Source organism: Exiguobacterium sp. GL_137 (assembly GCF_057834585.1).
The window spans coordinates 1,862,209-1,919,879 of the sequence record NZ_CM174406.1 but is presented as its reverse complement, the minus strand read 5'-3'; the positions used below and the strand labels follow the sequence as shown (position 1 = coordinate 1,919,879).

Annotated in this window: 62 protein-coding genes and 1 riboswitch (2 of these 63 only partly in view); of the genes, 59 read left to right on the top strand and 3 right to left on the bottom strand. The window is 47.4% G+C overall.

The window, feature by feature from the left end:
• The 10 genes from coaBC to AC3IRK_RS10145 all read left to right on the top strand — a co-directional run.
• Positions 1-356, top strand: the final stretch of a protein-coding gene (gene coaBC / locus AC3IRK_RS10190; protein ID WP_489169928.1) for a bifunctional phosphopantothenoylcysteine decarboxylase/phosphopantothenate--cysteine ligase CoaBC. It extends 835 nt beyond the left edge of the window; only the last 356 of its 1,191 coding nucleotides appear in the window; its start codon lies beyond the left edge, outside the window; its stop codon occupies positions 354-356.
• Positions 353-2,677, top strand: a complete 2,325-nt coding sequence (priA, locus tag AC3IRK_RS10185; protein WP_214852710.1) for a primosomal protein N' — start codon at positions 353-355, stop codon at positions 2,675-2,677. Before coaBC ends, priA begins: the two co-directional genes overlap by 4 nt.
• Positions 2,678-2,688: 11 nt before the next feature.
• A complete protein-coding gene (gene fmt / locus AC3IRK_RS10180; RefSeq protein ID WP_489169927.1) occupies positions 2,689-4,074 on the top strand; it encodes a methionyl-tRNA formyltransferase in 1,386 nt (461 codons plus the stop codon).
• Entirely contained in the window at positions 4,071-5,411 is a 1,341-nt protein-coding gene (rsmB, locus tag AC3IRK_RS10175; protein WP_489169926.1) for a 16S rRNA (cytosine(967)-C(5))-methyltransferase RsmB, read from the top strand. Before fmt ends, rsmB begins: the two co-directional genes overlap by 4 nt.
• 24 nt (positions 5,412-5,435) lie before the next feature.
• Positions 5,436-6,170 (top strand): Stp1/IreP family PP2C-type Ser/Thr phosphatase, encoded by a 735-nt coding sequence (locus tag AC3IRK_RS10170; RefSeq protein ID WP_131502614.1) that lies wholly within the window; start codon positions 5,436-5,438, stop codon positions 6,168-6,170.
• A 2-nt stretch (positions 6,171-6,172) separates the two neighbouring features.
• Positions 6,173-8,098, top strand: coding sequence for a Stk1 family PASTA domain-containing Ser/Thr kinase (gene pknB / locus AC3IRK_RS10165; RefSeq protein ID WP_131502613.1), 1,926 nt, complete (start codon positions 6,173-6,175; stop codon positions 8,096-8,098).
• 37 nt (positions 8,099-8,135) lie between these two features.
• Positions 8,136-9,041 (top strand): ribosome small subunit-dependent GTPase A, encoded by a 906-nt coding sequence (gene rsgA / locus AC3IRK_RS10160; protein WP_131972499.1) that lies wholly within the window; start codon positions 8,136-8,138, stop codon positions 9,039-9,041.
• A 1-nt stretch (position 9,042) separates the two neighbouring features.
• Entirely contained in the window at positions 9,043-9,699 is a 657-nt protein-coding gene (gene rpe / locus AC3IRK_RS10155) for a ribulose-phosphate 3-epimerase (RefSeq protein ID WP_131502611.1), read from the top strand.
• Between the two features lie 23 nt (positions 9,700-9,722).
• Positions 9,723-9,829: riboswitch (TPP riboswitch) on the top strand.
• Positions 9,830-9,893: 64 nt separating this feature from the next.
• Positions 9,894-10,454: an energy-coupled thiamine transporter ThiT gene (gene thiT, locus AC3IRK_RS10150; RefSeq protein WP_131502610.1), complete on the top strand. Its 561-nt coding sequence runs from the start codon at positions 9,894-9,896 to the stop codon at positions 10,452-10,454.
• Positions 10,454-11,062 (top strand): thiamine diphosphokinase, encoded by a 609-nt coding sequence (locus AC3IRK_RS10145; protein ID WP_489169925.1) that lies wholly within the window; start codon positions 10,454-10,456, stop codon positions 11,060-11,062. Before thiT ends, AC3IRK_RS10145 begins: the two co-directional genes overlap by 1 nt.
• Positions 11,063-11,117: 55 nt before the next feature.
• Here AC3IRK_RS10145 and AC3IRK_RS10140 read toward each other — a convergent pair whose 3' ends face one another.
• Together AC3IRK_RS10140 and rpmB are read right to left on the bottom strand one after the other, a co-directional pair.
• Entirely contained in the window at positions 11,118-12,521 is a 1,404-nt protein-coding gene (locus AC3IRK_RS10140; protein WP_131502608.1) for an amino acid permease, read from the bottom strand.
• 140 nt (positions 12,522-12,661) lie between these two features.
• Positions 12,662-12,850, bottom strand: coding sequence for a 50S ribosomal protein L28 (gene rpmB, locus AC3IRK_RS10135; protein WP_012370787.1), 189 nt, complete (start codon positions 12,848-12,850; stop codon positions 12,662-12,664).
• Between the two features lie 283 nt (positions 12,851-13,133).
• On the opposite strand from rpmB, the gene AC3IRK_RS10130 reads away from it, so the two are divergent.
• The 11 genes from AC3IRK_RS10130 (at position 13,134) to rnc (ending at position 23,312) form a co-directional block, all read left to right on the top strand.
• Positions 13,134-13,496 carry an Asp23/Gls24 family envelope stress response protein gene (locus tag AC3IRK_RS10130; protein WP_026827974.1) on the top strand — a complete coding sequence of 121 codons (363 nt, stop codon included), beginning with the start codon at positions 13,134-13,136 and terminating at the stop codon, positions 13,494-13,496.
• 25 nt (positions 13,497-13,521) lie between these two features.
• The gene (locus tag AC3IRK_RS10125) at positions 13,522-15,195 is read left to right on the top strand and encodes a DAK2 domain-containing protein (RefSeq protein WP_370528937.1); all 1,674 of its coding nucleotides are present in this window, start codon (positions 13,522-13,524) and stop codon (positions 15,193-15,195) included.
• Between the two features lie 92 nt (positions 15,196-15,287).
• Positions 15,288-15,950, top strand: a complete 663-nt coding sequence (sdaAB, locus tag AC3IRK_RS10120; RefSeq protein WP_131972502.1) for an L-serine ammonia-lyase, iron-sulfur-dependent subunit beta — start codon at positions 15,288-15,290, stop codon at positions 15,948-15,950.
• Between the two features lie 4 nt (positions 15,951-15,954).
• Complete coding sequence (sdaAA, locus tag AC3IRK_RS10115) at positions 15,955-16,851, top strand: L-serine ammonia-lyase, iron-sulfur-dependent, subunit alpha (protein ID WP_026827977.1); 897 nt, start codon at positions 15,955-15,957, stop codon at positions 16,849-16,851.
• Positions 16,835-18,865, top strand: a complete 2,031-nt coding sequence (gene recG, locus AC3IRK_RS10110; RefSeq protein WP_131502605.1) for an ATP-dependent DNA helicase RecG — start codon at positions 16,835-16,837, stop codon at positions 18,863-18,865. The genes sdaAA and recG overlap by 17 nt, the downstream gene beginning before the upstream one ends.
• An 85-nt stretch (positions 18,866-18,950) precedes the next feature.
• Positions 18,951-19,520 carry a transcription factor FapR gene (gene fapR / locus AC3IRK_RS10105; protein ID WP_114595475.1) on the top strand — a complete coding sequence of 190 codons (570 nt, stop codon included), beginning with the start codon at positions 18,951-18,953 and terminating at the stop codon, positions 19,518-19,520.
• Positions 19,517-20,512, top strand: a complete 996-nt coding sequence (gene plsX / locus AC3IRK_RS10100) for a phosphate acyltransferase PlsX (protein WP_131502604.1) — start codon at positions 19,517-19,519, stop codon at positions 20,510-20,512. The genes fapR and plsX overlap by 4 nt, the downstream gene beginning before the upstream one ends.
• Before the next feature lie 13 nt (positions 20,513-20,525).
• On the top strand, positions 20,526-21,446 hold the full coding sequence (gene fabD, locus AC3IRK_RS10095) for an ACP S-malonyltransferase (protein WP_131502603.1): 921 nt from the start codon (positions 20,526-20,528) through the stop codon (positions 21,444-21,446).
• Positions 21,443-22,174 (top strand): 3-oxoacyl-[acyl-carrier-protein] reductase, encoded by a 732-nt coding sequence (gene fabG, locus AC3IRK_RS10090; protein ID WP_131502602.1) that lies wholly within the window; start codon positions 21,443-21,445, stop codon positions 22,172-22,174. The genes fabD and fabG overlap by 4 nt, the downstream gene beginning before the upstream one ends.
• Positions 22,175-22,243: 69 nt before the next feature.
• On the top strand, positions 22,244-22,483 hold the full coding sequence (acpP, locus tag AC3IRK_RS10085) for an acyl carrier protein (RefSeq protein WP_012370777.1): 240 nt from the start codon (positions 22,244-22,246) through the stop codon (positions 22,481-22,483).
• 58 nt (positions 22,484-22,541) lie between these two features.
• The gene (gene rnc, locus AC3IRK_RS10080; protein WP_034769816.1) at positions 22,542-23,312 is read left to right on the top strand and encodes a ribonuclease III; all 771 of its coding nucleotides are present in this window, start codon (positions 22,542-22,544) and stop codon (positions 23,310-23,312) included.
• 49 nt (positions 23,313-23,361) lie between these two features.
• Here rnc and AC3IRK_RS10075 read toward each other — a convergent pair whose 3' ends face one another.
• Positions 23,362-23,562 (bottom strand): DUF1128 family protein, encoded by a 201-nt coding sequence (locus AC3IRK_RS10075; RefSeq protein WP_026827983.1) that lies wholly within the window; start codon positions 23,560-23,562, stop codon positions 23,362-23,364.
• Between the two features lie 126 nt (positions 23,563-23,688).
• Between AC3IRK_RS10075 and smc the strand changes: the two genes are divergently transcribed.
• From smc to fliY, 38 genes are all read left to right on the top strand, one after another.
• The gene (smc, locus tag AC3IRK_RS10070) at positions 23,689-27,258 is read left to right on the top strand and encodes a chromosome segregation protein SMC (RefSeq protein WP_489169924.1); all 3,570 of its coding nucleotides are present in this window, start codon (positions 23,689-23,691) and stop codon (positions 27,256-27,258) included.
• The gene (ftsY, locus tag AC3IRK_RS10065; RefSeq protein ID WP_489169923.1) at positions 27,255-28,259 is read left to right on the top strand and encodes a signal recognition particle-docking protein FtsY; all 1,005 of its coding nucleotides are present in this window, start codon (positions 27,255-27,257) and stop codon (positions 28,257-28,259) included. The genes smc and ftsY overlap by 4 nt, the downstream gene beginning before the upstream one ends.
• Positions 28,260-28,360: 101 nt before the next feature.
• On the top strand, positions 28,361-28,681 hold the full coding sequence (locus AC3IRK_RS10060) for a putative DNA-binding protein (protein WP_489169922.1): 321 nt from the start codon (positions 28,361-28,363) through the stop codon (positions 28,679-28,681).
• An 11-nt stretch (positions 28,682-28,692) separates the two neighbouring features.
• Positions 28,693-30,045 carry a signal recognition particle protein gene (ffh, locus tag AC3IRK_RS10055; protein ID WP_026827987.1) on the top strand — a complete coding sequence of 451 codons (1,353 nt, stop codon included), beginning with the start codon at positions 28,693-28,695 and terminating at the stop codon, positions 30,043-30,045.
• 93 nt (positions 30,046-30,138) lie between these two features.
• Complete coding sequence (gene rpsP, locus AC3IRK_RS10050) at positions 30,139-30,414, top strand: 30S ribosomal protein S16 (protein ID WP_012370770.1); 276 nt, start codon at positions 30,139-30,141, stop codon at positions 30,412-30,414.
• 89 nt (positions 30,415-30,503) lie between these two features.
• Complete coding sequence (gene rimM / locus AC3IRK_RS10045; RefSeq protein ID WP_489169921.1) at positions 30,504-31,013, top strand: ribosome maturation factor RimM; 510 nt, start codon at positions 30,504-30,506, stop codon at positions 31,011-31,013.
• Positions 31,010-31,738, top strand: a complete 729-nt coding sequence (gene trmD, locus AC3IRK_RS10040; protein ID WP_131972507.1) for a tRNA (guanosine(37)-N1)-methyltransferase TrmD — start codon at positions 31,010-31,012, stop codon at positions 31,736-31,738. The genes rimM and trmD overlap by 4 nt, the downstream gene beginning before the upstream one ends.
• A 112-nt stretch (positions 31,739-31,850) precedes the next feature.
• Complete coding sequence (gene rplS / locus AC3IRK_RS10035; RefSeq protein WP_012370767.1) at positions 31,851-32,204, top strand: 50S ribosomal protein L19; 354 nt, start codon at positions 31,851-31,853, stop codon at positions 32,202-32,204.
• Positions 32,205-32,304: 100 nt separating this feature from the next.
• Positions 32,305-32,844 carry a signal peptidase I gene (gene lepB / locus AC3IRK_RS10030; RefSeq protein ID WP_131502599.1) on the top strand — a complete coding sequence of 180 codons (540 nt, stop codon included), beginning with the start codon at positions 32,305-32,307 and terminating at the stop codon, positions 32,842-32,844.
• Between the two features lie 214 nt (positions 32,845-33,058).
• A complete protein-coding gene (gene ylqF, locus AC3IRK_RS10025; RefSeq protein ID WP_114595485.1) occupies positions 33,059-33,925 on the top strand; it encodes a ribosome biogenesis GTPase YlqF in 867 nt (288 codons plus the stop codon).
• Positions 33,926-33,984: 59 nt separating this feature from the next.
• Positions 33,985-34,737: a ribonuclease HII gene (gene rnhB, locus AC3IRK_RS10020; protein ID WP_489169920.1), complete on the top strand. Its 753-nt coding sequence runs from the start codon at positions 33,985-33,987 to the stop codon at positions 34,735-34,737.
• A gap of 13 nt (positions 34,738-34,750) precedes the next feature.
• Positions 34,751-35,629: a hypothetical protein gene (locus AC3IRK_RS10015; RefSeq protein WP_131502597.1), complete on the top strand. Its 879-nt coding sequence runs from the start codon at positions 34,751-34,753 to the stop codon at positions 35,627-35,629.
• A complete protein-coding gene (locus tag AC3IRK_RS10010) occupies positions 35,626-35,886 on the top strand; it encodes an EscU/YscU/HrcU family type III secretion system export apparatus switch protein (protein WP_026827994.1) in 261 nt (86 codons plus the stop codon). The genes AC3IRK_RS10015 and AC3IRK_RS10010 overlap by 4 nt, the downstream gene beginning before the upstream one ends.
• An 88-nt stretch (positions 35,887-35,974) precedes the next feature.
• Positions 35,975-37,135 carry an ADP-forming succinate--CoA ligase subunit beta gene (gene sucC, locus AC3IRK_RS10005; RefSeq protein WP_026827995.1) on the top strand — a complete coding sequence of 387 codons (1,161 nt, stop codon included), beginning with the start codon at positions 35,975-35,977 and terminating at the stop codon, positions 37,133-37,135.
• Between the two features lie 13 nt (positions 37,136-37,148).
• Entirely contained in the window at positions 37,149-38,063 is a 915-nt protein-coding gene (gene sucD / locus AC3IRK_RS10000) for a succinate--CoA ligase subunit alpha (protein ID WP_114595489.1), read from the top strand.
• A gap of 64 nt (positions 38,064-38,127) precedes the next feature.
• Complete coding sequence (dprA, locus tag AC3IRK_RS09995; RefSeq protein WP_131502596.1) at positions 38,128-38,937, top strand: DNA-processing protein DprA; 810 nt, start codon at positions 38,128-38,130, stop codon at positions 38,935-38,937.
• A 65-nt stretch (positions 38,938-39,002) separates the two neighbouring features.
• Entirely contained in the window at positions 39,003-41,099 is a 2,097-nt protein-coding gene (gene topA / locus AC3IRK_RS09990) for a type I DNA topoisomerase (protein WP_131502595.1), read from the top strand.
• A gap of 3 nt (positions 41,100-41,102) precedes the next feature.
• Entirely contained in the window at positions 41,103-42,407 is a 1,305-nt protein-coding gene (gene trmFO / locus AC3IRK_RS09985; RefSeq protein ID WP_131972510.1) for an FADH(2)-oxidizing methylenetetrahydrofolate--tRNA-(uracil(54)-C(5))-methyltransferase TrmFO, read from the top strand.
• A gap of 171 nt (positions 42,408-42,578) precedes the next feature.
• The gene (locus AC3IRK_RS09980; protein ID WP_131502593.1) at positions 42,579-43,457 is read left to right on the top strand and encodes a tyrosine-type recombinase/integrase; all 879 of its coding nucleotides are present in this window, start codon (positions 42,579-42,581) and stop codon (positions 43,455-43,457) included.
• Positions 43,426-44,022: an ATP-dependent protease subunit HslV gene (gene hslV, locus AC3IRK_RS09975; protein ID WP_369835017.1), complete on the top strand. Its 597-nt coding sequence runs from the start codon at positions 43,426-43,428 to the stop codon at positions 44,020-44,022. Before AC3IRK_RS09980 ends, hslV begins: the two co-directional genes overlap by 32 nt.
• Positions 44,015-45,385, top strand: a complete 1,371-nt coding sequence (gene hslU, locus AC3IRK_RS09970) for an ATP-dependent protease ATPase subunit HslU (protein ID WP_131502592.1) — start codon at positions 44,015-44,017, stop codon at positions 45,383-45,385. Before hslV ends, hslU begins: the two co-directional genes overlap by 8 nt.
• 16 nt (positions 45,386-45,401) lie before the next feature.
• Positions 45,402-46,181 (top strand): GTP-sensing pleiotropic transcriptional regulator CodY, encoded by a 780-nt coding sequence (gene codY / locus AC3IRK_RS09965; protein WP_012370753.1) that lies wholly within the window; start codon positions 45,402-45,404, stop codon positions 46,179-46,181.
• A gap of 246 nt (positions 46,182-46,427) precedes the next feature.
• Positions 46,428-46,793, top strand: a complete 366-nt coding sequence (gene flgB / locus AC3IRK_RS09960; RefSeq protein WP_251138585.1) for a flagellar basal body rod protein FlgB — start codon at positions 46,428-46,430, stop codon at positions 46,791-46,793.
• 3 nt (positions 46,794-46,796) lie between these two features.
• The gene (flgC, locus tag AC3IRK_RS09955) at positions 46,797-47,195 is read left to right on the top strand and encodes a flagellar basal body rod protein FlgC (protein ID WP_131502590.1); all 399 of its coding nucleotides are present in this window, start codon (positions 46,797-46,799) and stop codon (positions 47,193-47,195) included.
• Positions 47,196-47,210: 15 nt separating this feature from the next.
• Complete coding sequence (gene fliE, locus AC3IRK_RS09950; protein ID WP_131502589.1) at positions 47,211-47,498, top strand: flagellar hook-basal body complex protein FliE; 288 nt, start codon at positions 47,211-47,213, stop codon at positions 47,496-47,498.
• A gap of 28 nt (positions 47,499-47,526) precedes the next feature.
• The gene (fliF, locus tag AC3IRK_RS09945; protein WP_489169918.1) at positions 47,527-49,092 is read left to right on the top strand and encodes a flagellar basal-body MS-ring/collar protein FliF; all 1,566 of its coding nucleotides are present in this window, start codon (positions 47,527-47,529) and stop codon (positions 49,090-49,092) included.
• Between the two features lie 4 nt (positions 49,093-49,096).
• Positions 49,097-50,104, top strand: a complete 1,008-nt coding sequence (gene fliG, locus AC3IRK_RS09940; RefSeq protein WP_131972512.1) for a flagellar motor switch protein FliG — start codon at positions 49,097-49,099, stop codon at positions 50,102-50,104.
• Positions 50,088-50,813, top strand: coding sequence for a FliH/SctL family protein (locus AC3IRK_RS09935; RefSeq protein WP_131972513.1), 726 nt, complete (start codon positions 50,088-50,090; stop codon positions 50,811-50,813). The genes fliG and AC3IRK_RS09935 overlap by 17 nt, the downstream gene beginning before the upstream one ends.
• Entirely contained in the window at positions 50,806-52,119 is a 1,314-nt protein-coding gene (gene fliI, locus AC3IRK_RS09930) for a flagellar protein export ATPase FliI (protein WP_131972514.1), read from the top strand. Before AC3IRK_RS09935 ends, fliI begins: the two co-directional genes overlap by 8 nt.
• 12 nt (positions 52,120-52,131) lie before the next feature.
• On the top strand, positions 52,132-52,566 hold the full coding sequence (locus AC3IRK_RS09925) for a flagellar export protein FliJ (protein ID WP_026828010.1): 435 nt from the start codon (positions 52,132-52,134) through the stop codon (positions 52,564-52,566).
• Positions 52,563-53,117 (top strand): MotE family protein, encoded by a 555-nt coding sequence (locus tag AC3IRK_RS09920; protein ID WP_131972515.1) that lies wholly within the window; start codon positions 52,563-52,565, stop codon positions 53,115-53,117. The genes AC3IRK_RS09925 and AC3IRK_RS09920 overlap by 4 nt, the downstream gene beginning before the upstream one ends.
• Before the next feature lie 16 nt (positions 53,118-53,133).
• Positions 53,134-54,306 carry a flagellar hook-length control protein FliK gene (locus AC3IRK_RS09915; RefSeq protein ID WP_489169917.1) on the top strand — a complete coding sequence of 391 codons (1,173 nt, stop codon included), beginning with the start codon at positions 53,134-53,136 and terminating at the stop codon, positions 54,304-54,306.
• Positions 54,299-54,769, top strand: a complete 471-nt coding sequence (locus tag AC3IRK_RS09910; protein ID WP_131502582.1) for a flagellar hook capping FlgD N-terminal domain-containing protein — start codon at positions 54,299-54,301, stop codon at positions 54,767-54,769. Before AC3IRK_RS09915 ends, AC3IRK_RS09910 begins: the two co-directional genes overlap by 8 nt.
• On the top strand, positions 54,769-55,665 hold the full coding sequence (gene flgG / locus AC3IRK_RS09905; RefSeq protein ID WP_014970679.1) for a flagellar basal body rod protein FlgG: 897 nt from the start codon (positions 54,769-54,771) through the stop codon (positions 55,663-55,665). The genes AC3IRK_RS09910 and flgG overlap by 1 nt, the downstream gene beginning before the upstream one ends.
• Positions 55,662-55,898, top strand: a complete 237-nt coding sequence (locus tag AC3IRK_RS09900; protein ID WP_026828015.1) for a flagellar FlbD family protein — start codon at positions 55,662-55,664, stop codon at positions 55,896-55,898. The genes flgG and AC3IRK_RS09900 overlap by 4 nt, the downstream gene beginning before the upstream one ends.
• The gene (locus AC3IRK_RS09895) at positions 55,873-56,322 is read left to right on the top strand and encodes a flagellar basal body-associated FliL family protein (protein ID WP_026828016.1); all 450 of its coding nucleotides are present in this window, start codon (positions 55,873-55,875) and stop codon (positions 56,320-56,322) included. The genes AC3IRK_RS09900 and AC3IRK_RS09895 overlap by 26 nt, the downstream gene beginning before the upstream one ends.
• A 9-nt stretch (positions 56,323-56,331) precedes the next feature.
• Positions 56,332-57,315 (top strand): flagellar motor switch protein FliM, encoded by a 984-nt coding sequence (fliM, locus tag AC3IRK_RS09890; RefSeq protein WP_012370738.1) that lies wholly within the window; start codon positions 56,332-56,334, stop codon positions 57,313-57,315.
• 1 nt (position 57,316) lies between these two features.
• A protein-coding gene (gene fliY / locus AC3IRK_RS09885; protein ID WP_131502580.1) for a flagellar motor switch phosphatase FliY crosses the window boundary here: on the top strand, positions 57,317-57,671 show its beginning. The gene runs 776 nt beyond the window's last position; only the first 355 of its 1,131 coding nucleotides appear in the window; it begins with the start codon at positions 57,317-57,319; its stop codon lies beyond the right edge, outside the window.

Here is a 57,671-nt window from a genome sequence, read left to right as displayed (position 1 = left end):
GCCCGACTGTCCAGTATGATCGCAAACAAAAGAAAATCGACGGACCATTACGGATTGAACTGGAAGAGACGACTGATATCTTACGAACACTTGGTGAGCGGAAGACCAAACAGATTTTAGTTGGTTTTGCAGCAGAGACGGAAAACCTGGAAACACATGCGAAACAAAAATTAATTCGAAAACAGGCGGATTTCATCGTGGCGAATGATGTCTCACGTTCGGATATCGGTTTTTCAAGTGATGAAAATCAAGTCACGGTCTACGGTAAAAGTAATGGAGCCGTCCATTACGATCAACAATCGAAGACCCGATTAGCAACCGCATTAATCGAACAGTTCGCGGAGGCCTTACGATGATTGCTGAAGTCATCGTCGATGTCGCCGCTGCGACGGTCGATCGGCCATTTGACTATGAAGTACCGGATTTATGGCGTGATCTCGTCGTTCCCGGTATGCGTGTCGAAGTTCCGTTTGGTCCGCGCTCCTTACTCGGAATCGTCGTAGCCGTGAAGGATGAGACCGATCTCGCACGAATCAAACCGATCGTACGTGTTCTCGATGAGACCCCGACGTATACGGAAGAATTACTTCGACTGTCGGGTTATTTATCAGAGACGACACTTTGCTATCAGGCGACAGCGCTCCTCGCGATGTTACCTGCTGCTTTGAAAGTCAGTTATGATAAACTGATTTTGGCGGAAGACCCGCGACTGGTTCACTGGAATCAGAAGAAAATCAGCCAGTTTCCGAGTGAGGTCCAGCAACAGATTTTAGTAGCTGCTCAAAAGGGAGAGGTGCACCTCCAACCGGTTGTCAAAGAAAAGAAAACCTCTAAAACGGACAAACGGATCCGCCTGCTTGATGAGACGATTGAATTATCAAAACAAGCTACCAAGCAGATCCTGTTTCGTGATTATCTGATGGAACGTCCGGAGGTGTTGTGGAGTGAAGTGATGCACGAACTCGATTTGACCGTCAGCATTCTCAATAGTCTGGAGAAAAAAGGCGTCATTACGGTTGAGACGATTGATGTGAACCGGAATCCGTATGAACATCTTGTCCAGGATATCTTTGTTCCTTCTACGTTGACGACGCACCAGCAGGATGCCGTCGATGCGATTACGGCACCGGATGAAACGAATACGTTTTTACTCCATGGGGTGACCGGGAGCGGGAAAACGGAAGTGTATCTCGAATCGATTCATACCATGCTTGAACGGGGACGCCAAGCCATTCTGCTCGTACCGGAAATCAGTTTGACACCGATGATGGTCAAACGTTTTAAACGACGGTTCGGTGACCGTGTCGCCGTGCTTCACAGCGGGTTGTCGTTAGGTGAAAAATACGATGAATGGCGCAAGATTTCGCATGGAGAAGTGGACGTCGTCGTCGGAGCACGATCTGCGATTTTTGCACCGTTAACGAACATCGGTGTGATCATTTTAGACGAAGAACATGAAACGACCTATAAACAAGAAGAAAATCCGCGGTATCATACCCGGGACGTGGCAACATGGCGAGCGGCATACCATAAATGTCCCGTCGTCCTTGGAAGTGCGACGCCGATTCTAGAGACGTATGCACGCTCTCAGAAAGGGGTCTATCGTTACCTCCCTCTGACAGAACGATTCGGAGGCGAACTTCCACCGGTCGAGATCATCGATATGCGAAAAGAACTAGAACGCGGCAATCGAACGCCGTTCAGCCTCGCGCTTGTCGAAGGAATCAAACAGCGCATCGAGCGGGGCGAACAGACGGTCTTGCTCCTCAATCGACGGGGATACACGACATTCGTGCTGTGCCGGGATTGTGGAGAAACGCTTCAATGTCCTCATTGCGCTGTCAATCTGACTTATCATCAACACCAAGATTGTCTGAAGTGTCATTATTGTGGATTTGAAGCAGCGATGCCGAAAACGTGTCCGTCGTGTGAATCGAAAAAAATTCGGCAGTTCGGTACCGGAACGCAAAAAATCGAAGAAGAACTGGCACATTTAATTCCGGAAGCCAAAATCATTCGGATGGATCAAGACACGACGTCACGTAAAGGGGCGCATGAAAAATTACTAAATGCGTTTGAGCGCGGCGAAGGAAATATTTTGCTCGGGACACAAATGATTGCAAAAGGACTTGATTTTCCGAATGTGACACTGGTCGGTGTCATTGCTGCGGATGCCACACTCGGAATTCCCGATTTTCGGGCGAGTGAACGAACGTTTCAGTTGATCACACAGGTTTCAGGGCGGGCCGGTCGGGGAGCACTTGCCGGGCAATCGATCATCCAGACGTATAACCCGGATCATTACGTCATCCAGACGGCAAAACGGCATGACTATGAAGCGTTTTATAAGCGGGAAATGCAGTTGCGCAAGTTAGGGGGGCACCCGCCCTTCTGGTTTTTAGGATTGATCACGATTTCAGCGGCCCATCCGCTTGAAGCCCAAGCGGAAGCAGAAGCGATTGCCGGACAACTTCGGCATTTGGAATCAGACGATTTAATTGTCAACGGTCCGCTCGAAGCCCCGCTCGCACGGTTGAAAAACATGTATCGCCAACAGGTGATTTTAAAACATAAAGGTCAAGAAGAAGTACGGGAGGCACTCCGTGCGATGCTTGCATTACGCATCAAACAAAAAGTCCAAGTAACAGTGGATTTAAATCCATTTGTATTCATGTGAGGTGGCAAACTATGTATAAAGTTGTAGAAGTACCAAATGAAGTATTGCGTCAAAAATGCCAACGAGTAACGAAGTTTGATAAGAAATTAGGGAAAATGATTGATCGTATGTTCGATACGATGTACGAATATGACGGCGTCGGACTCGCTGCGCCGCAAATCAATCAGCCGATTCGTGTCGCCATCGTCCATACGGATGATGAAACGGGACCAATCGAGCTGATTAACCCGGAAATTATCGAAGCATCCGGTTCAGAAATCGATGACGAAGGATGTTTGAGCATGCCGGGAATTTTCGGACCGGTCGAACGGTTTGAGCAAATCGTTGTCAAATCACAAGACCGTCTAGGACGGAGTGTCAAAATTAAGGCGAATGGTTTTTTTGCACGGGCGATTCAGCACGAAATGGATCATCTGGACGGTGTATTGTTTACGGATAAATTAGTCGAAACAGAAGCATCCCCTCGCGTCGTCTTCATGGGGACGCCGGACTTTGCCGCAAATACGCTCCGTGAAGTGATTGATGCCGGTTATGATGTCGTCGGTGTCGTCTCTCAGCCGGATAAACCCGTTGGACGCAAACGTGAAATCAAACCAACACCGGTGAAGGAAGTTGCGCTGGCTCACGACATTCCTGTCTTACAACCCGTTAAAATCCGGGAAGATTATCAAGACTTGCTCGATTTGAAACCGGACTTGATCATTACCGCTGCTTACGGACAAATCGTTCCGACGGCCGTGCTTGAAGCACCGCGATATGGTGCGATTAATGTCCATGCGTCCTTGTTGCCGAAGTATCGCGGCGGCGCTCCGATTCATCAAGCCATCATCGATGGTGAAACGGAAACGGGAGTCACGATCATGTATATGGTGGACCGGTTGGATGCTGGAGATATGTTATCAAAAATCATCGTACCGATTGAAGAGCGTGACACGGTCGGAACGATGTTTGACAAGCTCAGTGCTGCCGGTGCCCGATTATTAATCGAAACATTACCGCAGTTGATTGCAGGTACGTTGACACCGGAAGCGCAACGGGAGGAAGACGTCACGTTTTCTCCGAATATCAGCCGGGAACGGGAACGACTTGATTTTTCACGTCCCGGAGAAGCGTTATACAATCAAATTCGCGGAATGAATCCCTTCCCGAGTGCGTATACGATGCTTGGTTCAGACCGTCTGAAAGTCTACTTTGCTGAAAAAGTCCCGGGTCACGGACCGGCGGGCGAAATCATTGCCCTCGAAGCCGACGGACCGGTCATCGCAACCGGATCTGATGTCGCATTGAAATTAGTAGATGTACAACCGGCCGGAAAAAAACGGATGGACGGTGCTACATTTATGCGTGGTGTCGGACAGACATTGACGATTGGACAGAAAGTAGGCGAACAAGCATGAATGTCAGAGATGCAGCAGTAACAACTTTATTAAAAATTGGTCAAGGTGGGGCTTTCTCCACGATTTCCGTCCACCAGATGCTTGAAAAACGTGCTATCTCAAAAGCGGATGTCGGCTTATATACGGAACTGGTGTACGGAACGCTCAGCCGTGAATTGACACTCGACTATATTTTAGAACCGTTCTTAACGAAACAAAAGAAGCTGGACCCATTCATGCGTCCGTTATTACGGATGAGTGTCTATCAACTGTTTTATCTCGACCGGATTCCGGATCACGCCGTCATCAACGAGGCAGTCGAGATTGCCAAGACACGAGGTAAACCGCATATCGCGAAAGTTGTTAACGGTGTGTTGCGGAACGTCCTTCGACAAGGAAAACCTGATTTCTCAGCGATTCCTTCAGTGGTCGACCGAATCAGTATCGAAACAAGCCATCCGGCATGGCTCGTCGAACGGTGGATTGAATTATTCGGAGAAGAAGAAACGTGGCAGATGTGCCGACTGAACAATGAACCGGCCCCCGTTACCGTACGTGTCAACCGGACCCGGACAGACAGACAAGAAGCGATTGAATTACTGGAAGCCCAGGGCGTCAGTGCGAAACCAGCCCATGCGGCACCAGACGGTCTAGAAATCATCAGTGGCAGTGTGCAACAGACGGATTTATTGGAACGTGGTTACCTGTCGCTCCAGGACGAAAGTTCGATGCTGGTTGCTGCAGCGTTAGGCGCACAACCAACAGACCGTGTCTTGGACAGCTGTGCGGCCCCGGGCGGGAAAGCGATGCATATCGCGGAAGGTTTGGCGAGCGGCTCGTTGTTGGCACTGGATCTTCATCCACACAAAGTGAAATTACTAGAAAAACAGGCAGTTCGTCTTGGACTTGAAAATGTTCAGGCGGAAGCACTGGATGCCCGTCAAGCGGGAACACGTTTTGAGGAGGCGTCGTTTGACCGGGTGTTGGTCGACGCACCGTGTTCGGGACTCGGTGTCATTCGCCGGAAACCCGATATCAAGTGGACGAAACGTCCGGAAGACTTAACGCAGTTGCCGGTCATTCAGCGGCAGATTCTGGAAGCGGTTCTTCCGCTGGTCAAACTGGATGGAACATTCGTTTATTCAACCTGTACGATGGATCCGTTCGAAAATGAGCAGCAAACGGACTATATTCTCAGCCAAGGATTTGTTTTTGACGAGACATTCAAAACACGGATGCCGGAAGCCGTTCAATCGCTGATTGGTGAACGGGCTGAATTAAAATTACTCCCGACATCACTTGGTACAGATGGTTTTTATATCGCTGCATTCAAAAAAGTGAATGAACCAACAGGATAATAAAAAACGATGAGGAGGACGGGTATGGAGTTAGCTTATTTGACGACGACTGGAAAGGTCCGTTCAAAAAATGAGGACACGGTCTTATTGGTAGGCGATGCGACACAAGGATTAGCTGTCGTCGCTGACGGCATGGGGGGACATGCAGCCGGTGAAACGGCGAGTGCCATCGTCAAGCAGATTTTTGCCGAAGCATACGCAGATATGCCAAACCGCCCGATGGAGTTATCTTCCTGGATTGAACGATTAGTGAAAGAAGCCAATGCGCAGATTCAACGTTTTTCTCAAGTCGAAAATTTGTCGATTGTCGGCACGACGATGGCCTGTGTCTGCTGGTCGGATGATTTACTTGTCATTGGACACGTAGGGGACAGCCGCGTCTATGCCCTGGAAGAAGGACAATTAAAACAGCTGACGGATGACCATTCCTATGTCAACATGCTCAAACAATTAGGGGAATTATCGGAAGCAGAGCTTGAAAATCATCCCCGTCGTAATGTCATTACACGATCCGTCGGTTCGAACGAGTCCGTGGATGTCGACATTCAAGTCCGGGATGCACCGGACTATGATATCGTGTTAGTGTGCAGCGACGGCTTGTCGGATGAGGTGCCTCATGAAGTCATCGAGCGGTTGCTTCAAGAAGATGCACCGCTCGATACGATTGTCGAACATCTCGTGTCCGAGGCGAATGACCGGGGAGGCGCAGACAACATTACGATTGCTGCAATCCGTTTTAAAGAAAGAGAGAGGATCTGAATATGCGTTACGGAGATCGATTGAACGACCGCTACCGCATAGAACGGTTAGTTGGAAATGGCGGGATGGCAAACGTTTATCAGGCATATGATGAAATCTTGAATCGAACTGTCGCAATCAAAATTTTACGTACAGAGTTTTCGCATGATGAACAATTCATCCGTCGATTTGAACGAGAGGCACATGCTGCGACGAGTTTAAATCATCCCAACATCGTCGCGGTTTATGACGTAGGAGAAGAAGAAGCGATTTATTATATCGTAATGGAATATATTGATGGCATGACACTGAAAACGTATTGTGAAGGGCGAGCATTGCCGGTCGCAAAAGCGATTGACATCATCAGCCAAATTTGTGATGCAATTGATCATGCCCATGCACACCGGATTATTCATCGCGATATCAAACCGCAAAATATGCTGGTCCGTGAGGATGGGACTGTCAAGGTGACCGATTTCGGCATTGCGGTCGCCATGTCGAATGCGACCCTGACCCACACGATGTCAGTCCTCGGATCCGTGCATTACTTTTCGCCGGAACAGGCAAAAGGAAAATTTGCGGATGAAAAATCAGATATTTATTCGCTGGGAGCCGTTTTGTACGAACTCGTGACGGGGCAAGTTCCGTTTGAAGGCGATTCACCGGTTGCTGTCGCACTGAAACATCTGCAAGATACTGCCCGTCGTCCGACCTCGTTAAATCCGGCTGTGCCGCAAGCTTTAGAAAATTGCATCATGCAAGCTCTCTCGAAAGCGCCGCATGATCGGCAACAAACGGTCGCTGCCTTCAAAGAAGACATGGTGACCGCGATGTCAGCTGAACGGGCAAGTGAAGGCATTCGCGGTGACGATTTGATGGAAAAAACGATGGTGCTCAGTCCAGTGTCCCTGCCAACAGCAGACATCGAACACACAGCACCGGTTCCGAAGGTCGCTACCGTCATGTCAAAACCAGAAAAGAAAAAGAAACGTGCGTGGTGGATCATCTTATTGTTGTTATTCATAATGGCTGGAGCCGCAACGACTTTTGCCATGTGGCCTGACCCGACGGTCGTCGTTCCGGATGTAACGGGGAAAGATGCCGACGACGCGGAAACGAAGCTTGAAAAAATGGGATTCATCGTGGAATCGACCGAACGCTCAAGTGATACGGTGGAAGAAGGGTTCGTCATCAGTCAGTCACCGCGTGAACAGGCGACGGTTAAAAAAGGATCGACGGTGGATTTGATCGTTTCGACAGGAAGCGATCCGGTCGAGGTGCCGGACGTCTCAGATGAGACAGAGAAAAAAGCGATCGCCATCTTAAAGGACAGCGGTTTTGAAAAAGTGGATGTCGAACGGGAAGACTCTGAAGACATCAAACGTGGGAATGTCATCCGGCAATCCATTTCAGCTGGAACGGAAGTCATCGCGAAAGAACAGATGATTACCATCACGGTCTCAAATGGATCACCCGTATTCGTTCTGAAAGATTTGACTGACTTATCGAGTGCTGAAGCAAAAGCTTATTTGGATGAGATGGGACTGGACGGAACGTTTGAACAGGAGTTCTCAAGTGAGGTCGCGCTCGATCAGGTCATTCGTCAATATCCGCAAGCCGGTGCGCAAGTCGAACCGAACGATTCGGTAACGGTCTTTATTTCTCGCGGAGAGGAAGAAAAGACCATCACGGCGACGTTCCCCGAGAAAGTAGTCTATGATGGCGTCAGTGAAGACGAGGAGCCTGCGCCACGTCAACTCGTCCGGATTGAGACGGAAGATGCCAAAGGAAAACGAACCGTCATCGAAGAATCGATTGATCAGGATGAAACGTTTGATGTTCCATTGACGATTGATCCGGGAGAAGAAGGCAAGATTACGATTTATAAAGATGACGAAGTTTACCGGGCGAAGACGATTACGTACAATCAGGCAAAATCACAAGAATAACGAGCAGGACGTTAATCCTGACAAAGGAGGGCATAGGATGGCAGAAAATCGAATTGAAGACAATCGGGATGGAACGATTATCCGTTTACAGGGTGGCTTTTATGATGTCATGACGCCTCAAGGTGAAATCCGTTCACGGGCACGCGGTAATTTCAGAAAACGGGGCATCAGCCCTGTCGTCGGCGATGAAGTCGTGTTACACATCGAAAGTGAGACCGGATATATCCTGGAAGTAAAAGACCGTCAAAATTTCTTGGTCCGCCCACCAGTTGCCAATATCGATCAAGCTTTGTTGGTCGTATCGGCAGCAGAACCTGATTTTTCTGCCCATCTGTTGGACCGGTTTTTAGTGTTGATTGAAGCAAAGGAAATTCAACCGATCATCATCTTGACGAAGATGGACTTGTTACAAGGTGAAGCCGAACAAGGGGTATTGGAAGCCATTGCCGCTTACCGGACCATCGGATATCACGTCATCGAAACTTCAAGTGAGACATTGGCCGGAGTCGAATCTGTCCGTCCGTTGTTAAAAGATAAAACGAGTGTCCTGGCAGGACAATCCGGTGTAGGGAAAAGTTCGTTGTTGAATGCCTTGGAACCTTCGTTGGCACTGGAAACGAGTCATATTTCGAAGGCACTTGGTCGTGGACGCCATACGACCCGTCATGTGACATTGATCCCGCTTGGCGAAGGCTTAATTGCAGATACCCCGGGATTTTCGAATCTCGATTTTCCGCACGAAATGGAACTCGAGGAGTTACGATGGTGTTTCCCTGAATTTGTTGCTTTACAGGACGAATGCAAGTACCGTGGCTGTCTGCACTTGAATGAGCCCGGTTGTGCCGTTAAACAAGCCGTCGAGGCCCATGAAATCATGGCTTCCCGGTATACGAATTATGGTATGTTTGTAGAGGAAATCAAGAATCGGACGCGGAGGTATTAAGATGATTAAAATCGCACCATCAATCTTATCAGCAGATTTTGCAAATTTAGAGCGGGATGTCAAAGCAGTTGAAGCGGCGGGAGCCGATTATATCCATTTTGATGTCATGGATGGTCAATTTGTTCCGAACATTTCCTTTGGACTCCCTGTATTAAGCAGTTTACGTCAAAAAACAGATATGGTTCTCGACGTCCATCTCATGATTGATCGTCCGGAAAACTTTGTCGAATCCTTCGTTGCAGCAGGTGCTGATATCGTAACCTTCCACGTGGAGGCGACGAATCATGTCCATCGTGTGTTGCAACAAATCAAAGCAGCTGGAGCGAAAGCAGGAGTAGTACTCAACCCGCATACGCCGCTGTCGACGATCGAACACGTTCTTGAAGATGTGGACATGGTCTTATTGATGACGGTCAATCCGGGATTCGGCGGACAAGCGTTCATTCCAGGTGTGATGAAGAAATTAAATCAACTGGCTGCAATGAAAGCAGAACAAAATCTATCCTTCGAGATTGAAATCGATGGTGGAGTTAATGCGGAAACAGCAAAATTATGTATTGAGAATGGGGCAAACGTACTTGTTGCAGGTTCCGCTATCTACAATGCACCGGATTATTCAGAAGCAATCACTAGTATTCGGAATGCTGCTCACGTATAATAGGGGCAGAATCAAAATTAAATGATGACCGCAAGGGGTGTCGCGTCAAGCGGCTGAGAGAAGTGATTGGACTTTAACCCTTCGAACCTGTTCCGTTCAGACGGACGTAGGGATGTGGCGCACGCAGGCAGTACGGCGTTCGTCGTACTGCCTTTTTGCCGTCCTGCGATTTTATTTTTTAGGAGGAAAAAAGGATGAAACGGCTACAAATGTTAATGGAAATTGCAATCTTTGCAAGTCTTGGTGTGGTGTTCGATTTATTGATCCCATTTAAAATGCCGCAAGGTGGTTCAATTAGTTTAGCGATGTTACCGATTTTCGTCATGGCGTTTCGTCACGGCGTTGTCGGTGGGGTCGTGACGGGAGCGCTCGTCGGAACGATTCAACTGATGTTCGCTCCACAAATCCTGACGGTCGTCCAGCCGTTACTCGATTATACGATCGCGTTTGGAGTCGTCGGGCTGAGCGGACTGTTCGCACGGCAAGTCAAAAAAGCAGCAGCAGCCGGGAAAAATGGCCGTCTAATGGCGATTGTACTAGGTGCGACATTGCTTGGTGCAGGTTTCCGTTATGTCTGTCACGTCATTAGTGGAATCGTGTTCTTCGCTGAGTATGCGGAAGGTCCGGTCGTCCCGTATTCGTTGATCTATAACGCGACGTATATGGTTCCATCGTATCTGTTATGTGGTATTGTCGCAGGACTCCTGTTTACGACAGCACCACGACTTCTTCGTTATTCAGCACGGGGTGTCTGATGCGGGTTGTGATTGTAGCGGCCGGTCCGGCGGAAGACATCCCGTACCTGAAACCGTTTATGGATGAGAAGACGGTTGTCATCGCTGTTGACGGAGGTGTCACCGTGTTGGCACAGCAAGGTTTCGCTTTTGACTTGGCGATTGGGGACTTTGATTCTCTCGGATACAAACCGGAAGGAGCGATCATCCATCCGGCTGAAAAGGATGAGACCGACTTGGAACTGGCTTTACGACATGTCAGTCAACAGTATGAAGCAACGGAAGTGTTAATATTCGGTGCGACCGGAGGACGACTTGATATGACGCTTCAAAACGTCTATCTGCTAAAACAATTTCCGGCAGTCCGCTTGATGACGAAGCGGGAAGAGGTTCGTTTCTTACAGCCGGGGACGTATGAGATCGAGGCAGATAGATTTCACTATCTCTCTTTCATCCCGCTCGTTCCGACATGTCTGACCCTCCGCGGGGTCAAGTACCCGTTGACGAATCATGACGTGCCGGTCGGCGGATCATTGACCGTCAGCAATGAATGGACACATCACGGAGTGGCGAACGTGACGGTGCATACCGGTGAAGTGATTGCTTTAAGAAGTTTGTCAGACCACTAAAAAACGTGATCGGCTTTAGGATATCCTAAAAGTCGATCACGTTTTTTGTAGTTTTTTAAGATTTTAATGTCGAGCTGGCTGCCTGACGTTCAGTTTGAGCCGCAATATGTTTTCCTTTGACGAACAGGTGGTAAGAGGCCCACGTCAAGAGGAAGAATGGAACGCCTATATACAGCGCAATCCGTTGATCCGCTTGGAATGCCAAGCTGATCAGTACAAGCATGTTTAAAGAGAACGAGATAATCGGCAAGACCGGGAAGAACGGAGTCTTGAATTTCAATTCACTGACAGCATGTCCCTCTTTGATGAATTGACGACGGAAGGCAATCTGTGAAGCGGAAATCGAAATCCAACCGACTTGCGCACCGAGTCCGGCGAGTGACAACAACCAGATGAAGACGGTATCTTCCGCGAAAAAGGCAGTCAATAGTGATAACATCGCAAACAGCATCGTAAAGCACAAAGCGCGCATAGGTACTCCGCGTGAGTTGACGATGGCAAGTTTTTTCGAAATCATGCCTTCTTGTGACATCGACCATAACATCCGAGTAGCAGCGTACAACCCCGAGTTCCCGACCGACAGTAAGGCTGTCAACACGACGATGTTCATTAAATCAGCTGCATAAGGAATTCCGATGGCATCAAATACCATGATGAACGGACTGCTGATGCCGCCGGCTGTTTCGTAAGGAATCAAGGCGCCGACAATCGTAATCGAGAGGACGAAGAAGATGAACGTCCGCCAGACGGTATTACGGATTGCTTTTGGAATCGATTTTTCTGGATCGTTTGATTCTCCGGCAGCAACCCCAATCAATTCGGTTCCTTGGAACGCAAAGTTGACGGCAATCATCGTCGTCAATACCCCCAGGGCGCCGTTCGGGAATAATCCGTTTGAAGTAAAATTGGCGAACAAACTTTCCGGACGTGCTGCCGCCATATCAATCCAGCCAAACCAAGCCGCTCCCCCGAGCACGATGAAAAATAGAATGGCAAGGACTTTCAGGCTCGAAAACCAAAACTCAGCCTCCCCGAAGGCTTTTGCGGAGACCGCATTGAGACCGAATAAAATGACGGTGAAAATCGCACACCAGATGACGATTGGTGTATCCGGAAACCATCGATCCATCAGACTGCCGGCTGCCGTGATTTCGAGCGCCACCGTGACAGCCCAACCGAGCCAGTAAATCCAACCGACGGCAAATCCGATACCCGGTCCGATGAACCGTGTCGTATACGTTTGGAAAGATCCTGAGACCGGCATATGGACAGCCATCTCCCCTAAACATAACATCGTCAGATACATGATGGTCCCACCCACGATGTAACTGAGAACCGCCCCGAGCGGTCCCGCTTGCGAAATCGTCAATCCAGAACCGAGGAACAGTCCCGTACCGATAATCCCTCCTAGTGAAATCATGAAGAGATGTCGGCTTGTCATTTCTCTTTTTAACTGCATGTTGACCCTTCCCCCTTGAAAAAAATAACTGCTCACTTATTGTAAGCGTTTTCAATTATTCAGACAATTAGTTTATAAGAAAAATAAAAAAAGAACAAAAAAAGAACCGGAAGGGAAGATTCCCATCCGGTTACTGCGCCTTATACGCGTTCGACTTTACCTGATTTGAGCGCTCGAGCTGAAACCCAAACCTTTTTAGGTTTACCGTCAACGAGGATACGTACTTTTTGTACGTTGATTCCCCAAGTGCGTTTCGTTTTGTTCAATGCGTGTGAACGGTTGTTTCCCGACTTCGGCGATTTCCCAGTAACGTAGCATTTACGTGCCATGTGTTCCGCCTCCTTTTATGTTGTTTTGCGTTCGTCCTAATAGACACTTTGCTATCTTAGCATGCTGTTAAGACGGTTGCAACATAAAAAAAGTAGCTGACAAGAAAAAAACTTGACAGACAACCTCAAAATTTAAAATAATGAATGAGGATGATGGTAAAAGTTCATTTGACCGCTACTATTTTTCACATATTCATTGTATAGTCAGTACGGCGACTTTTCAATAGTAGGTCCTTATAGTAGAATTATGAGAAGAACACAATTAACAAAGGGGGCTACTCAAGTGGCGATCGAGATGAAAACGACTTATGGAAAAATTGACGTAGACAATGATGTCGTTGCGCAACTTGCAGGCGGAGCAGCGATGGAATGTTTTGGTGTCGTTGGTATGGCATCCCAGTCGCAAATCAAAGACGGACTGGCTGAACTGCTGAAACGCGAAAACTTTGCCCGTGGTGTCATCGTGCGGCAGGTATCAGAACAAGTTCACATCGATATGCATATCATCGTGAGTTACGGTACGAAAATCTCAGAAGTCGCAAACAACGTCCAGAGCCGTGTGAAATATTCACTCAGCCAGGCACTTGGTTTAGAAGTGACATCTGTGAATATTTTTGTCCAAGGAGTCCGCTTGACGAATGTCTAAGGCGGGAATAGAGGAGGAAACTTTAGTGAGCGTAGATCGTTTAACAGGAGCGCAACTGGTCAAGATGATCCAGAATGGCGCAGCGAATCTCTATCAAAATGCGGATTTTGTCGATTCGCTGAACGTTTTCCCGGTCCCAGACGGTGACACGGGAACAAACATGAATTTGACGATGACATCGGGTTCGAAAGAAGCCGCAAAAACAACGACAGACTCGGTCTCAGAAGTTGCCACGGTTTTTGCACGTGGTCTTTTAATGGGAGCACGCGGGAACTCAGGCGTTATCTTAAGCCAATTGTTCCGTGGTTTCTCGAAATCAATCGAAGGAAAAGATGCGATTGATACAAAGGAATTCGCAGATGCCCTGCAAAAAGGGGTCGACACAGCGTATAAAGCAGTCATGAAACCTGTCGAGGGAACGATTTTGACAGTAGCACGCGAGACAGCTGTTGCAGCCATTGCCCAGTCAGAATCAACGACCGATCTGCTTGAGTTGATGCGCGGTATCGTTGAAGCGTCAAAAGTATCACTTGAAGGCACACCAGACTTGTTACCTGTACTTAAAGAAGTCGGCGTCGTCGATTCCGGTGGTCAAGGTCTTGTTTGTATTTATGAAGGATTCCTTGCGACACTTGAAGGGAAAGAACTTGAAAAACCGCATGCACCGGTCATGGAAGCACTCGTCGAAGCAGAGCATCACAAATCGGCTCAAAGCTTCATGTCGACGGAAGAAATTCATTACGGCTACTGCACGGAAATCATGGTTCGTTTCCAGGACGATAAACTGGCGAAAACACCATTTAGCGAAGAAACCTTCCGGAATGAGCTCGCGGAATTCGGGGATTCATTACTCGTCGTCGCAGACGAAGAGTTACTGAAGGTCCATGTTCACGTCGAAACACCGGGTGAAGTCATCACGAAAGGTCAACGTTTTGGTGAACTCGTTGCCGTCAAGATCGAAAACATGCGTCAACAGCACTCGACGATCCTTGAAGAAGAGGGCGTCAATCAAGTGGCAGCTCCAGTCGCGACGAAAGCAAAAGCGCAGTCGGCACTTGTGACGGTAGCGATGGGTGAAGGAATCAGCGAACTCTTTAAATCACTGGGTGTCAGTGTCGTCATCGAAGGCGGACAAACGATGAACCCGTCAACGGAAGACATCGTTAAAGCGATCGAAGATGCCCATGCGGAACATGTCTATGTCTATCCGAACAACTCAAACATCATCATGGCGGCCGAACAAGCGGCATCAGTGGCCTCTTGTGGTGTGACAGTCGTGAAATCGAAAACAGTTCCTCAAGGACTTGCCGCGACAATCGTCTACAATCCGGAAGCGACAGTCGCTGAAAACGAACGTCATATGATGGATGCGATCGCAGCAGTCAAATCTGGTCAAGTCACATATGCCGTCCGCGATACGAGTATCGATGGTGTCGAAATTAAAAAAGATGATCATATGGCGATTGCTGAAAAGCAAATCATCGCAACGGATCGTTCGAGTCTCGGTGCGGTCAAGAAACTCGTTGACACACTCGTGACGGACGAAGATGAAATCATCACAGTCCTGTTTGGTGAAGGCGTGGCGCAAGCAGAGGTTGACGAACTTGTTGCTTACATCGAATCCATCAATCCGGAAGCGGAAGTAGAAGTGCATGACGGCAAACAGCCACTCTACTCGTATATCCTGAGCGTCGAATAATATAAAACGTGAACGTACCTTTTCACACATCCCACCATCTGCGATAATAGAGGTGGGATTTTTGTTTAGTTGGAAGAGAGGGGAAAAAGAAGATGAAGTACCGAAGTGTATTTGATATCATCGGACCGATTATGGTCGGACCATCCAGTTCGCATACAGCGGGGGCAGCGCGAATTGGATTAATGGCAGGGAAACTGTTTGGCGAACAACCGACGGATATTACGATTACGTTTTATGGATCATTTGCGGACACGTACCGGGGACACGGAACGGACGTCGCCATTATCGGCGGTGTCCTTGGCTATGACACGTTTGACGACCGGATTCCGGAATCGATTAAGATTGCGGAACAAAAAGGGATCCGGATTCATTTTGAAACAAGTGAGGCGTTGACGGACCATCCGAATACGGCTCGCGTTCATTTGACGGATGGACAGGCGGAGTTTGAACTCGTGGGTATTTCAATCGGCGGGGGAACGATTGAGATTACCGAGTTGAACGGTGTGCCGTTAAAGTTGTCAGGCGGTGGACCGGCCTTGATCGTCCTGCATCATGACCGCTTTGGTGCGATCGCAGCCGTCACAAGTATTTTGGCCGATTATGAAATCAATATCGGACACATGGAAGTATCGCGTCATGAAAAAGGTAAACAGGCATTAATGGCCATAGAAATCGATGACCGGATGCCGATTGCTGTACTTGAAGAAATCAACCGGTTACCACAAGTCGAGCGTTCTGTCATGATGGGAGAGTGAAGAGATGTTTAAATCCGTAAAAGAACTCGTCGCACTGGCGACTGAAAAAAATGTACCGATTTCAGAAATCATGATTGAACAGGAAATGACCGTTAGGCACCTCGAGCGGGATGAAGTCCTCGGGATGATGGAACGGAATCTCGAAGTAATGGAAGCGGCGGTCGAACGTTCGTTGACAGGGGACGGCGTCGAGTCCGTCACCGGTCTGACCGGCGGCGATGCGGTCTTGCTGCAACGATACCGGGCGAGCGGTCAAGGCTTATCCGGTGATCTGTTGTTAGATGCCGTCAGCAAGGCGATTGGAACGAATGAAGTCAATGCCGCGATGGGCAAAATTTGTGCAACACCGACGGCTGGTAGTGCGGGCGTCGTCCCGGGAACATTATTCGCAGTTCGGGAACGTTTGAATCCGAGTCGCGAACAGATGCTACGTTTCTTGTTTACATCCGGAGCATTCGGCTTCGTTGTCGCGAACAATGCGTCTATTTCCGGCGCAGCGGGCGGATGTCAGGCGGAAGTCGGTTCGGCAACGGCAATGGCGGCGGCGGCAATCGTTGAAATGGCGGGCGGCACACCCGATCAATCGGCCCATGCGTTTGCAATCGCCCTTAAGAATATGCTCGGACTCGTCTGTGATCCGGTTGCCGGACTTGTCGAAGTACCGTGTGTAAAACGAAATGCCATGGGCGGAGCGAATGCGCTTGTTGCAGCTGATATGGCGTTAGCCGGTATTACGTCACGGATTCCGTGTGATGAAGTCATCGGAGCGATGTATGAAATCGGTCAAATGATGCCATCCGCTTTACGGGAGACGGCCAAAGGCGGACTTGCCAACACACCGACCGGACGCTGGCTCGAATCAAAAATCTTTGGGGAACTCTCGAATGAATCCATTAAGTAAAGTGACTGCACTAAAAGGAGTAGGGCGTGATTTAGCCCGTAAACTCGAAGAAATGGATATGCTGACGATTGCGGACGTGCTTGAGCACGTCCCGTTTCGTTATGACGATTTTGTGACCGGCAGTCTGACAGAAGCGATCCATGAAGACAAAGTGAAATTCACGGGGCAGGTTCAATCGGAAGCGCTTGTCCGTTATTATGGAAAAGGAAAAAACCGGCTCACATTCCGTCTGCTTGTCGAAGACCGTTACAGCGTCACCGTGACGATGTTCAACCGTGCTTTTTATAAAGATCAGTTAAAACTCGGCGAAGAAGTGACGGTCAGTGGCAAATGGGATTTACACCGAATGACGATTTCGGCGACGGAATTACAATTCGGAGCGATTGAGGGGGAATTGACGCCGGTCTATTCGCTAAAAGGAGATATGCGGATGAAGACATTCCGGCGGGTTGTCGAACTGGCTTTTGCCGAAAGCGAAACACTCGAAGAACGCGTTCCGGATAACATTCGCAAAACGTACCGGTTACTTGATCGCATGACGATGTTGCGTCGGTTGCATTTCCCGACGACCCGGCAAGATTTGACGACCGCCCGGAGAAGTTATGTGTATGAGGAATGCCTGTACTTCCAACTGAAGTTACAGACGTTACGTCTCGGAAAACGAAAGGGACAAGGTCTTGCTTTGCCGTTGTTCCAGCAAGAAATCGACCAATTCATCGCAGCGTTACCTTTTCCGCTCACGGGAGCACAGCAACGTGTGACGGAAGAAATCTTAGCCGACATGCATCGACCGGAGCGGATGAACCGGCTTCTCCAAGGGGACGTCGGAAGCGGGAAGACGGTAGTGGCAGCTATCGCCCTCTTCACTGCAGTCCGTGCCAATAAACAAGGGGCATTGATGGTGCCGACAGAGATTTTAGCGGAACAGCATGCTTCATCACTGGCTCCATTGCTCGAGCCGCTGGGAATCAAAGTAGGATTACTGACGAGCTCCGTCAAAGGAAAAAACCGGGTGCTCCTACTGGAAGCATTAAGGCAAGGGGAAATTGATGTGTTGGTCGGGACACATGCCTTGATTCAAGATACGGTCATTTTTAAGGATCTTCATCTTGTCATCACGGATGAACAGCACCGGTTTGGTGTCGAACAACGAAAACGTCTCCGGGCGAAAGCGGAGAAGGCGGATGTTCTTTATATGACGGCAACACCGATTCCACGGACACTTGCGATTTCCGTGTTTGGTGATATGGATGTCTCAATCATTGACGAGATGCCGGCAGGAAGAAAAGAAATTGAAACTTATTGGGCAAAACCGGAACAAATGGAACGTGTCTTTGGGTTTGTCGAAAAAGAGTTACTGCTCGGTCATCAAGCGTATGTCATCACGCCACTGATTGAGGAATCTGAATCACTTGATGTTCAAAATGCAATCGAACTGCATTTGCTTTTGACAGAACGGTTTTCCACGCAACGTGTCGGATTGATGCACGGTCGTCTCAGTTCGTCAGAAAAAGACGACGTCATGCAAGCCTTTAAGGAAAATCAAGTGCAAGTCCTGGTTTCGACAACCGTCGTCGAAGTCGGTGTCAACGTCCCGAATGCCTCGATCATCGTCATTTATGACGCGGAACGATTTGGTTTGGCCCAATTGCACCAGTTACGTGGTCGGGTCGGGCGGGGAGCAGCCCAATCGTTTTGTATCCTGATTGCCGATCCGTCTTCCGACACAGGAAAAGAACGGATTAAAACGATGACAGAGACAAACGACGGATTTAAGTTGGCTGAAAAAGATTTGGAATTACGCGGAGCCGGAAACTTCTTTGGAACCGAGCAAAGCGGATTGCCCCGATTCGTGCTGACGGATCCGGCACTCGACATCCAAGTGATGGAGACTGCACGAAACGACGCAGTTCGTCTGTTACGTTCCGATGCCTTTTGGCAACAACCGGAGTACGCAGTTTTACGGCAATACATCGAACAGCAGGGACTGCTGGACGGAGAAAGAATCGAATAATACTTGAAAGTGAACAACAAGGGATATATACTACTATTAGTACCAGGTGATAATGGTAGACATCCTTCTTGTGGGAGGAACGTACATGCGGGTACCTAAAAAAGAGCGACAAACTGAATTACAGCATACAATTGAACAAAATCCGTTCATTACGGATGAAGCATTAGCGACTCATTTCAACGTCAGTATCCAGACGATTCGTCTGGACCGGATGGAAATGAAGATTCCGGAACTACGTGAACGTATTAAACACGTCGCGACGGAACGGTTAGATGATGTGCGTACATTGACTGAAAATGAAGTCATTGGTGATATGATTGACCTGAAACTGGATACATCGGCGATTTCGATTTTAGAAATCCTACCGGAACACGCGTTCAGCCGAAATGCGATCGCCCGCGGACATATTTTGTTTGCCCAAGCGAACTCATTGGCAATCGCCCTGATTGATGATGAACTGGCCTTGACGACAAAAGCCAATGTCCAGTTTACGCGATCCGTCCACGTTGGTGAACGTGTCGTGGCGAAAGCATTCGTCAGCTCGCATCGACAAGATGGACGATCGGACATTAACGTCGAGAGTTTTGTCGGCGATGAGTGTGTGTTCATCGGTGAATTTACGGTGTATCGAAGTAGTAAGGAGGAGTCAAGATGATTTTAGCAGTAGACGCAATGGGAGGAGATCATGCTCCACGCGCCATCGTAGAAGGAGTCGTCCAATTTTTAGCGGAACGTCCAACGGAACAGGTTGAAATTCGGTTGGTCGGCGATGAATTAAAGTTACGTTCGTATGACATCAAGGATCCACGTGTGAAAATCGTCCACGCTGCATCCGTCATTACCGGGGAAGACGAGCCGGTCCGCGCAATCCGTCGCAAGAAAGATAGCTCACTCGTGGTGGCTGCAAACCTGGTGAAATCAAAAGAGGCAGATGCTTTGATTTCAGCAGGCAACACGGGTGCACTCATGACAGCCGGATTGTTCGTGATCGGTCGAATCGAAGGAATTGACCGTCCGGCATTAGCGCCGACTTTCCCGACACGAAATGGAAAAGGGGTCGTCATCTTAGATGTCGGTGCCAATCCAGATGCAAAAGCAGAACATCTTTTGGATTATGCGATCATGGGGTCGGTCTACGCAGAACAAGTCAGAGGAATCAAACAGCCAAAAGTGGCGTTGCTGAATATCGGATCAGAAGCCGGTAAAGGGAACGCACTGACGAAAGAGACATATCCCCTGCTTGAGGCCGCTCCAATCCATTTTGTCGGGAACGTTGAGGCGCGAGAAGCGATGAGCGGTGAAGTGGATGTCATCGTAACGGAAGGATTTGCCGGAAATACGCTCTTAAAGAGTACAGAGGGTGCCGCCAGCATGATCATGGGCGTCATGAAAGAACAATTCATGAGTTCGTTCAGTTCAAAAATTGCGGCCTTGATTCTAAAGCCGAAACTGAAAAAAATGAAACAACTGCTTGCCTATGAAGAATACGGCGGAGCCGGATTGTTCGGGATTGCCGCTCCGGTCATCAAAGCACACGGCTCAAGTAATGCCTATGCATTCAGCCGGGCATTGGCACAAGCAGAACAAATGGTTGAACAGCAGGTAGTCACAAAAATCATCGAGGCAAAGACAACGAAAGAAATCTAAAGGGGTGAGACGGATGGGTAAAACAGTTTGGATGTTTCCAGGTCAAGGTTCACAAATGCCAGGAATGGGACAAACGCTTCTACATCATGAAGAGTCACGTCAAGCATTGATGGACCTTGGGACACGGATTGGTCTCGATTTAACGGATTTATTGACGACGGGGACAAAAGAAGATTTGAAGCCGACAGAAATTGCACAACCTGCCATCGTTGCACACAGCACGTTGCTTGCGAATCGTTATGCGGCACTTGGTCATCGACCGGACTTTGTACTCGGACATAGTGTCGGAGAGTACAGTGCACTCGTTGCAGCGTCTGTGTTAACAGCAAGTGAAGCGGTTTACCTCGTTCGCGAACGAGGTAATCTGATGAATCAAGTGACAGGCGGTACGATGGCAGCTGTCATCGGGCTGAACGATGTCGAAGCCGCACATCATGCGGTCGAGTCCATCGCGGCAACAGGAGAGATCGTCCAAATTGCAAACTACAACTGTCCGGGACAATTCGTGATTTCAGGACAAGTTGCAGCTGTCGAGGCGGCGACTGCGAAATTAAAAGAGTTGGGTGCGAAACGTGTCCTACCGCTTGATGTATCGGGAGCGTTCCACTCGTCGTTAATGACTCCATTCGCCTCACGATTTGAAGATATCTTGGTTTCTTCACCTTTCCAGGCGGCGAAAACAAAATTCATCTCGAACGTCGATAGTGATTTTCACGATCAGCCGGATGAATTGATTCGTTTACTGGTTCAACAATTGTATTCACCGGTTCGTTTTGAATCTTGTGTGGAAAAATTGATTGAAGAGGGTGCGGATACATTTATCGAATTCGGTCCGTCGTCACCACTTAGTGGGCTCGTCAAGCGGATTAAAAAAGATGTCAAGATCGTCAGCATCACGACACTTGAACAATTGGAAGCGGAGGCGATTCGTTGAATAAAGTAGCACTCGTAACCGGTGCATCACGCGGAATCGGAGCCGCTATCGCCAAACGATTGGCGACAGACGGATTCCGGATCGTCGTGAACTACGCCGGTAATACAGCAAAAGCAGAAGAAGTCGTATCATCTATCGTTGATGCCGGTGGTGAAGCCATCGCCGTCCAAGCAGACGTTGCAGACGCTGAACAGGTGAAAGCATTGCTGAAGACGACAATGGATACGTACGGCCAGTTGGATTGCGTCGTCAATAATGCCGGTATCACGCGGGATGGTCTGTTGATGCGAATGAAAGAAGCCGATTTTGACGCCGTTCTGAATACGAACTTAAAAGGTGCGTTTCTTGTGACGCAAGCAGCGACGCGCCCCTTGTTGAAATCGAGCGGCCGCATCATCAATATCGCTTCCGTCGTCGGAATCACCGGTAACCCGGGTCAAGCCAACTATGTGGCGGCAAAAGCCGGTCTGATCGGATTTACGAAGTCGGTCGCACGTGAACTGGCGAGCAAAGGCGTTACGGCAAATGCGATTTGTCCCGGTTTCATTGAAACCGATATGACGGATGAATTGACAGAAACACAACGCAATCAGACACTCGACCAAATTCCGTTAAAACGATTTGGTCAGACGGAAGATATCGCGTCGCTTGTCAGTTTTATCGCGTCAGACAATGCCCGTTACATCACTGGTCAAACTTTGGCAGTCGATGGCGGCATGACAATGTAAGTGAACTGTGGTACTACTTTGCCAAATTGGCAATCATCTTATATACTCAACTCATGGAGGGATTTTCAAATGACAAAAGAACAAATTTTAGTAGACGTGCAAGAAGCAATCGCAGAGAAATTAGGCAAAGAACAGAGTGAAATCACACTCGACAAATCGTTCAAGGACGATCTCGGAGCAGATTCACTTGAAGTCATGGAACTCGTTATGGATCTCGAAGACAAATTCGAAATCACAATCGAAGATGACCAAGCAGAAAACTTAAAAACAGTTGGCGATGTCGTCAGCTACATCGAAACACAAGTCTAATACATGAAGCTGGACCCACCGCGTTTTTGCGGTGGGATTTAGCTGTTTAGGAGGCATTATGACGAATCAAAAGGGACGTCGTGTCCGAAAAGGACCGTATGTAAAGCGACGGAAAGACTCACGGGCTTTGGCGCAAATTGAACAGAAGTTCAGCCAGTTGCAAGAACGGCTGGATATTCATTTTGCGAATGTAGAACTATTGAAGCAAGCATTTACGCATTCTTCTTTCGTAAATGAACAACGTGAATCAGATGGAGATAACGAACGTCTGGAGTTTTTAGGCGATGCCGTATTAGAATTGACGGTCTCCAGGTATTTATTTCAGCACTATCCGGAACGTTCCGAGGGGGAATTAACAAAGCTGCGTGCGGCCATCGTGTGTGAGCCGTCACTGGTCCAGTTCGCGAATCATTATGAGTTTTCTGAAATGATTCTACTTGGCAAAGGTGAGGAACTGACAGGGGGAAGAAATCGTCCGGCACTATTAGCGGATGTGTTTGAAGCCTTCATCGGAGCCTTGTATTTGGACCAAGGGATTGAAGCTGCAGAACGATTCCTCGCCGAAGCGGTTTTTCCGAAAGTGGCGTCTGGATTTTTTGAAGAACAAACTGATTTTAAAAGCCAGCTCCAAGAAGCCATCCAACGGGTCGGACTTGGACAAATCGAGTATGAAATCATTGAGGAACGTGGTCCGGCGCACAGTCGTGAGTTCATCTCGCGCGTACACATCGCGGATAAGCTGGAAGGCATCGGGACCGGTCGTTCGAAAAAAGAAGCCGAACAGCAAGCAGCTAAACAAGCATTGCTGGAACTTAAAAACAGCTTCTGACATGGAAAAGGCACCCATTTTAAAATGGAGTGCCTTTTTTTGAGGAATCTTAAACGGTTTTGAGTGATTTCAGTTCGTCGACGATAGCATCGACTTCTGCTAACGTCAAGGACTCACGCATCATGACGAAGTCATAAATCTCTTTTAAATCATCATTTTTTGTTCCGTCGAATTGTTCCGCCTTGATGACGCCTTTGTTGATAATGTTTAATTTATCCAAAATGTCTACAATCATTTGTTCAATTGTCATGTCTTAAAATCTCCTCTTCATTTCTTTAAGCCTAACATTACCATAAAAGCTACCATTTTGTAGACCTTTCGGCTATGGTAAACTAAAAGAAAATCAAAAAGAAATTTAAACATATGGGTGGTCAAGATGTACTTAAAACGAATTGAAATCAATGGCTTCAAGTCATTTGCCAGTCGGACGGAGCTCGACTTCCTTCCGGGAGTCACAGCCGTCGTCGGACCAAACGGCAGTGGGAAGTCCAATATATCGGATGCTGTGCGCTGGGTGCTCGGTGAGCAATCAGCTAAATCATTACGCGGTGGGAAGATGGAAGATGTCATCTTTGCCGGAAGTATCACGGAACACCGGAAACAATTTGCGGAAGTCACGCTCGTGCTCGACAATGAGTCGGGGACTGTTGCCTTGCCGTATCAAGAAATCAATGTAACGCGGCGTGTCAGCCGGAACGGCGACAGTGATTATTTTTTAAATAAAAAACCATGCCGATTAAAAGATGTTCTGGATTTATTCATGGATACCGGATTGTCGCGTGACGCGTTCGCCATCATCGGTCAAGGACGGGTCGAACAAGTGATTTCCGGAAAGCCGGAAGAACGACGCGCGGTCATCGAAGAGGCAGCCGGCGTCTTAAAATACCGGAACCGTAAAAAACAAGCCGAACGAAAGTTAACGGATACAGAAACAAATTTGTCACGGGTCGACGACATCTTATTTGAACTGGGTGGACGAATTGAGCCATTACGGGAACAAGCATCACTGGCAAAAGAATTTTTAGTTGCACGGGAACGGTACGACTTCTTGGAACGGGGCATCATTGTAACCGAAATTCAACAATATAAGACACAGCTTGCTGACGTGTCGACGGAAATCGAATCGTGCCAAGCTCAGTTATTGATGGAACAAGACCGGTTGCAAGATACGATTGCAACACGGGAAACGCAAGAAACGTCGCTAGAAGAGACACGGCGACTTGAGACGGAGATGCAGGATCGTTTACGGCTTGTCTCGAATAAACTCGTTGAAATCGAAGGGGCTTTGAACCTGGCGAAAGAGCGGGAAAAACACGGGGCGGAAATGAAGGCGCGTCTGGAACGGGAAGTAGCAGTTGCCGAACAACGCGTAGCGCAAATCGAGCAAGAGGAACAGGCGGTGCTGAAACAACAGCAACAGACACAGCAACTGTACCTCGATACTGTTGCGCAACGGGAACAAGCCGATGCTGCCTTGTCTTACTCCGATCGGGATTTTGAAAAAGAAGCCGAACAATTACGTTCGGAAGCCTTTGAAGTGGCCAGCCGTCTGGCGGCGGCAACGAATGCTTACCACCGTGCCAAACAAGATCTTCTTCATGCAGAAGAACAGCAAATCAGCTTTTCTGAAAATGTCGGGTCAAAACAAACGGACCGCTCGACGTATGAAGCCGAAACGATCCGTCTGGGGCAACAGGCGGAAGAGTTGCGGAACCGTTTAGAAACGTTGCGTCAAGAAGAACACGCACAACAAGACCAGCACCGTCAGCAACAAGAGACGTTGCGGCAAATGGAGCAATCCATCATCGATCTCCACCGGCGTCGCGATAAGACGGAAGACCGGATCGAGTTTTTGGAATCGGTCAAAGCGGACTACAGTGGCTATTTCGGAGCCGTCAAAACCGTTTTGAAACAACGTGACCGGATTGCAGGGATCCATGGCGCTGTTGCGGAACTGATTACCGTTCCTGCCCGTTTTGAGGCGGCAATCGAAACTGCTTTGGGCGGAGCGATGCAAAATGTCGTCGTCGATACAGATGTCACAGGCCGGAAACTGATTCAAGAACTACGTCGATTGAATGCCGGTCGGGCGACATTCATGCCGCTCGCGTCCATTCAGCGTCGTGAACTGAGTGCTTCCGTGCAAGAAAGTCTATCCGGCATGTCCGGCTACCTCGGCGTTGCGAGCAATCTGGTCACGACACGAGAAGACTTCACAAAACTGAAAGAGAATCTGCTGGGGACGACTTTGGTCGTTGAATCGCTTGAACAAGCGAATACGATTGCCCGTTCGACAGGACACCGTTACCGGATCGTGACGCTCGAAGGCGATGTCGTCAACGTCGGGGGATCGATGACGGGAGGCAGCCGGAAAAAAGGAACACCTCTCTTCAGCCAGTCGCGTGAACTGGAAGAGTTGCAGACAGGATTAAAACAAGGTCAGGCTGTTATTCGGGAACAAGAGCGACGCCGTGATGAAATGAGAACGGCTAACGCACAACTTGCCGGTTCACTTGAAGAAAAGGTCCGCAACATTCAACTGGTCCAGGCGCAATTGGAAAGTGTCCGTGAAGCCTTTACAGAGGCGAAGCGCAGTCTTGCCGTCACCGCCTCGGAATTATCGGTTCACGATGGTCAGCTGAATCGTCTTGCTGAACAAGCGACCGAAGCAAAAGCAATCATTGCAACATCAGAGCAGGACATGGAACAGTTGACGAAACGCCAAGTGGAACTGCGCCAGGCTCTCGATCAACTGAAAGAAGCGCAGTCACGCGGGGCTGTTGCAGTCGAGGAATTGAAACAACAACAAGCTGAAGCATTGCTTGAGGAACGGACGGTCAGTATGACACGCGATCAAATCGACCGTGAAGTCATGCGTCTCCGGGAGACACTGAGTCATGCGAAATTAGAAAGAAGCCATAAAAGGCGTGATTTGAAGCATATTCTGGAAGGATTCGATGAAGCGAAGATTGATGCGCTGCACGTTGAAAAAATGCAGATGCAACAAGAACAAACTTCAGTCGAACATGAATTGACGCTTGTGACAAAAAAAATCCGGCAGGCAGCAGAAGATTTGCGTCTGTTACGGATTCAGGAAGCGAAATTGACGGAAGCACGTCAGGGGACGACACAACGTCTCGATCAAGCCCGACTCGCCCAGGGACGACTCAGCACACGTCTTGAGACACGTCATGAAATACTGGAAGAAATGGGGCTGGTCGCGGACTTGATCCAACCATTGACCACTTCATTCGAGGAAGCCAAGGAAGAATTACATCTCTTGAAACGGCAACTCGAGGAAATCGGGATTGTCAATCTCGGTGCCATCGATGAATTTGCTGAAGTCGATCAACGCTTTACGTTCTTGGCGACGCAGCGTGACGATTTAGTCAATGCGAAAACTGATTTGTATGCTGTCATTGAAGAAATGGACCGGGAAGTCGTCCGATTGTTCAAACAGACATACACCGCCGTTCGGGAACATTTCCGGGAAACCTTCCGTGAACTGTTTGGCGGCGGGGAAGCCGACTTGATTTTAGTGGATCCAACCGACCTCTTGACAAGCGGTATCGATATCGTAGCCAAACCACCCGGCAAAAAGTTACAAAATCTGTCCCTATTGTCCGGTGGGGAACGTGCCTTGACTGCGATTGCACTGCTATTCGCCATCTTAAAAACACGACCGGTCCCATTCTGTGTTCTCGATGAGGTCGAAGCGGCCCTCGATGAGGCGAACGTCGCCCGGTTTGGAGAGTTCGTCCATCAACTGGCACGCGAGACACAGTTCATCATCATTACCCACCGAAAGGGAACGATGGAGTCTGCCGATGTCCTGTATGGCGTTACGATGCAACAAAACGGTATTTCTGAAGTATTATCCGTTAAACTGGAAGAAGCGAGACGGACACTCAGTGAAGAAGTAGAACCAAAGGGGATAAAAAAATGAGTTTCTTTAAAAAATTAAAAGATCGTCTGACGACATCCACGCAAGAAGTGACGTCGAAGTTTACAGAAGGCTTGACGAAAACACGGGACGGGTTGGCGAATGCCGTCAACGATCTCGTCTACCGTTTCCGTGAAGTCGACGAAGATTTTTTCGAAGAGTTGGAAGAAGTATTGATTCAGGCCGATGTCGGTGTCACGACAACGATGGATCTTGTTGAAAAGTTAAAAGTTGAAGTCAAACGTAAAAACGTCAAGGATACAAAAGAAGTGCGTGACGTACTGGTCGAAGTCGTCGCGAGCATGTTGGTGGAAGAGGAAGAGTCGGAACTGGATCTCAGTCACGAACTCAATGTCATCTTATTTGTCGGTGTCAACGGCGTCGGGAAAACAACGACGATCGGTAAACTGGCGAACCGTCTGAAAAACGAAGGCAAAACGGTCATGCTCGCAGCCGGAGATACGTTCCGGGCCGGTGCCATCGATCAACTACAAGTCTGGGGTGAACGTTCCGGTGTGTCTGTCATTCGTCAAGGTGAAGGGTCGGACCCGGCGGCAGTCATCTATGATGCGGTTCAAGCCGCTAAAGCACGAAAAGTCGACGTCCTGATTTGCGATACTGCCGGTCGACTGCAAAACAAAGTCAATTTAATGAATGAACTCGAAAAAGTAAAACGTGTCATCGAACGGGAAATTCCGGGGGCGCCGCATGAAGTATTGCTTGCGCTTGACGCGACGACCGGTCAAAATGCGATGGTTCAAGCAAAAGCCTTTAAACAAGCGACGGATGTCAGCGGGATCGTTTTGACGAAGCTCGACGGAACAGCGAAAGGCGGAATCGTCCTTGCGATTAAGAACGAGTTGGATTTGCCGGTGAAATTCGTTGGTCTCGGTGAAAAAATCGATGACTTACAACCGTTCGATGCTGAACAATTCGTATATGGATTATTTGGAGATGTCTTTGAAGAAAAAGAAACGGTCGAAGAAGTCCGAGAAGAGGACTGACCACGATTTCCTTGTAAAGAAAAAAACTTGACAACACACTGTGAGGGCTGTACTATACTATCTGTAAAGGAATTTCACTTAACAACCGCGGAGGTGTTCGAATGACGCTTGATAAGACGAACCGGATGAATTATCTGATTGACTTTTATCAGGAGCTTTTGACGCCGAAACAACGGAATTATATGTCACTCTATTACTTAGATGACTTTTCGTTAGGTGAAATCGCCGATGAGTTTGAAGTCAGCCGACAAGCAGTCTACGACAACATAAAACGTACGGAAGCGATGCTTGAACAATATGAAGAACGACTGGGTTTGTTCGCAAAGTATGAACAGCGAAAGATACTTCTTGATCAGTTGAAGCAACTAGACCTTCCGAGCGAAGCTCACGTGACCATTATGGCACTCGAGCAATTAGAGTAGGGGGCAATTTCATGGCATTCGAAGGATTATCGGAACGGCTTCAAGCCAGTCTCGCTAAAATGCGGGGTAAAGGTAAGATTTCTGAAGCGGACGTAAAAGAAATGATGCGTGAGGTTCGCCTTGCGTTATTAGAAGCTGACGTCAACTTCAAAGTCGTCAAACAATTCGTAAATGATGTGAAAGAACGTGCAGTCGGGCAAGATGTCATGACGTCTCTCACGCCAGGTCAGCAAGTCGTCAAAATCGTCCATGACGAATTGACGAAACTGATGGGGTCAGAAGTTTCTCCATTGACGTTATCGAACCGTCCGCCAACCGTCATCATGATGACCGGTTTGCAAGGGGCAGGTAAGACGACGACAGTCGGAAAACTTGCGAATCATTTACGGAAGAAACAAAATCGCAGTCCACTGCTCGTTGCAGCGGATATTTACCGACCGGCTGCGATCAAACAGCTCGAGACATTAGGAAAACAACTCGAACTGCCTGTTTTCTCAATGGGAGATCAGGTCAGTCCACAAGAGATTGTCACTAATGCCCTCGACTATGCAAAAGAGCATCACCACGATATCGTGTTGATCGATACGGCGGGACGCTTACATATCGACGAGGACCTCATGCAGGAACTGGTTGATGTGAAAGAAATCGCCAAACCGAATGAAATCTTCCTTGTCGTCGATTCGATGACGGGTCAGGATGCCGTCAATGTCGCCGAAAGCTTTAATGAAAAGCTCGGTGTGACAGGTGTCATCTTGACGAAGCTCGACGGGGATACTCGAGGCGGAGCAGCACTCTCCATCAAGGCAGTCACCGGAGCACCGATTAAGTTCGTCGGTCTTGGAGAGAAGCTGGACGCAATCGAGCCATTCTATCCGGAGCGGATGGCGTCACGGATTCTCGGCATGGGAGATATGCTGACGCTGATTGAAAAAGCGGAGTCTCAAATGGACGCGACACGCGCCAAAGAGCTCGAAGGCAAAATGCGCGATGCATCGTTCACGTTTGACGATTTCATCGAGCAGTTACAGCAAGTGAAACAGATGGGTCCTTTGGATGAGTTGTTAGGAATGATTCCGGGTGCCGGTAAAGGAAAGATGAAGGGTCTGAAAAATGCCCAAATCGATGAGAAGCAACTTGTTTATGTCGAAGCGATTATTCAATCGATGACAAAACGAGAGCGGACTGAACCGGAAATTCTCAATGCGAGTCGTCGGAAACGGATTGCGCGCGGCAGTGGTCGTAGCATTCAAGAAGTGAACCGATTGATCAAGCAATTTGAAGACATGCGGAAGATGATGAAACAATTCTCCGGCCAAATGGGCAAAGGGAAAAAGAAAGGCGGCTTTGGCCTCCCATTCTTCTAAAAGTCTTTTCACTTTTGCTGGAACGTTGTATACTAGTGAAGTTGTCAATTTGACTAAACCAAAAAATTATTTATTATCTGGAGGGACTTACGAATGGCAGTTAAAATTCGTCTTAAGCGCATGGGCGCAAACAAATCACCTTTCTACCGTGTGGTAGTAGCAGACTCACGTGCACCACGTGATGGTCGTTTCATCGAGCAAATCGGATACTACAACCCGGTTGCTAAACCAGAAGCAGAAGTAAAACTTAACGAAGAGCTTGCTCTTAAATGGCTCGCTGAAGGTGCTAAACCTTCAGACACAGTTCGTAACCTCTTCTCAAAAGCTGGTATCATGGAGAAATTCCACAACGCGAAACTCGCGAAGTAAGACGATTGGAGGTGAGCGAAAGCTTACCTCCTTTTTGTATGGCAAAATAATAACGGGAAACAAGACTTGTGAATAAGGAAGTGGAACAGATGGAATGGTTGGAAGTCGCAAAAATCGCCAACACGCACGGCTTGAAAGGCGAATTGAAACTACTGGCAAGCACAGATTTTCCGGAACAGCGCTTTAAAGTCGGCAATGATGTATTTTTAGAATCAAACGGAACATACACACTGTTTACGATCAGCAGTTACCGGAAACACAAACAGTTCATTATGGTGACGTTCAAAGGAATGCAACACATCAATGATGTCGAGAAATATAAAGGCTCGAAGTTGTATGTTCAGCCGGAAGCCTTACAGGAGCTCGGGGAACATGAATTTTATTATCATGAAATCATCGGCTGTACGGTCTTCGACGGTGAGAACGAAATCGGTGTCGTCTCTGATATTTTAGAAACGGGAGCGAATGACGTTTGGACAATCAAACGTCCTGGTAAAAAAGATGTTCTGATTCCCTATATCGAACAAGTCGTCGCCTCAATCGACGTCGAAGCAAAACGGATTCAAATCACACCGTTACCGGGTTTGATCGAAGGATGAACATCACGGTCCTGACGCTATTTCCGGAAATGTTCACGGCGCTCAATCACTCAATTGTCGCCCGTGCGCAAGAGGAGAAGCGGATTGAACTCAACTATGTCAATTTCCGGGACTATTCGACGAATCGTCATGGGCGCGTCGATGATTCTCCATACGGTGGAGGAGCCGGAATGTTATTGACTCCCCAACCGGTGTTTGACGCGATTGCGGCATTGCCAGAAGCCAACCGGCGAATCATTGCTCTGACACCGACGGGGCGGCGATTTGATCAGCGTCTTGCGGAAGAATGGTCAACCGAAACGGAGCTCGTCTTTTTGTGCGGTCATTACGAAGGCTTTGACCAACGGATCCATGATGAGCTCGTGACGGACGAAGTGTCGCTCGGTGACTTTGTTTTGACGGGCGGGGAACTTGCCGCGATGACGATGATTGACGCCACCGTACGCCTGTTACCGGATGTCCTTGGGAAATCAGCCAGTCATGAAGACGACTCGTTTTCGACCGGATTGCTCGAGTATCCGCATTATACGCGTCCGGCTGACTTTCGGGGTTTAGTGGTTCCGGATGTCTTATTGTCCGGCAATCATGCCCGGATCGAAACATGGCGACGTGAACAGGCATTGAAACGTACGCTTGAACGGCGACCGGATTTACTTGAACAGGCCGATTTGTCCGAGGCTGACCGTCGTTACTTGCAATCAATTTCAGGATTGTCAAACGACTGAAACTGTGATAAGTTAAAACATGTGGCAAAAGCCACCTATTAACGATGTTCCGCTGTTGGATGCCAAGGGCAAATGAAGATACGAACATTGGTGAAAAAAGGAGAAATCATTCATGAACACACAACAATTGTTCCGTGAAATTACACAAGAACAAATCAAGTCAGACGTCCCTGCATTCCGTCCTGGTGATACAGTCCGCGTCCACGTTAAAGTCGTCGAGGGTACGCGTGAGCGGATCCAGCTTTTCGAAGGCGTAGTCATCAAACGTCACGGTGGCGGCATCAGCGAAACGTTTACAGTTCGTAAGATTTCTTACGGAGTTGGCGTTGAGCGTGCATTCCCGCTTCACTCACCACGTGTTGCGCAAATCGAAGTCGTTCGTTACGGTAAAGTCCGTCGTGCGAAACTTTACTACCTCCGTAACCTTCGCGGTAAAGCGGCTCGTATTAAAGAAATTCGTCGTTAATCATGTGAAAAAGTGGCTTGTCTCCGGACAAGCTTCTTTTTTTTACCGTTTATGCGTATACTAGGTTTAGGCAAGAGATTGAGTTGAAGGAGTGGAACGCGTGAAGGAGTTATTTAGTTGGATCAAGGCGCTGGTCGTGGCGCTCGTAATTGCGTTCATCATCCGAACGTTTTTATTCGTTCCGGTCATTGTAGACGGCGAATCGATGATGCCGACGTTACACAATTCGGACCGAATGATTGTCAATAAGGTTCCTTATTATTTCAATGAACCGGAACGGGGAGACATCGTCGTCTTCCATGCAACGGAAACACGGGATTACATCAAACGTGTGATTGCTGTTCCAGGTGATACGATGTACTACAAAGATGATACGTTATACGTCAACGATAAAAAAGTCGAGGAACCTTATTTGAACGAGTTTAAGGCGCAGATGAACGGTGTTCCGTTAACAGAAGACTTTACATTGGAAGAAAAAACAGCACAAACGACCGTTCCCAAAGGAAAAGTATTTGTAATGGGAGATAATCGTCAAAACTCGAAAGACAGCCGGGACATCGGTTTTGTAGACGAAGACCAAATCGTCGGTACGACGAATTTCGTTTTTTATCCGTTTAATGATGTTCGATCGGTCAATTGATGATTTCAGCAAGTAATTAAGAAACGGAGTTCACTGCATGTGGACTCCGTTTTTTTGTTCGGACCGGCACAGGGTTCTTTTCTGGCTAAAAGTTGCGTATACTAGAGAATGGATCGTTTCTCTCGAACAGGCAGTGGATCGGTCACACGAGACACGATGTATAAATCGTTCATTATTAGCAGTCCAAGCACTATGAAAACTTGAGGTGGAAGAAATGACAATACAATGGTTCCCGGGACACATGGCGAAAGCACGCCGTGAAGTCACGGAAAAATTAAAGTTGATTGATGTCGTCATCGAATTGGTGGATGCGCGGTTACCGATGTCGAGCCGTAATCCGATGGTCGAACAAATCACAGCAGGAAAACCGCGACTAATCGTCCTGAATAAATCAGACATGGCTGATGCCCGTCTGACCGAAAAGTGGATGCAGGCACTGCGGAAGGATGGTGTCGACGTCATCGCAGTCGATGCGAAGCATAACAAAGGGTTAGGACAGATTCATGAAGGTGCCTTACGCCTGATGAAAGACAAACATGACCGGATGCGGGATAAAGGGCGGAATCCAAGTGCGATTCGAGCTTTGATCATCGGAATTCCGAACGTCGGGAAATCAACGTTGATCAATCGGTTGGCTGGACGGAACATCGCGATTACAGGCGACCGTCCAGGTGTGACGAAACGTCAACAATGGATCAAAATGAAGACGGGTGAGATGGAACTGCTTGATACACCGGGAATTCTCTGGCCGAAGTTTGATGACCAGCTTGTCGGCTACCGGTTAGCGGCAACGGGCGCCATTAAGGATGATATCCTGAATATTGATGATATTGCCTTGTTTGCAATCCGTGAGTTGATGACTCGTTATCCGGAACAATTAAAACTGCGTTATCGTCTCAAGGAAATCACGGGAGAAGCTGTTGATGTATTAGAAGCCATCGGAAAAAACCGTGGTTTCGTAACCGGTGGCTATGTCGACTTTGAGCGGACAAGTGAAATGTTACTTCACGAGCTCCGAACGGAGAAAATTGGTCGGGTTACGCTCGAGACCGTCGAAGAGTGGGCGACTGTTACAGAATAAGACAGGCTTGGACTTCTCGAGATGAGAAATCCAAGCTTTTTTCGAAAAGGAGTCAAATCATGAACATTACTGAAATCAAAGCACGATTAGCAATCGTCTCACAGGGAGAATTTGAACAAGTAAAAATCGAGTTCGCACAAGATACCCGAAAAGGAGTCGTCGCTGCCCTGAAACAAGCAGAACGCCGGTTGTTAAACGAAGAGCAACAACGACTTCAGTTTCAAGAACGATCGTGTTTTGAAGACCAGTACCGCGCGCAAGGTCACCAGCGTATTGCTGGAGTGGATGAGGTCGGTCGGGGACCGCTTGCGGGTCCGGTCGTCGCAGCAGCTGTTATTTTACCAGTGGATTTTTATCATCCCGGGCTGACAGATTCAAAACAGATGTCGAAAAAACAACGACTTGCTGCATATGAGCATATTCAGGAAGTCGCAGAAGTCGCAATCGGTATCGTCGAACCGGAAGAAATTGACCGGATCAACATTTACCAGGCCTCTAAACAGGCTATGCAGCAGGCTGTCGCTCAATTGACGCCGGATGCCCTGTTAGTGGACGCGATGACGCTTGATGTCGATCTCCCACAGGAATCCTTGATCAAAGGGGATGCCCGGAGCATCTCGATTGCAGCAGCAAGTGTCGTCGCGAAAGAAACACGGGATACGATGATGGAACAATACGCCATGATCTACCCGGAATATGGCTTTGACCAACATGCCGGATACGGGACGGCACAACACTTACAGGCACTCGACCGTGTAGGTTTGACGCCGATTCACCGGAAGACATTTAAACCGGTCCTCGACCGACTTTAGGAGGTGAGCTATCGTGCAGATTGAGCATCGTGCCTTATTGCCCTTTAAAATTATTGATTCGGCTAACCAACCGTTGCGTGAAGGGGCAAACGTCATCGGTAAAGTACTGAAACTGCTTCCGGACGGTCTGATGGAACTGCAAGTCGGACAACGTGTCTTGACGGCGGGGACGACAGCCGAGCTAAAAGAAGGAGCGACCTACCGGTTTCTGGTCACGAGTACAGATGGACAGCCCGTTTTAAAAATTGTTTCACAGGAAACCAGTTCTCCGAAATTACCGGTGCTTCCGACATTTGATCGGATTGCTCCACTTTCAGCGGAATCCGTCCCGCAAACGACACGAGAGGTGTTGCAACAGCTGGGTCAAAAAGTGATGGAGGGATCCGGAACAGCCTTCAAACAAGCCATCATCGAGTTGGTTCAACTCGCTCGGAGTGCGGATGGTACAACAGAGGGGCAGCTCGACCGGAAGACGAGTGATCAGGTGCTGGCCCAACAGGTCATTCAAGCAACGAATGAAACCGGACGCGGTATATTTTTGTTTCAATTACCGCAATTTGGTCCTTTCGAAGAAGTCGACGTCACGATGGAGGCACCCTTTGATCAAAAAGAATTTAATCCGGATCACGCACGAATTGCTTTTTACTTAAAACTGCCGAAAGTCGGCGAAATTGCATTGGATTTATTAATCACGGATCGAAAAATCGCGATTTCCGTTTTTCATCCGGATGACCGGATTGCCGCTTTTATGTCCCACTATCAGCCGACCATCGAACAACGTTTGTACGAGCAGGGATATGATTTGATCCGCTTCGAACAAATAGAAGCGGAAAAAGAACGGATATCGTTCCAACCGACGGATCGAAACGGAAGGGTGGATTATCAGATATGAAAAAAGCCATCGCCTTATCATATGAAGAACAGATGCAGGCTCCTAAGGTCGTCGCGAAAGGATCAGAACGGGTGGCGGAGCGAATTCTCGAAGAAGCTCTCCAACACGGTATTCCGATACGGCAAGACGAGACGTTGGTCACATTGCTCGACGCCGTCCAAGTCTCAGAGCAAATTCCAAATGAATTATATGGGGTCATTGCCGAGTTATTCGCCTTTTTATATCAACTCGATCAAACAGGAATTTCGAAGAAATAAATGCTTTCGGTCGATAACGATAGACAGCGCTTCCAATTTTAACTACAATGAAAGAGCCGAAACTAAAGGGGTTAAGGGGGATTTTTTCATGAATGTACATGAATATCAGGCAAAAGAGTTACTTCGTTCGTACGGTGTACCTGTTCCGAACGGAATTGCAGCATTTACAGTTGAAGAAGCAGTCGATGCAGCAGAACAATTGTCAGGTCCGATCAAAGTCGTAAAAGCACAGATTCACGCAGGGGGTCGCGGTAAAGCCGGTGGTGTTAAATTGGCAAAATCGCAAGAAGAAGTGAAAGAATTCGCGACAGAGTTACTCGGCAAAACACTCGTCACGCATCAAACAGGTCCAGAAGGTAAAGTTATCCAACGTCTTCTTGTTGAGGAAGGTTGCGCGATTGACAAGGAATACTATCTCGGGATTGTCCTTGACCGTGTAACGGGACGTGTCGTCATCATGGGTTCAAGTGAAGGCGGAATGGATATTGAGGAAGTCGCAGAAGCAACTCCGGAAAAAATCATCAAAGAAGTGGTTGATCCGGCAGTTGGTTTACAAGCCTTCCAAGCGCGTAAATTGGCGTTTGCAATGGGTGTTCCGGTTAAACTTGTCAATAAATTCGTCGGTATGGTCACGAAATTGTATACATTCTTCGTCGATAAAGACTGCTCGATTGCTGAAATCAATCCACTCGTCACAACAAAAGACGGTGATGTCTTGGCACTTGATGCAAAACTCAACTTTGATTCAAACGCGTTATACCGTCATGCGGATGTCGTTGCACTCCGTGACGAGTCAGAAGAGGATCCACGTGAAGTGGAAGCTTCTAAAAATGACTTAAACTATATCGCACTCGACGGAAACATCGGATGTCTCGTCAACGGTGCAGGTCTCGCGATGGCGACGATGGATATCATCAAGCATTTCAGCGGCGATCCAGCAAACTTCCTTGATGTCGGTGGCGGTGCGACAAAAGAAAAAGTAACAGAAGCCTTTAAATTGATTTTATCGGATGAGAACGTCAAAGGGATTTTCGTTAACATCTTTGGTGGAATCATGAAGTGTGACGTCATTGCAGAAGGTATCGTTGCCGCAACAAAAGAAGTGGGCTTAGAATTGCCACTCGTCGTCCGTCTCGAAGGAACAAATGTCGATGCCGGGAAACAAATTCTCAAAGATTCAGGTCTAGCGATTACAGCAGCTACATCAATGGCAGACGGCGCAGAAAAAATTGCTGCGCTCGTGAAGTAAGGGGGAGCTAAGGATGAGTATTTGGGTAAATGAATCAACAAAAGTCATCATTCAAGGAATTACAGGGAATCAAGGGATGTTCCACGGCGAACAGATGATTGATTACGGAACGAACCTCGTCGGTGGCGTGACACCAGGTAAAGGTGGAACGGAAGTATTAGGAGTACCGGTCTTCGATACAGTAGCTCAGGCAGTCGAAAAGACAGCTGCCAATGCTTCAATCATCTATGTACCGCCTGCATTTGCAGCGGATGCCATCATGGAAGCAGCGGATGCAAACATCGCTTTGATCATTTGTATCACGGAAGGAATTCCGGTTCTTGATATGGTTAAAGTAAAACGTTATCTAGACGGAAAACCAGTCCGTCTGATCGGACCAAACTGTCCGGGTGTGATTACGCCAGGCGTTGCGAAACTTGGGATCATGCCAGGATACATTCATACTCCAGGTCACGTTGGAATCGTTTCACGTTCTGGAACATTGACGTACGAAGCAGTTCATCAATTGACGACAGCAGGAATTGGTCAATCAACAGCAGTAGGAATCGGTGGCGATCCGGTCAACGGAACAGATTTCATTGATACGCTTAAAGCGTTTAATGAAGATCCGGAAACAAAAGCCGTCATCATGCTGGGTGAAATCGGTGGAACGGCAGAAGAAGAAGCGGCTGAGTGGGTCAAAGCCAACATGACGAAGCCGGTCATCGGATTCATCGGTGGACAAACAGCACCTGAAGGCAAACGGATGGGTCATGCCGGTGCAATCATTTCAGGCGGTAAAGGAACTGCTGCAGAAAAAATCAAAACACTTCGTGCCAATGGTATCGAAGTAGCAGAAACGCCAGCTATCATCGGTGAGACGTTGATTCGTGTCATCAAAGAAGCCGGTATTTACGATGAATGTGTCACAGGTTCAACTGTGAACTAAACAAGATGTCAGCTGTCCTGATTTAATCAGGACGGCTTTCTTCTATATAAAAGGAGCGTAATGAATGGACAGAGAACTGTATGCACGTTTTGCGACTTGCCGGGTTCCGTATTCAATCGTTGTCTTGATCGAGCAGTACGGTCTTTTACCGGTAGAGGATTTACCCGTGTCAAGATCCATCAAAAACCGTTATCAGCAAGCCTTACAATTGGATCAAGTCCCAACGAACCTTCTTGTTCCCGGAGACCCGTGTTTCCCGATGTCGTTACTTCAGATTCCTCAGCCCGTTTATGGTCTTTTCTTCAGCGGTGATCCTTCCCTATTACAACAGCCGATGATCAGTATCATCGGAAGTCGTCAACCTTCTCCTTCTCACTCAAAACGTTTATCTTTCTTACGTCCCTTTTTTGAGTCTCCATTCGTCACGGTGTCAGGTGGCGCCCTTGGCATTGATTCTCTTGTACATCGTCTTTCCCTTAAACATCATCAAGCGACGATTGCTGTGTTAGCGAGCGGGTTTGATTACTTGTACCCCGTCCGGCATTCACGACTGTTCCAGCGGATTCAACAAGCCGGACTGCTTTTATCTGAGTATCCCGCTTCAACCCCAGTCAAGAAATATCAGTTTTTGGAACGAAACCGGATCATCTCGGGACTGGCGTCAGGATTGATTATCGTTGAGGCAACCCGGAAAAGCGGAACGATGAACACGGCAGGTCACGCGCTGGAACAGGGAAAAGACGTGTATTGTATCCCTGGTTGTCCAACAGAAAAACACTTTCAAGGGACAAATCAACTGATTGCGGAAGGGGCGATTCCGCTCTTGAATCCGGAAGAAGTTTCAAAAAGTATCTTGATGAACGTTGACAAATAGGAATCGAGACTACTATGATAAGTGAGATTAAAATACGAGTACGCCTCTAATAGGGAGCGATTGTAATGGCAAAATATTTAGTAATTGTCGAATCACCTGCAAAGGCAAAAACCATCAAACGTTATCTCGGTTCAAACTATACCGTGAAAGCTTCGATGGGACATGTCATCGACTTACCGAAAAGTCAAATGGGTGTTGACGTAGAACATGATTATGAACCAAAGTATATTACGATTCGTGGTAAAGGTCCGGTTTTAAAAGAATTAAAAACGGCCGCTAAAAAAGCACAAAAAATCTATCTCGCAGCCGACCCGGACCGCGAAGGGGAAGCAATCGCTTGGCATTTAGCGAAAGCCCTCGGTGTCGATGAATCGACAGAATGCCGGGTCGTCTTTAATGAAATCACGAAAGACGCCATCAAAGATTCGTTCAAGAGACCCCGCAAGATCAACTACGATCTTGTCGATGCACAACAGGCACGGCGTATCTTGGACCGTCTCGTCGGTTACAGCATGAGTCCGTTACTCTGGAAGAAAATTAAAAAGGGCTTGTCAGCAGGACGTGTTCAATCGGTTGCTGTGAAGATGATCATTGACCGCGAGCAAGAAATCAATGCCTTTTTACCAGAAGAATATTGGACGATCAAACTAGAGCTTGATGCCAATGGTGAAAAGCTCGAAGCCAACTTCTACGGGATTGACGGGAAGAAACGTGAATTGCACTCAGAAGAGGAAGTCAATGAAGTATTGGCAAAACTTTCAGAGTCCTTCACGGTCGACTCCGTCACGAAAAAAGAGCGTCGCCGGAATCCAGCCTTGCCGTTTACGACGAGTTCGCTCCAACAAGAAGCAGCCCGCAAGCTGAACTTCCGTGCGAAGAAGACGATGATGATTGCCCAGCAATTATATGAAGGAATCGAGCTCGGCAAAGAAGGAACGGTCGGTTTGATTACGTACATGCGGACCGATTCAACCCGGACATCCGAAACCGCCAACATCGAAGCGCAGGGGTTCATCGAAAATGCATACGGGAAAGAATACATCGCTGTCGAAAAACGGAAAGAGAAAAAAGCAGCGAATTCGCAAGATGCCCACGAAGCTGTTCGTCCGACATCGACGATGCGTGACCCGCAACTTGTCAAATCGTATTTATCCCGCGATCAGTTCCGGTTATACAAATTGATTTGGGAACGGTTCGTTGCGAGTCAAATGGCTCCGGCTGTTCTCGATACAGTCAAAGTCGACTTGGTCTCAAATGATGTCATGTTCCGGGCAAACGGTTCGACGGTCAAATTTGCCGGATTCATGAAAGTCTATATTGAAGATACAGACGATGAGACGGTAACGGACGTCAAGGACGGTTTGTTGCCGCCGCTTGAAGACGGTGAAGTCTTGGAGCAGGAAATGATTGAGCCGAAACAACACTTTACGCAACCACCACCGCGGTATACCGAGGCACGCCTCGTCCGGGCGATGGAAGAACTTGGGATTGGTCGTCCGTCGACGTATGCGCCGACACTCGATACGATCCAAAAACGTGGTTACGTGACGCTCGAAGAGAAAAAATTCCTGCCGACCGAACTCGGGGAACTGGTCATCGATATGATCAGTGATTATTTCCAAGAATTCATCACCGTTCAATTTACGGCGGATATGGAAGCGTTGCTCGATGCAATCGAAAAAGGGGACATGCAGTGGACGGAAGTCGTCGATCCGATTTATAAATCGTTCGAAAAGCGTCTGACACGTGCAGAAGCCGAAATCGAAAAAATCGAAATTAAAGACGAACCGGCCGGAGAAGATTGTGAAGTCTGCGGACACGCGATGGTCATCAAGATGGGCCGTTATGGAAAATTCATGGCGTGCTCAAACTTCCCGGAATGTCGGAACACGAAGCCGATTCAAGTTGAGATTGGTGTTAAATGTCCGACGTGTGGAACAGGTGAGATCGTGGAACGCCGGAGTAAAAAAGGACGCTTATTCTACGGCTGTTCGAATTATCCGGAATGTGAATTCGTCTCATGGGATAAACCGGTCGAAGAACCATGTCCGGTTTGTAGCAGTATGATGGTACAAAAGAAAATCAAGAACGGTGTGAAAGTAGAATGTACGTCTTGCGGACATCATGAAACACGCATCGATCAGGAGCAAGAGGAGGAATGACCGATGAAACGGGTAACCGTAATCGGCGCCGGTCTCGCAGGTTCTGAAGCAGCATGGCAACTTGCGAAACGTGGTGTACAAGTAGATTTATATGAAATGCGACCAGTCAAGCAGACACCTGCTCACCATACCGATCAATTTGCAGAACTCGTCTGCTCGAACTCACTTCGAGCTAATCAACTGACAAATGCAGTCGGTGTATTAAAAGAAGAAATGCGACAACTCGACTCACTTATCCTCAAGGCTGCCGATCTTGCGAGTGTGCCGGCAGGTGGTGCGCTTGCTGTCGATCGACATGACTTTGCCGGATACGTGACGGAAACGTTAAAAAATCATCCGAACGTCACGGTTCATCATGAGGAACTTGAAGCGATTCCGGATGGTCCGACCATCGTCGCGACAGGTCCTTTAACAAGTGCCTCCTTATCCGAATCCCTTAAGCAGTTCACCGGAGAAGATTACCTGTACTTCTTTGATGCTGCCGCACCGATTCTTGACGGCGATACGATTGACCGCGATAAAGTATATTTAAAGTCACGTTATGATAAAGGGGAAGCAGCTTACTTGAACTGTCCGATGACAGAAGAAGAGTTTATGCATTTCCACAATGAGTTGATTCAAGCGGAAGTCGTTCCGTTAAAAGAATTCGAGAAGGAAATCTACTTCGAAGGATGCATGCCATTTGAAGTATTAGCGTCACGCGGACCGAAGACACTTTTATTCGGACCGATGAAGCCGGTTGGTCTTGAAGATCCGAAAACGGGTGAACGTCCGTATGCCGTCGTTCAACTTCGTCAGGATAACTCAGCCGGGACATTGTTTAACCTCGTCGGATTCCAAACGCATCTGAAGTGGGGCGAACAAAAACGGATCATCCGTTTGATTCCAGGTCTTGAAAATGCTGAAATCGTTCGTTATGGTGTCATGCACCGGAATACGTTTGTCAATTCACCGAACTTGTTGCAACCGACGTATCAGACACGAACACGTCCGGATCTATTCTTTGCCGGTCAGATGACAGGTGTCGAAGGATACGTCGAATCAGCTGCTTCCGGTTTGACGGCAGGTATCAATGCGGCTCGTTTAGTTAATGAAGCGGAGCCGATCGCCTTCCCGAAGGAAACGATGATGGGTGCGATGGCGCATTACATCACGACGACGGAAGGAAAGAACTTCCAGCCGATGAATGCAAACTTCGGACTTGTACCGGGACTTGCCAACCAAACCGGTCGAATGAAGAAACCAGAAAAATATGCGCTTCTTGCCGAGCGGGCATTGGAAGCAATCAAAGACTTTACCGATATGTAAGTAAGATGGGGGAGAAGGCGCAATTCAGCGTTCTTTTCTCCCATTTCTTAATTTGTCATAAAAGCGTGATAATTTTGTTATTTTTCCGGTTTTTGGTCTATTGTCAGACTACTTACGGTGTGCTATGCTAAGGGCGATTCGAGTATGAAATGGTTAGAAGGGGGCTCATCAATGGGAGTAGACTCAGAGTTTGACGTACTGCGAAAATCGTTTTTACGGTATGTACACATCGAGCGTCAATTATCTCCAAATACGGGCCGCTCTTATGATCAAACACTTCGACAATACGCCGCTTTTTGCCTCGATCATCAGCTGAGATCGATTGAATTGGCAACTGCACGGCGTTATTTGTTTGCTCTTTATGATCAAAAAGCATCTAAATCAACGATCGCTCAAAAAGTATCTTGTTTGAAACAGTTCGGACGTTTTGTGACGCGGGATACGAATGACGTCAATCCTTTTGAGGGATTGAAGGCACCCAAACGTGTCCAAACGCTACCGACGTTTTTAGTACCATCAGAATACGAACGATTTTTGGAAGTTTTCCGAACGTCGGATTCATTAGGGGTACGGAATGTGGCATTGATTGAGTTGCTGTATGCGTCAGGAATGCGTGTCAGCGAATTAGCCGGATTGAACGTAAAAGATTTAGATCCGGACTTGGAATATGTGCATGTATACGGAAAAGGACGAAAAGAACGGATTACACCAATCGGATCATTTGCGAGAAAAGCCTTATCCGAGTATTTGATGAAACGGCAACCGGCCGAGGATGAAGCACAAGCCGTTTTTCTTTCTCGTTCAGGTCGCCGTTTGACAACGGACGGGATTCGGAAAATCTTAAAAAAGGCAGATCCCTTTTTATCGAAACATGTGACACCACATGCTTTACGACATAGTTTCGCGACCGATTTACTGGAACGTGGAGCAGATTTACGAGCGGTGCAAGAATTGCTTGGGCATGCTTCATTATCGACGACAGGGCAATATACACACGTCACGACGGAGCGGCTACGACATGTTTATCAGCAAGCGCATCCGCGTGCCTAAGGGAGGAAATAGCATGTTTCATGCAACGACGATTTTTGCGATTCAACATAACGGTCAATCTGCAATGAGCGGGGATGGACAAGTGACTTTTGGTAATCAAGTCATCATGAAGAAAAGTGCAAAAAAAGTCCGGCGTCTCTATGGTGGAAAAGTGATTGCAGGGTTTGCAGGAAGTGTAGCCGATGCGTTTACATTATTCGAAAAGTTTGAAGCAAAACTTGAGATGTACAACGGGAACCTGCAACGAGCTGCCGTGGAATTAGCAAAGGAATGGCGGGGCGATAAAATGTTACGCCAGCTGGAAGCTTTGTTACTTGTCATGGATGGAACACATTTACTTCTTGTTTCAGGTAACGGAGAAGTCATCGAACCCGATGACGGGATTTTGGCCATCGGTTCAGGCGGAAACTATGCGCTTGCCGCGGGTCGGGCACTGGCTCGGCACGCTGCACACATGACGGCCGAGGAAATCGCCCGCGCTGCTCTTGAAACAGCAGGGGAGTTATGTGTATTCACGAATGATCAAATCATTTTAGAAACGATTGGGGGAAGTGCAGATGCATGAATTTACACCGAGACAAATCGTGGAAAAACTAAATGAACATGTTATTGGTCAAGCGGACGCGAAACGAGCCGTCGCGATTGCACTCCGAAATCGTTACCGCCGTCAGTTGCTCGATCCGAGTCTGCGTGATGAAGTGACACCGAAAAACATCTTGATGATCGGACCGACAGGAGTCGGGAAAACGGAAATTGCCCGTCGACTTGCTAAACTGGTCCGTGCACCGTTCGTTAAAATCGAAGCTACGAAATTCACGGAAGTCGGTTATGTCGGACGTGACGTTGAATCAATGGTCCGTGATTTAGTCGAAGCTTCACTACGGCTTGTCAAAGACGAGAAAAAGGAAGCTTTGAAAGAGCGTGCTGAAGCGGTTGCGAATGAACGAATCGTCGATGCCCTTGTCGGTAAAAAAGCTTCGACTGGTCTTGGCGGAGGAAATCCGTTTGAGATGCTGTTCGGTGGAACTCAAAAACCGCCCGAGCAGGAAACTGCCAGCGATACAGCCGATCGATCCGTCATTCGTCAACAATTGTTTCAAGGTCAACTAGAAGACCGCATGATTGATGTGGACATTGAAGAACGCCAAATGGATTTGTTCTCCGGACAACAAGGTATGGAAGGTCTTGCGAATCTGCAGGATATGCTCGGACAAGTCATGCCGAAAAAAACAAAGAAACGTCAGCTGAGTGTCAAAGAGGCACGTCCGATTTTGACAGCAGAAGAAGCGGAACGATTACTCGATTTAAATGAAGTCCACGATGAAGCTGTTCGTCGTGCTGAACAGATGGGAATTATCTTCGTCGATGAAATCGACAAGATTGCAACGAAGGGGCAAGATAGTGCCGGTGTATCACGTGAAGGCGTGCAGCGTGATATCTTACCAATCGTCGAAGGATCGACTGTCGTGACGAAGTATGGTCCTGTGAAGACGGATCATATGTTATTCATTGCAGCCGGGGCTTTCCATATGGCAAAACCATCCGATTTGATTCCGGAGCTGCAAGGACGTTTTCCGATCCGGGTGGAACTCGACAGTCTGACCGAAGATGACTTTGTTAAAATTTTGACGGAGCCTAATCAAGCATTGCTGAAACAATACAAGGCTTTGCTTGGAGCGGAGCAAGTCCATGTCACGTTTACCGAAGACGCGATTCGTCAAATTGCACGGATTGCAGCACAAGTAAATGATGAAACAGATAATATCGGTGCTCGCCGTTTATATACCATCATGGAACGTGTATTAGAAGAATTATCGTTTGAAGCGGCAGAGATGCCAGAGACAGACGTCACCATCACACCACAATATGTCATGGACCGCGTCGGAAAAGTAGCAGATGATCGTGACTTAAGTCAGTTCATCTTATAAGTGGAGGAAGAAAATCATGAATTTATTGGCAAAAACACGAAAGCTCAACACGATGTTACAACAAGAAGCAAGCACACATGTCGACTTTAAGGTCATGGCAGATCGTTTAAGTGAAGTTATGGAATCAAATACCTTTATCGTCAGCCGTCGTGGAAAGTTATTAGGAATTGCGATTAAACAACAAATCGAGAATGCACGGATTCGTGGATTCCTTGAAGAGCGTCAGTTTCCGGAAGATTATACGAAAAAATTGTTTAATGTGACGGAAACGACAGCGAACATCGCAATCGACAGTGAGCATACAGCTTTCCCGATCGATAACCGCGATATGTTCGAGACATCAAAAACGACGATTGTTCCGATCATCGGTGGCGGTGAGCGACTTGGAACACTTGTCCTTGGCCGGATGCTCGAAGATTTTAATGAAGAGGACTTGGTGCTTGCGGAATACGGAGCAACAGTTGTCGGAATGGAAATCTTACGTGAGAAAGCTCATGAAGCGGAAGATAAAGCGCGGAAGAAAGCCGTCGTTCAAATGGCAATCAATTCTTTATCGTATTCGGAACTTGAAGCCATCGAACATATCTTCGAAGAGTTGGACGGAAACGAAGGATTACTCGTGGCCTCTAAAATTGCCGATCGTGTCGGCATCACGCGTTCAGTCATCGTCAATGCGTTGCGGAAACTTGAAAGTGCCGGCGTCATCGAGTCCCGTTCGCTTGGTATGAAAGGGACATATATCAAGATTTTAAATGACAATTTCCTCTATGAGTTAGAGCGCATTAAATCGAACTAAAAAAAGGAAGAATTAGAATTTAAAAGAAGACCTAGTAAAGTACTAGGTCTTCTTTTTTTTATAGGTATTATTTATCATTTTTATAAGAAAAGGGTTTAAAAAGCGAAATACTAACATCTCATTCCCCTATTTTTCAAAAAACTTCTTTTCAAACATTGACCTATTTGTTTCAATTATTTCAGATATGTTACTAACCGCTTACTTTATAATATTAATTTTTACCAGATAAATAGAGGTGGAGGTTGAATGATGAACTGGCTTGGTTCAGATTATGCAACAATGACACAGGCCGTCGATCGGACGGTAGCTGCGCAGAAAGTAATTTCAGCAAATATTGCGAACGTCGATACGCCTGGATATAAATCAAAGCGCGTAGTGTTCGGAGATGTCTTGGATTCTGAAATGAAAATGAGTTTAAAACGACACGCGACGATCGGTACGTCAGGAAGTATCGTCGAACAATCGTCTGCTATGCGTAACGATGGGAATGGGGTCGATATTGACCTCGAAATGTCTGAATTATCACGCAATCAAATTGAGTACGAAGCATTGGTCGAACAATTGAACCGGAAATTTTCCGGAATCCAGTCTGTCATCCGGGGAGGACGTTAATTCATGAGTATGTTTTCAGGTTTTCATACGTCCGCAACGGGATTGACGGCACAGCGTCTGCGACTCGATACCGTCTCTGCGAATATCGCCAATGCTCAGACGACACGCGGTGAGCTAGTTGACGGAGAATGGCAACCATATGCCCGCAAATTAGCCGTTTTGAAAGAAACAGGCAACGGGGTGACAGTCAGCGAGATTCGAAAAGATCAAGAACCATTCAAATTGGAATACAATCCGAATCATCCAGATGCGGATGAACTGGGATACGTTAAAATGCCGAACGTCGATCTACTGAAGGAAATGGTCGACATGATGGGGGCGACACGTTCTTATGAAGCGAACGTCACGGCGTTGAATGCAACAAAAGCAATGTTGGTTAAAGCGATGGAAATCGGCAAGTAAGAAGGAGATGACACGATGGCGATTCAACCGATTCAAAGTATGCAAATGGTCTTACCGTCTCAATCGGTTACCAAAACGACACCAAGTGATTTCAGTGAAGTATTGAGTCAGGCCATGAACGGTCTGAACGAGGCGCAACAAGCCTCTTCGCAAGCACGAGTAGATCTTGCGACTGGAAAAACGACAGACTTACATAACATCATGATCAAAACAGAAGAAGCATCGCTTTCTATGCAACTCGCTATCGAAGTCCGGAATAAAGGCATCGAAGCATACCAAGAAATGATGCGTATGCAACTGTGATTGTTGAGGAAAGCGTGGGAGATGTTTGATGAATGAAGGACTAAAAACGCGCTTTGGCGCATTAAAAATGACATGGCAGGAATGGTCGCTCGTTAAAAAAGCAACGATCATCGGAATTATCTTATTTCTAATTGCAGCTATCATTGTTGCAGCCATTTGGTTAAGTAAACCAACGATGACACCGCTCTACTCAAAGTTGTCACCACAAGAGGCTGGGCAAGTGACTGAGAAATTAAATGAAGATGGTGTACAGTCCGAAGTCGTCAGTGGGACAGACGGTGTAACGATTCTTGTACCGGAAGAAAGTGCCGAAAACTTAAAAGTGGAGTTGGCGACAGCTGGAATACCTAAATCAGGTCAAATCGATTATTCATTCTTCAGCGAAAACGCCGGATTTGGAACAACAGATAAGGAAATGAACATTCTCGAGCGGGACACGATGCAGACGGAATTAGAAAATCTGATTACGCAAGTCAACGGGATTGATGCTGCGAAGGTCATGATTACATTACCGGAAAAAAGTGTTTTCTTATCAGATAAAGAAGAGACGTCAACTGTCTCAGTCGTCTTGACATCAAGCGCCGGCAGCGACTTGAATCAGCAGACGGTTCAAGGTCTGTATCATCTGATTGCGAAAAGTATCCCGAATCTAAAAGAAGAAAACATTACCATCATGGATCAGTACTTTACGTATTATGAGCCGGGTAAGGGAGCACAGACTGCAGGAGGAACGGATCCGATGCAGCTGAAGAAAACGACGGAAAAAGATTTACGCCAACAAATTCAGCAGATGCTGTCAGTCGTTCTCGGTCCACAAAAAGCACTGGTTTCTGTTACCGCAGATGTCGATGTCACGCAACGGCAAGAGGAACAAAAATTAGTTGAACCGGTTGATCCTGATAAAATCGAGGGAATCGTGACATCGGCAGAGAAAGTCGCTGAAGCGTATACGGGAGCGGCAAATGAAGGAACTGCAGGAACGGGTGAGAATGAGACCATTAACTTCCCGCAAGGTACAGGTACGGCAGGAGACACAAGTGAGAAGACGCACGACATCATCAATTACGAAGTCAATCGAATCACAAAACAGATTACCGGTGCGCCGTATGAAATTCGGGATTTAGGAATTCAAGTCATCGTTGAGCCACCTAAAGGACAAAATCAAATTGATCCGCAACTTCAAACAGATTTACAGACTATGATGTATTCGATCATTCGTACTTCACTGACGAAGACGGATGCGAAGACGACCTTAACCGATGCAGAGCTTGCGAATAAAGTCGTCGTCATGTCAAGACCATTTGCCGAGACACCGAAACAGACAGTAACAACGGAAACAACACCGATGTGGGTCTGGTTTGCATTAGGCGCCGCAGCACTGGTCGTAGTAGGAGCCATCTTCCTGTTGATGCGTAGAAGAACAGCTGAAATTGAGGAACTGGAAGAATGGACTCCGATTGAGACAGAGATTCCTGAACTGTCGACAGAGGACACAAGTGAAGGAACGGTCAAACGGAAACAGCTTGAGAAGCTTGCCGCATCCAATCCGGATGAATTTGCGAAGTTGTTACGCACCTGGTTAGCGGAGGATTGATGAGATGAAGAAGTTAGAGATGAGTAGTCGGGAAAAAGCCGCCATATTAATGATTTCGCTTGGTCCGGAAGTCGCGGCCAGCGTATACAAACATTTGTCTGAAGAAGAAATGGAATGGCTGACATTACAGATTTCGAGCATGAAACGGATTGATCCGGATGAGAAGCTCGAAGTGTTAGAAGAATTCCATGAATTAGCGACAGCGCAAAATTATATCACGCAAGGTGGTATCGGATTCGCCAAATCCGTGTTGGAAAAAGCATTAGGTGAAGAGAAGGCGATGGAACTCATTTATCGTTTGACGTCGACGCTTCAAGTGAGACCGTTTGAATTTGCCCGCAAAGCGGATCCGAAACAATTGCTGAACTTCATTCAAAATGAACATCCGCAGACCATTGCCTTGGTCTTGGCGCATCTGGATCCGGTCAAATCGGGACAAATTTTATCAGAACTTCCGGCAGAAGCCCAGTCAGATGTCGCCCGACGGATTGCAACGATGGACCGGATGAATCCAGAAATCATCAGTGAAGTCGAACAAATTCTTGAACGGAATCTATCGCAAGCAGGAATGCAGGATTATGCCCAATCTGGCGGAATCGAGGCAGTAGTTCAAGTCTTGAACGGTGTCGATCGGACGACGGAACGAACGATTCTCGATACGCTTGAAATTCAGGATCCAGAGTTGGCGGAAGAAATCAAAAAGCGGATGTTTGTCTTTGAAGATATCGTTACGCTCGACGCACGTGCCATCCAACGGATTATCCGGGAAGTTTCGAATGAAGACTTATTGCTTTCACTTAAAGTTTCATCGGAAGATGTCAAAGAAATGGTGTACCGCAATATGTCCCAGCGAATGGTCGAATCGTTCAAAGAGGATATGGAATTCATGGGACCTGTACGCTTACGGGATGTCGAAGAAGCACAAAGTCGTATTGTTGGCATCATCCGTCGCCTAGAAGATATGGGTGAGATCGTGGTAGCCCGTGGTGGAGGAGATGATATCGTTGTCTAACGTCATTAAGCGTCAAGTTGTTTTCGACCGGACGCAACGAACGATTTTCCATCAGACGGAATCCGAGCAGGTGACTGAAACCGAACCGCTTGTTTCTTATGACGAGATGATGCGGGAAGGACAAGCCCAACTAAAGCAACAGCAGCTGTTGATCGAACAACAAGAACAAACACGGCGGGCTGATTTGGAGCAAGAGCGGCTTCTCGTGTTTGAAGAAGCGAGACAACAGGGTTACAAAGAAGGGTATCAGTCGGGTCAACAAGCTGGACAAACACAATACGAACAACGGATTGAGGAAACAAATCAACTTGCGAACCGGCTCGAACAGATGTTTTCAGAACGAGTCCTCCTGATGGAAGATGAATTGTGTGCACTGGCCCTTCAATTGACACATCAGTTTTTGGAGCAGCTTCACGATAAGGATGAAGAAGCACTTTATCAGACGATTCAACAGTTGATTCTTCAATTTAGAGATCGCGAAAAATTGATTGTCTATACATCAGCTGAAGATTTTGAACGGGTTGTCTTACTGGATGAACGGTTACAGACCATTTTAGGAGGGACGGCAACAATCCGTTTACGGATTGATCCCGAGCTTCCTGCACGAGATTTCCGGATTGATTCAGAGAACGGTGCCATCACGGGTGGATTGTCAATCGGTTATCAACGATTAATGGAGCAACTCACCGAGGTGTTACACGATGTATAAACTCAAACAGTTACAAGCAGCGATTCGAGATGTTCGTCGGGAAGAACTTGTCGAGCATTCTGGTAAAGTCGTTCAAGTCATTGGCTTGATGATTGAATCACGTGGTCCGACAGCTGTTGCCATCGGCGAGCGGTGCTTGATCCGGATTCATCGTGGAGACGAGATTGAGGCAGAAGTCGTTGGATTTCGAGAAGGACATGTACTATTGATGCCTTATGGTGAAACGACGGCCATTGCACCGGGATCGATTGTCATCGCAACAGGAAAACCGCTTCATGTTCCTGTCGGAGATGATTTGATCGGGAAAGTCCTGGATGGTCTCGGACGTTCGCTAGACGGGAAATCACTGGCGCATTTACGGACGACTTCAATTGTCCGTAAGCCGCCAAGTCCACTCGATCGTCCGCGGATCGATCAAGTGTTATCGACAGGTATTCGTGCCATCGACGGTTTATTGACCGTCGGACAAGGGCAACGAGTCGGACTATTCGCAGGATCGGGTGTCGGTAAATCGACATTACTCGGTATGATTGCCAAACGATCGACGGCTGATATTAATGTCATCGCCTTAATCGGTGAACGGGGCCGTGAAGTGAAGGAATTCATTGAGGCGGAGTTAGGTGAGGAAGGCATGAGCCGTTCGATCATCGTCGTAGCGACGAGTGATCAGCCGCCACTCGTTCGACTCAAAGGAGCGTATACGGCAACGGCAATCGCTGAATATTTTCGGGATCAAGGAAAAAATGTCGTATTGATGATGGACTCCGTCACACGTTTTGCCATGGCTCAACGTGAAATTGGCCTGGCGACCGGTGAACCACCTGCTTCGAAGGGATATACACCGAGTGTATTCGCCTTACTTCCACAACTGTTGGAACGAAGCGGGAAAACGACAGAAGGTTCCATTACGGCATTTTATACCGTACTGGTTGACGGCGATGATATGAATGAACCGATTGCGGATGCGGTCCGCGGAATTCTTGATGGTCATTTTGTCCTCGACCGAAATCTCGCTAATAAAGGACAATATCCGGCGATTCACATCTTACGCTCCATCAGCCGGGTCATGAATCAAATTACTTCGACCGAACATAAAGATAGTGCGATTACGTTCAGACAGTTATTGTCGACATACCTCGATGCCGAGGATTTAATCAATATCGGTGCTTATAAAAGTGGTACAAACCCTGACATTGATCGGGCTGTTGAAAAATATCCTGAATTGATCGGTTTTTTAAAACAACGGGTGGAAGAAAAAAGCCATTTCGAAGATGGCATGGATCGTCTGATTTCGACAATCCGTTAAGGGAGGGTGCGAATGAAAACCATATATGAACGTATTATTCCTTTAGCGGAAGCGGAAAAGGATCGTGTTTCAAAACATACTGCTGAAAAAAAGAAGCAATATGAAGTCGAGGTCGAGAAACTGTACCATCTTCTCGTTCGTTATGAAGCTTTTTTAAAAGCACAAAATGAAACAGGAACGGTTGAGCTGCTTGCTTCTCAATACCGTGAACGTGCACGTGATGTCGTCAAACAACAGATTGAGCGACAACAGCTATACGTGACCCAGGCGAAAAATCAGTATGAACGGGCTCAAGTCGATCTAAAAGAGGCTTTGATTGAAGAAAAGAAATTTACACGACTGCAATCAAATCAATTAGAAGAAAATCGGCGGACACTCGCTTTGGTGGAACAGAACCAAATGGATGAATTAGCATTATTGCAGTTTGGAAGAAGGCGAACGACATGAGTGAGAACAAGTCATCAAAACAATGGATTTTGCCCTTATTAATCATCCCGTTGTTATTGTTATTATTTACAGCCTATCTCGTATTAAATTACGCTAATGGGCGGCCGATTTTTTCATTGCCTTTTGCGTCAGAAGAAGTAACGAACACGAAGGTAACGTCTTCAAAAAGTTCGGAGATCGAACAACGTTTGAAATTAGCAAACGCTGAAATCAAAAAACTACGGGCAAAGACGACTGATCAAGCAGAACTCATCCAAGCGAAAGAACAGGAAGTCGTCCGGTTGATTGCGGAACGGGATCGGTTGAAAAACACGCCGGCTACACCTGCAACGACAGTGACAGATAAGTCTGCGTCGAAAAAGACTGCTGATGTGACAGATGTCTATGCGGAGATGACGCCGAAAGATGCAGCCAATATTTTTAACGAATTGAGTCCGACGGAAGTCGTTGCAATCATTAAAGAAATTGATGCTGAACAACAGGCGGCCATCATGGCAAAGATGGATCCTAAAAAAGCTGCAGCGTTGACACAATTGTTGGCAGTCCAATAAGGGGTGAGAAAATAAAATGAACTTGACGACGGATGTACAGCAAGCACAAACAGCTAAACCGGTTACGAAGTGGAACGGGAAAGAGCTCCCGGCGAATGGCGTTGGAAATTTTGCTTCGTTACTTCAATACTTAGTGCAACCTCTAGCTGAGGGCGTACAGAATCCTTCACTGGATCAACAGACAATACCAACTGAAGGGGAGACGAATCTTGAAGTCAAACCGCTGTTGGAACAATTGACCGCACAGCCGGAAAAAGTCTTAAAACTTTTGGAGCAACCCGAAGTAGAAGGTATGATACATGATCCAAAAAAAGCGACGGAGCTGATTCAGTTCATCAAGTTGATACAAGACGGACAACAAGGACAAGCGATGGAGTTATTCGAACAATTTCCTGTCTCGGTCCAACAAGTACTCGCAGCGGCCGTTTCAACTGTCATCGGAGTCGATAAGGAAAATGTGAAATCAAATGAATTACCGGTCGGAATGAATACTCCGGTTATACGGATGACTGACACTCCAGGAATTGCCTTGTCAGCTCCACCGGTGAGTAATCCCAAGTTGGTTGATTCTACAGGCATCAAAAAAGATGCAGTTGTGACTCCGTTTTCGAACCGTCTTGTACTTCCTGAACAAAATACACCAACACTGAAAACAAGTGTCATGACTAAAAAGGTGATTGAATCCATTCAGATAGCTGCTGATCCGGAAGGGAAAGACCAACCATCAGCACTAACCGGTTTGAAATTTGAACGAATGAACAGTGCATTAGGAGTAGGCGTTCGGCCATCCGTCATGCAGCCAAGTGTCGATGATCAACTCACGTCACGGATTGAAGCGGCGATGAAACAAGCACCATTTTTAAAAGGCGCGGACGGTTCGACAAGGATGTCCATCCGATTATATCCAGAACAGTTGGGTGAGGTCGTCATCCAATTGGATAAAAAAGATGGTTTATTGACGGTAAAGCTTTTCGCAGCGACGGAACAAGCGAAACAAATGCTGGATCAGCAACTAGGAAAGTTACATACTTCGTTGCAGCCGCAAGCACCATTCGTCAAAGTCGAAACCGGGATGTTAGCATCGAGTGTCAAAGACTTTGAACAAGGTTTACCGCAAGAACGACGAGAGCGTCAGCAAGAAGAACCTGCACCGTACGAAGAAGAACTAGAGGAGGATGAAGATGACTGAATCCATCAAAAATGATGCGTCGTCCTATCAGTTACCGGAGAAAACGAAAGTACCATCCAGTAACTCGATGGACAAAGACATGTTCATGAAAATCCTGATTGCCCAACTGTCCAATCAAGATCCGACGGCACCGATGGAAGACAAGGAGTTCATTTCGCAGATGGCTCAGTTTTCTTCTCTTGAACAGATGCAAGCGATTGGAAAAGGGATGGATACGATGATGCTCAATCAGCATGCGGCGGCTCTGATGAACTATAGTAATTTGATTGGAAAAAGTGTCAGCTATGAAGGTGAGACTGTCACGAAAGATGCGACAGGAGCAGATGTGACATCGACCGGTAAAGTGACGGCAAACGTCCTCAGTGTAAAGCGTGACGGGGTCGATGTCATTGCCGAGTTATCGAACGGAAAAAGTGTCAGTGTCTACGAATTGACTGAAATTAAAACAAAGGAGGAAAAATAATGTTACGTTCAATGTATTCAGGAATCAGTGGGTTAAAGAACTTCCAAACAAAGTTAGACGTCGTCGGGAATAACATCGCCAACGTCAATACATTTGGTTATAAAAAAGGCCGTGTCACGTTTAAGGATCTTGTCAACCAATCAGTTGGTTCCGCATCAGGTAATGGTGGAGGTGTCGGTGGGACAAACCCGAAACAGGTAGGACTCGGGGCCTCGATGTCAACGGTCGATAACGTTTACAATCAAGGAGCGTTACAAAATACAGGTCGAACGCTTGATGTCGGGATTTCCGGTGAAGGATTCTATCAAGTCTTAACGGCAGACGGTGTGCGTTATTCTCGTTCCGGTAACTTTTATACAGATCTTCAAGGGAATATCGTAACGGGAGATGGAAATTATCTCGTAGGATTGTCTGATCCACCGCCTGCCAACCCTGGACAGCCACCTGCCGATCAAGCAAACCTACCTGCCAACCAATACGATGCTCAAGGTCAAATCACAAACAAAGTAAATAATGGCTACATGAAGTTACAAATTCCGACAGGAGCACAGAACCTTGCAATCGGAAAAGATGGACTAGTCACGTTTGTCGATGGAACGGGTAACTTGCAACGAGTTGGTTACGTATCAATGGCTAATTTTGCTAACCCGGGTGGTCTTGAAAAATCAGGAGTGAACTTATTTGCCGCTTCTCAAAACTCGGGTATCGCAGCGACTGGAACGCCAAGCACAAACGGTCTTGGTCAATTAACATCCGGAACACTTGAAATGTCAAACGTCGACTTATCGGAAGAGTTTACGGAAATGATCATCGCCCAACGCGGATTCCAGGCGAACACCCGGATCATTACAACATCAGATCAGATTTTAGAAGAACTCGTTAACTTGAAACGATGATTACTTTAACGACATTACGTGAAACACCGCTTGTCTTAAATGCAATCTTAATCGAAGCGGTCCGGTCGACACCCGATACGACGATCCAGTTGGTCGGGGGACAGACTTATGTCGTCAAAGAAACATTGGAAGAGGTAAAAGCAGCCACAATCGATTTTTACCGACAAGTCGGTTTAACGGGCTTGAACAGTGCTAGGAGGCTCGAAGATGGCAGAAGAAAAGAAGAAGAGTAAGTTGAAATTACCACTCATCATGGTCGTCGTCGCGATTATGATGGTAGGCGCGGGCTACATGCTTTCAAAATATTTGTTAACGAGTGATCCGACCGAAGCGAAAGTCGAACAACCGACAGGAGCGGAACTCGAAGAGCGAAGTTTTCAAACAGATGATTTAACGACGAACATTGCAGACGAACGATTCTTAAATGTTCAGTTTACAATCGTCACGGATGACGCGGCGACGCGGGAAGAACTGGAGTTACGCAAGTTTCAAATCAACAATATCATCTTAGGGGATTTAGCTTCGATGAAAAAACAAGATTTAGATTCTAAACAAGACATGGCGAAACTCGAAGAAAAATTACGGGGGCAATTTAAAAAGCTCCTGCAAGAAGGCGATGTTCAACGTGTCTACACGACGAAAAAAATCATCCAGTGAGGTGGCCGCATGAGCGAAGTATTATCACAACATGAAATTGACGCCCTGCTATCAGCCATTTCAAGCGGAGATATGGAAGTCGAGGAAATACGCAGTCAAGAAGAAGAACGTCGTGTGAAAGTCTATGACTTTAAACGGGCGTTGCGATTCTCAAAAGACCAGATGCGGAACTTAACGCGGATTCATGAACAATTCGCCCGAGTCTTGACGACCCATTTCTCAGCACAGCTTAGAACATACGTCCAGTTTACGGTCAATACGGTCGAACAGCTGCCTTATGATGAATTCATTCATTCCATTCCGAACATGACCTTGATTAATTTAGTGAATCTTCATCCGTTAGACGGACGGGTCATCTTCGAAGTGAATCCGAACATCGCGTATGCGATGCTCGATCGATTGCTCGGCGGACCGGGTGAAGGCATGAATAAGATTGAGAACTTGACGGAAATCGAAACCCGGATCTTGACGCAGTTATTCAAACGCGCCTTTGTTCAATACGGGGCAGCGTGGGAATCGATTGCCGAAATCGAAGCCGAGTATGATGATTTGGAAATCAATCCACAATTTCTTCAACTCGTCTCACCGAATGAAACGGTCATTCTCGTCTCGATTTACGTGACGGTCGGAGAAGTAAGCGGAACGCTTAATGTCTGTCTGCCGTTCGTGACACTCGAACCAATCATTCCGAAACTTTCGAGTCACTTTTGGATGCAACAAGAGAAACGAAAGTCAGCCGATAACCAAGAGTCAGAACATATGCAAACACAGTTGATGGGATCAATCGTCGATTTGAAAGCAGTGCTCGGCCAGACGGAACTTTCGTTTGGAGAATTGTTACACCTCGAGGTAGGCGATTGCCTGTCCCTCCAGACACGTACATCCGATCCGGTTGAATTGTTCGTCGATGATCGGAAAATGTTCAAAGCGCGGCCTGGTCTGAACGGGAAGCATCTCGCTTTACAAGTCTTACAACGAATTGAGGAGGAATAACATGAGCGATATGCTTTCGCAAGATGAAATCGATGCATTATTACGTGGAACCCCATCGGCTGAAGAACCAACCGATACCCAATCAACAGACGATTTACATCAATTGGATGAGATGGAAATTGATGCGCTTGGAGAAGTCGGGAATATCTCGCTAGGGAATTCCGCGACGGCTCTGTCCGCGTTATTGAATCAAAAAGTCGAAATCACGACACCACACGTGCGGATGATTACGATGGAAGAATTGCGGAGTCGTTATCCGATTCCCCACGTCGCCCTTCGTGTCGGATATACAGAAGGATTCAAGGGAGAAAACGTTTTAATTTTGACACAACGGGATGCTTCCGTCATTGCGAATT

Bases quoted from the DNA above. Each gene is read 5' to 3' on its own strand.
- trmFO (WP_131972510.1), top strand. From the start codon at position 41,103: ATGAAACGGGTAACCGTAATCGGCGCCGGTCTCGCAGGTTCTGAAGCA.
- thiT (WP_131502610.1), top strand. From the start codon at position 9,894: ATGAAACGGCTACAAATGTTAATGGAAATTGCAATCTTTGCAAGTCTT.
- plsX (WP_131502604.1), top strand. From the start codon at position 19,517: ATGATTTTAGCAGTAGACGCAATGGGAGGAGATCATGCTCCACGCGCC.
- recG (WP_131502605.1), top strand. From the start codon at position 16,835: ATGAATCCATTAAGTAAAGTGACTGCACTAAAAGGAGTAGGGCGTGAT.
- rsmB (WP_489169926.1), top strand. From the start codon at position 4,071: ATGAATGTCAGAGATGCAGCAGTAACAACTTTATTAAAAATTGGTCAA.
- AC3IRK_RS10145 (WP_489169925.1), top strand. From the start codon at position 10,454: ATGCGGGTTGTGATTGTAGCGGCCGGTCCGGCGGAAGACATCCCGTAC.
- ylqF (WP_114595485.1), top strand. From the start codon at position 33,059: ATGACAATACAATGGTTCCCGGGACACATGGCGAAAGCACGCCGTGAA.
- AC3IRK_RS09935 (WP_131972513.1), top strand. From the start codon at position 50,088: ATGATATCGTTGTCTAACGTCATTAAGCGTCAAGTTGTTTTCGACCGG.
- AC3IRK_RS10075 (WP_026827983.1), bottom strand. From the start codon at position 23,562: ATGACAATTGAACAAATGATTGTAGACATTTTGGATAAATTAAACATT.
- rnc (WP_034769816.1), top strand. From the start codon at position 22,542: ATGACGAATCAAAAGGGACGTCGTGTCCGAAAAGGACCGTATGTAAAG.
- fliM (WP_012370738.1), top strand. From the start codon at position 56,332: ATGAGCGAAGTATTATCACAACATGAAATTGACGCCCTGCTATCAGCC.
- rpsP (WP_012370770.1), top strand. From the start codon at position 30,139: ATGGCAGTTAAAATTCGTCTTAAGCGCATGGGCGCAAACAAATCACCT.
- fabD (WP_131502603.1), top strand. From the start codon at position 20,526: ATGGGTAAAACAGTTTGGATGTTTCCAGGTCAAGGTTCACAAATGCCA.
- AC3IRK_RS10170 (WP_131502614.1), top strand. From the start codon at position 5,436: ATGGAGTTAGCTTATTTGACGACGACTGGAAAGGTCCGTTCAAAAAAT.
- fliE (WP_131502589.1), top strand. From the start codon at position 47,211: ATGGCGATTCAACCGATTCAAAGTATGCAAATGGTCTTACCGTCTCAA.
- AC3IRK_RS09915 (WP_489169917.1), top strand. From the start codon at position 53,134: ATGAACTTGACGACGGATGTACAGCAAGCACAAACAGCTAAACCGGTT.
- pknB (WP_131502613.1), top strand. From the start codon at position 6,173: ATGCGTTACGGAGATCGATTGAACGACCGCTACCGCATAGAACGGTTA.
- fliI (WP_131972514.1), top strand. From the start codon at position 50,806: ATGTATAAACTCAAACAGTTACAAGCAGCGATTCGAGATGTTCGTCGG.
- flgB (WP_251138585.1), top strand. From the start codon at position 46,428: ATGATGAACTGGCTTGGTTCAGATTATGCAACAATGACACAGGCCGTC.
- AC3IRK_RS10060 (WP_489169922.1), top strand. From the start codon at position 28,361: ATGACGCTTGATAAGACGAACCGGATGAATTATCTGATTGACTTTTAT.
- dprA (WP_131502596.1), top strand. From the start codon at position 38,128: ATGGACAGAGAACTGTATGCACGTTTTGCGACTTGCCGGGTTCCGTAT.
- fmt (WP_489169927.1), top strand. From the start codon at position 2,689: ATGTATAAAGTTGTAGAAGTACCAAATGAAGTATTGCGTCAAAAATGC.
- rnhB (WP_489169920.1), top strand. From the start codon at position 33,985: ATGAACATTACTGAAATCAAAGCACGATTAGCAATCGTCTCACAGGGA.
- fliG (WP_131972512.1), top strand. From the start codon at position 49,097: ATGAAGAAGTTAGAGATGAGTAGTCGGGAAAAAGCCGCCATATTAATG.
- acpP (WP_012370777.1), top strand. From the start codon at position 22,244: ATGACAAAAGAACAAATTTTAGTAGACGTGCAAGAAGCAATCGCAGAG.
- fapR (WP_114595475.1), top strand. From the start codon at position 18,951: ATGCGGGTACCTAAAAAAGAGCGACAAACTGAATTACAGCATACAATT.
- ffh (WP_026827987.1), top strand. From the start codon at position 28,693: ATGGCATTCGAAGGATTATCGGAACGGCTTCAAGCCAGTCTCGCTAAA.
- sdaAA (WP_026827977.1), top strand. From the start codon at position 15,955: ATGTTTAAATCCGTAAAAGAACTCGTCGCACTGGCGACTGAAAAAAAT.
- rsgA (WP_131972499.1), top strand. From the start codon at position 8,136: ATGGCAGAAAATCGAATTGAAGACAATCGGGATGGAACGATTATCCGT.
- sdaAB (WP_131972502.1), top strand. From the start codon at position 15,288: ATGAAGTACCGAAGTGTATTTGATATCATCGGACCGATTATGGTCGGA.
- AC3IRK_RS10140 (WP_131502608.1), bottom strand. From the start codon at position 12,521: ATGCAGTTAAAAAGAGAAATGACAAGCCGACATCTCTTCATGATTTCA.
- AC3IRK_RS10010 (WP_026827994.1), top strand. From the start codon at position 35,626: ATGAAAAAAGCCATCGCCTTATCATATGAAGAACAGATGCAGGCTCCT.
- fliF (WP_489169918.1), top strand. From the start codon at position 47,527: ATGAATGAAGGACTAAAAACGCGCTTTGGCGCATTAAAAATGACATGG.
- trmD (WP_131972507.1), top strand. From the start codon at position 31,010: ATGAACATCACGGTCCTGACGCTATTTCCGGAAATGTTCACGGCGCTC.
- AC3IRK_RS09900 (WP_026828015.1), top strand. From the start codon at position 55,662: ATGATTACTTTAACGACATTACGTGAAACACCGCTTGTCTTAAATGCA.
- AC3IRK_RS09980 (WP_131502593.1), top strand. From the start codon at position 42,579: ATGGGAGTAGACTCAGAGTTTGACGTACTGCGAAAATCGTTTTTACGG.
- hslU (WP_131502592.1), top strand. From the start codon at position 44,015: ATGCATGAATTTACACCGAGACAAATCGTGGAAAAACTAAATGAACAT.
- AC3IRK_RS09895 (WP_026828016.1), top strand. From the start codon at position 55,873: ATGGCAGAAGAAAAGAAGAAGAGTAAGTTGAAATTACCACTCATCATG.
- hslV (WP_369835017.1), top strand. From the start codon at position 43,426: ATGTTTATCAGCAAGCGCATCCGCGTGCCTAAGGGAGGAAATAGCATG.
- priA (WP_214852710.1), top strand. From the start codon at position 353: ATGATTGCTGAAGTCATCGTCGATGTCGCCGCTGCGACGGTCGATCGG.
- AC3IRK_RS09920 (WP_131972515.1), top strand. From the start codon at position 52,563: ATGAGTGAGAACAAGTCATCAAAACAATGGATTTTGCCCTTATTAATC.
- rpmB (WP_012370787.1), bottom strand. From the start codon at position 12,850: ATGGCACGTAAATGCTACGTTACTGGGAAATCGCCGAAGTCGGGAAAC.
- codY (WP_012370753.1), top strand. From the start codon at position 45,402: ATGAATTTATTGGCAAAAACACGAAAGCTCAACACGATGTTACAACAA.
- topA (WP_131502595.1), top strand. From the start codon at position 39,003: ATGGCAAAATATTTAGTAATTGTCGAATCACCTGCAAAGGCAAAAACC.
- flgG (WP_014970679.1), top strand. From the start codon at position 54,769: ATGTTACGTTCAATGTATTCAGGAATCAGTGGGTTAAAGAACTTCCAA.
- rpe (WP_131502611.1), top strand. From the start codon at position 9,043: ATGATTAAAATCGCACCATCAATCTTATCAGCAGATTTTGCAAATTTA.
- AC3IRK_RS09910 (WP_131502582.1), top strand. From the start codon at position 54,299: ATGACTGAATCCATCAAAAATGATGCGTCGTCCTATCAGTTACCGGAG.
- flgC (WP_131502590.1), top strand. From the start codon at position 46,797: ATGAGTATGTTTTCAGGTTTTCATACGTCCGCAACGGGATTGACGGCA.
- smc (WP_489169924.1), top strand. From the start codon at position 23,689: ATGTACTTAAAACGAATTGAAATCAATGGCTTCAAGTCATTTGCCAGT.
- AC3IRK_RS09925 (WP_026828010.1), top strand. From the start codon at position 52,132: ATGAAAACCATATATGAACGTATTATTCCTTTAGCGGAAGCGGAAAAG.
- rplS (WP_012370767.1), top strand. From the start codon at position 31,851: ATGAACACACAACAATTGTTCCGTGAAATTACACAAGAACAAATCAAG.
- rimM (WP_489169921.1), top strand. From the start codon at position 30,504: ATGGAATGGTTGGAAGTCGCAAAAATCGCCAACACGCACGGCTTGAAA.
- sucD (WP_114595489.1), top strand. From the start codon at position 37,149: ATGAGTATTTGGGTAAATGAATCAACAAAAGTCATCATTCAAGGAATT.
- ftsY (WP_489169923.1), top strand. From the start codon at position 27,255: ATGAGTTTCTTTAAAAAATTAAAAGATCGTCTGACGACATCCACGCAA.
- sucC (WP_026827995.1), top strand. From the start codon at position 35,975: ATGAATGTACATGAATATCAGGCAAAAGAGTTACTTCGTTCGTACGGT.